This is a genomic window from Amycolatopsis minnesotensis (genome assembly GCF_039529815.1).
Lineage (GTDB): Bacteria > Actinomycetota > Actinomycetes > Mycobacteriales > Pseudonocardiaceae > Amycolatopsis > Amycolatopsis minnesotensis.
Genome location: NZ_BAAANN010000003.1, coordinates 56,981 through 113,947, shown reverse-complemented (window position 1 = coordinate 113,947; position 56,967 = coordinate 56,981). Strand labels below are relative to the sequence as shown.

Genomic DNA, 56,967 nt, shown 5'->3' with positions numbered 1-56,967 from the left:
CGGGAGTGGCCGCGGCGGTCTGCGCGGTCGTGCTGAACGAACGCGACCTGTTGCGGGTCGCGGTGTTCGTGATCGCGCTGCCGCTGCTGGTGGCCCTGTTCATCGCCGCGTCGCGGGTCCGGATCGCGGCGGCGCGCAAGATGCTGCCCGACCGGGTCCCGGTCGGCACGCCCGGCGAGGTCGAGCTCGACCTGTGGCGCACCGGCACGCTTCCCGCGGGTGAGGTGCTCCTCGAGGACGGCGTGCCGTACGCGCTCGGGTCGCGGCCGCGGTTCGTCGTCGAGCGGCTCCCGCACAACCGCGCGGTCGGCCTGCGCTACCCGGTGCAGCCGGTGCTGCGCGGGATCCACCAGATCGGCCCGCTGCGCGCGACCGTCACCGACCCGTTCGGGCTGTGCGAGTTCGAACGCGAGCTGATCGGGCACTCCCGGCTCATCGTGACGCCGAAGGTCGCCGGGCTGTGGGGCCTGCCGACCGGGGCGGGCATCGGCGCCGGTGACGACGGCAGCATCCGCCTGCACGCCGGGCAGGGCGAGACCGACGTCATCGTCCGCCAGTACCGGCAGGGCGACGACCTGCGCAAGGTGCACTGGCGCTCGACCGCGCGCCGCGACGAGATCATGGTCCGCGTCGAAGAGCGCCCGTGGCGCGGCGGGACGACGGTGCTGCTCGACCACCGCGCGACCGCGCACCACGGCGCGGGCCCCACCTCGAGCCTGGAATGGGCGGTGTCCTTCGCCGCCAGCGTGTGCGTGCACCTGCGCCGCGCGGGGCACCGGGTGCGCCTGGTGTCCGAACACGGAAAACCGCTCGCGGACGCCCCCGGCGAAGGCGGCGAGCACTACGACAACATCGTGCTCGACGCGCTGGCCGCGCTGCAGCCGGCCCACCAGCGCGACGTCACGGCCGGGCAGGACCCGGCGGAGGGGCAGGAACTGATCGCCATCCTCGGCACAGTGAGCAACGAGGCCGTCGACGAGCTCACCCGGTTCCGCCCGCGCGGGATCCGCAGCCTCGCCGTCATGCTCGACACCCCGGCCTGGTCCGGCGGGGTCAGCGCGCCCGAGCACCGGGCCGCGGCGACCGACGAGTCCGCCGCGCTGCTGCGCGCCGCGGGCTGGGGCGTCGTGGTGGCGGGCCCGTCGACCCCGATGCCGCAGGCGTGGGGCGAGCTGTGCCGCACCGCGACCGGGCAGGGCTCGCTGATCGGCGGCGCCCCGTGACGACCACCCCGCCCCGCCCCGCCCAGCAGCACGACCCCACCCCGCCACCGGCGCCTCGGCTTTCGCTGTGGCGCGGCTCGATACTCGCCCCCGCCGCCGCGGGGTTCGCCACGGTGTGCGCGGCGACCTCGCTGACCGGTGTGGTCTCCGGCGCGGCCTGGCTCGGCTACGTGATCGTCGCGGTCGTCCTGGTCGGCTGCACCGGGCTCGCGCTCCGGTCGATCCGCACCCCGACACCGGTGGTGGGCCTCGCCCAGATCGCCGTGCTGACCTTCATGGTCATCGGGGTGTTCACCGACCGCGGGATCGCCGCGATCTTTCCGGGCCCGGCGGCGTTCTCCCAGCTCAGCGATGTGCTGACGAGCGCGTTCGAACAGATTCGCACCGGGCTTCCGCCGGTGGAGGCGAGCCCGCCGATCCTGTGCCTGGTCACGATCGCGATCGGGCTGGTCGCGATACTGGTGGACACCCTCGCGGTGGCCGCCGCCGCGCCCGCCGCCACCGGGCTGGTGCTCCTGTGCGTCTACGCCGTGCCCGCCGCGCTCTCCGACAACATGCTTCCGTGGTGGACGTTCCTGCTCGGCGCGGCCGCGTTCGCCGCGCTCCTCGCGGTGGACGGCAACCACCGGCACCGGCGCTGGCGGACCCGCGACGCGCCGGGCACCGGCACCTCACCCGAATCGGCGTCCACACCGGTCGCGGTGGTGGCCATCGCGGTCGTGCTCGGCCTGGTGGCCGGGACCGTGGTGACTGCGGTCGGCACGGTCAGCAGGCTCCCCGGCGCCGGGCGCGGCGGGCTCGCCGGCGGTGTCGGCGGCCTCGGCGTCAACCCGTTCACGAACCTGCGCGGCATGCTCGACCAGGGCAGCAACGTCGAACTGTTCCGCGTGCGCGGGCTCGGGGAGGACAAGCGCCTGCTGCGCGCGTTCACGCTCGACACCTACCAGCCGAACAAGGGCTGGAGCCTGCCCGGCACGCCGATGCCGGCCGGGGTGCCCGCGAACCTGCCGCTGCCTGCCGCGCCGGGCGACGACGGCACGAGCCGCTCGCGGGAGATCCAGATCGAGCCGGTCAACTGGACCGACGTCTGGATGCCGGTCTACGGCGCGCCGCGGCGGCTGACCGGGGTCGCCCCGAACTGGTTCTACGACCAGACCAGCGGCTCGGTGTACACCACGAAGCGCCAGTCCGTCGCCCCCTACAGCGAGATCGCCTCGCTCGCCGAGCCGTCCAAGGACGACCTGCGCGTCTCCGACGTCAAGCCGGACGAGGTCTCGCCGATGTACACCAGGATCGACCCGGTGGACCCGAGGGTGGCCCAGCTGACCCAGCAGATCACCGCGCGCGAGTCGAACAACTTCGACAGGGCGTCGGCGATCTGGCGGTACTTCACCGCCCAGAACGGCTTCACCTACGACACGCAGACCGCGCCGGCCGCCGACGCGGACGCGCTGACCGACTTCCTGCTCAAGGGCAAGCGCGGGTTCTGCGAGCAGTTCGCCTCGGCGATGGGCGTGATGCTGCGGGTGCTCAAGATCCCCTCGCGCGTGGCGATCGGGTTCACCACCGGGGTGCCGAACGGCGACCACCGGACGATCACCTCGCAGGACGCGCACGCGTGGGTCGAGGTGTATTTCGGCGACCGCGGCTGGGTCAGCTTCGACCCGACGCCGCTGTCCGACGGCCGCGGCGTGATCCCGCCGTACCTGCGCCCGGACAACTCCCCCACCGGTCCCAGCGCTTCTTCGGGCGCGGGCCAGCCGACCAACCCGTCGTCGCGGCAGGCGCCGACCGGCGTCCCCGCGCCGCCGACCGCGAGCGCCGGGGACCCTGGCCAGGCCGGGCAGCAGGACGACGAGCCGGGCTGGGTGGGCATCGCGGGCCTGATCGCGCTGGTGCTCGCGCTCGCGGCCACCGCGGCCGCCGTCCTGCTCGCCAGTCGCGGCAGACGGGCCGGGGGCCAGGGCGGGAACAGCACGGAGGACGCCGGGATCTCCGCGAACTCCGCGCGCGGCTCGCCCGCCAACGGCGTGACGGCGTGGCTCCCACTCGTCGCGGGCGTGCTGTGGCTCGCCGCGATCGGGTTCGCCGCGTGGCTGCTCTCCGGCTGGCTCGCGATCGTGCTGATCGTCGTGCTCGCGGCCGCGGGCACGCCCGCGACGCTCCGAGAAATCGGGCGACGGCGGCGGCTGCACGCGATCGCGGCGCATTCGCCCGAAGCCGCCGATGCGGCGTGGCACGAGCTGCTCGACGAGTGCGCGGACCGGGGCACCCCGATCCCGTCGAGCGAAACGGCGAGGACGGCGGCCCAGAAGCTCGCCACCGAGCACCACCTCGACGGCGACGGCCGTGACGGGCTGCGCACCGTCGTCGGGGTACTGGAGCGACGGTGGTACAGCGGCACGGAAACGACCGACGCCACGCTCGCGCCCGCGTTCGAAGACGTCCGGCGGAGCCTGCGGCGCAACGCACCCGTGTCGTGGAAGGGCAGGCTGCTGCCGAAGTCACTGCTCAACCGGTTCCGGCGCTGACACCCGGGGTTCGAGTCCGCCTTCGGGGCTGTTCATGCCCCGAAGGCTCCCTTCAGGGAATGCGCGGCGGACCTCACCTTGCCCCCTGTAGGAGCATCCTTCACGGCACCAGATGCTCCCGAGGGCCCTTCGGGGCATGAACGCGGGGCGCGGCCGAGCGGAGAAAGCTCGCGAGGGCCGCATTCGCGGTGTTGAGGTTCCCCGAAGGTCACCTTCGGGGCATGCGGGACCTCACGCAGACCGCGCAACGCCGAAGACCCCGGGCAAGTTGCCCGGGGCCTTCGGCGTCAGTGGACTCTCGAAGCGCGCTACTGGTCGTCGAAACGTTGCCGGAAGCGCTCTTCCATCCGTTGCGTGAACGAGCTGCGGCGGGACGCCTGTTTGCCGCGGCCTCCGGCCGAGGCAGGCGAACCGCCGCCCCCTTTCTCTTCGCTCTCGGCAGGCTGCCGCAGCGAGGTGAGGGCAAGCAGGGCTCCGAAGAACATGACGAGGAACCCGAGCACGCTCACGAGCGGGATCTCCGCGACCCTGAACGGCAGGATCACGCCCAGCACGAGCAGCGCGACACCGACGACGAACAGGGCGATGCCCTGGATGCGCCGGCGACGTGCTGGCCGGCGCAGCCGGCTGCCTCGCACCGTGGATGCAAACTTGGGGTCCTCGGCATAGAGCTCGCGCTCGATCTGGTCGAGCAGCCGCTGCTCATGCTCGGAGAGTGGCATCTTTCCTCCTCCGGCACAGCTGTCGCGGGCGCCGGGCCGCGCAACGTCGTGGACCCAACAACAGCCCCGTCATCGGGGCGTCTGCTACCAGGATACGAGTCCCGCGCGCGGACGACTACCCGATCCCGCATCAAGCACCCATCGAATTCGCGCCGGAGGCCCGCAAAGGGCGCCGCGACGGCCCCGCGGGCCGGTCCCAGCGTCTGGGGTCACTCTCCGTCACGACGTAGCAGCGAGGCGGGACGGATCGTGCCCGCCCCGAACCGGGAGCTGACCCCGTCCGCCGCGACTTCGGCTTCGCGCCAGCGTGGGGCACTCGCGGCGACCGCGTCGAAACTCAGCTGTTCGGGTTCGCCGGTGCCGGAAAGGCCTTCCACGCGGACCCCGATCAGCCGGATGGGCTCGCCTTCCGTCGATTCGGTGAACAGCGCTACGGCGGTCGCGTGAATGTCACGCGCGACGTCGGTCACGGACGGCAAGGTACGCGCCCTGGTGATGGTCCGGAAGTCGGCGAACCGCACCTTGATCGACACGGTGCGTCCCCGGACGCCGCGGGCGCGCAGCGTCTCGGCGACCCGGAAGGAGAGGTCGAGCAGTTCCCTGGCCAGCTGTTCGCGGTCGGCGCGGTCGACGTCGAAGGTGCGCTCGGCGCCGATCGACTTGTCCGGCGTCTCCGGCACCACACCGCGCTCGTCGCGGCCGTTCGCCAGCGCGTGCAGGTGCTCGCCCAGCGCGGTGCCCAGCATCGAGCGCAACCGCGCGAGCGGGGTCTTCGCCACGTCCGCGATCGTCTCCAGGCCGACGCGGTGCAGGTTCTCCTGGGTCCGCTTCCCGACGCCCCACAGCGCCGAGACGGGCAGCTCGTGCAGGAACGCGACCGTCTCCCCCACCGGCACCACGACCATGCCGTCCGGTTTCGCCATCCCGGAGGCGAGCTTCGCGACGAACTTCACCCCGGCGGCGCCGACCGAGCAGCTGATGCCGTGCTCGGCCTCGACGCGTGCCCTGATCATCGCGCCGACACCCGCCGGGGTGGTGCCGAGGCGGCGCAGCGCACCGCTGACGTCCAGGAAGGCCTCGTCCAGGCTCAGCGGCTCCACGAGCGGGGTCAGCTCGCGGAAGATCGCCATCACCCCGCGGGAGACCTCGCCGTAGAGCCCGCGGGTCGGCGGCAGGTAGACGGCGTGCGGGCAGAGCCTGCGCGCGGCGCCGACCGGCATCGCGGAGCGGACCCCGTACACCCTGGCCGGGTAGTTCGCGGACAGCACGACCGAGCGGGGCCCCGCACCCGCGACCACCACCGGCCGGTGCACCAGCTCCGGCCGGGTGCGCAGCTCGACGGCGGCGAAGAAGGCGTCCATGTCGACGTGCAGGAGCCCGCATCCCGTGTCGTCGGGAGTGCCGGTCGCTTCCGGCCCGGTGACGCGGTAGCGCGCGAGTGTGGCCGGAAGACCGGCGTTGCTTCCCATCAGGTGCGGACACTAGCCCGCCGCACCGACAACTTCCGGCTAGCCGGGGCGGTGGGCGACGGCGTGCAGGCGGGCGGCTATGTCGCGCAGGGGTGAGGCGGTGGCCGCGGCGGCCTCGAAATCGGTGAGTTCGGCGCTCCACGCGTCGCCGGAGACCGCGTCCGCGACGACGCCGTCGCCCTGCAGCGACGCCATTTCGAGCCCCGCTCCGGCCAGCAGCGCGACCAGGCCGTCGGCGTCGAAGCGGCGCAGCAGCGTGTCGCCGTCCTCGTCGAGCACGCCGTCGGGGCCGGTGAGCAGGCGCCTCGCCTCGTCGAGGCGGCCGGCGAGCGCGCGGTGCAGCACCGCGGCGTGCCGGTTCGCGACCAGGACCGAGACCGCGCCACCGGGCGCGACCACGGCCGCGAGCGAGCCGATCACCGCGGCCGGGTCGTCGACGACCTCGAGCAGCCCGTGCGCGAGCACGACGTCGGCCGAGCCCGCCGGCACGGACCTGCCGAGCGCGTCGGTGTCGTCGGCGACCACCGTGATGCGCTCGGCGACCCCGACCTCGTCGGCCCTGCGGCGCAGCGTGGCCAGCGCGTTCGGGTTCGGTTCGACCACGGTGACGCGGCAGCCGCCGGAGGCGAAGGGCACGGCCCACCCGCCGCTGCCGCCGCCGACGTCGACGACGTGGGGCTCGTTCACGCCGCGCGCACGGGCGCGCGCCAGTTCGGCCTCGAGGACCCGCCGTACGGCCGCCGATCCGCGGGCTGCCGCGGTGTCCGTTCGCATGACACCACAGCGTAGTGGTGGCCACTTCGGGCAGCGGAGGCGTCACCGTGAACCGTAGGCTCCCCCCGTGTCTACCGTGGCGGTGCTCAGTCTCAAGGGCGGCGTCGGCAAGACGAGCGTGGTGCTCGGCCTCGCCTCCGCCGCCGCGCGAACCGGCGTCCGAACGCTCGTGGTCGACCTCGACCCGCAGTGCAACGCGACCGCGGCGCTCGATCCAGGGCCGACCACGGCCACCCTCGCCGACGTGCTGGCAACGCCGCGCCGGTCGGTGCTCGCGGCCGCGATCACGGTGAGCGGCTGGGGCGACGGCGTCGACGTGCTGGTGGGGGCCGAGGAGACCGAGTCGCTCAACGACCCCGATCCCGGGACGAGGCGGCTCGGCAGGCTCGCGGGCGCACTCGGCGAGCGGCACCGGCTCGTCGACCACGGTGACGAGCCCTACGGCCTGGTCCTGCTGGACTGCCCGCCGTCGCTGGGCAGGCTGACGCGCTCGGCGCTGGTGGCCGCGGACGGGGCGCTCATGGTCACCGAGCCCGCGCTCTTCGCCGTTTCGGGGGTGCAGCGCGCGGCGGAGGCGGTCGCCGCGGAACGGGCCGGGCACAACGACCGGCTGCACACGATCGGGGTCGTGGTGAACCGCGTGAAGCCGCGTTCGAAGGAGCACGACTTCCGCGTCGGCGAGCTGCGCTCGGAGTTCGGGGACCTGCTGCTGGACCCGGTGCTGCCGGACCGGGTCGCCGTGCAGCAGGCGCAGGGCGCGTGCGCGCCGATCCACCGGCTGCGCTCGGCAGGCGCACGGGAGCTCGCCGCGGCGTTCGACACCTTGCTGGGCCACACCATGAAGTCCTGCCCGTAGGCTGTGTCGAGTGCACACGGTCGCCGTACTCAGCCTCAAGGGCGGTGTCGGGAAAACCACGGTAGCGCTCGGTATCGCTTCGGCGGCGCTGCGTAGGGGAACCCGGACCCTGGTCGCCGATCTCGACCCCCAGGGCAACGCCACCGCGTCGCTCGACCCGCCCTACACCGAGTCCACCCTCGCCGATGTGCTCGAAACCCCGCACCGCGCCGTCCTGCAGCGCGCGATCGCGCCCAGCGTGTGGAGCGACGACGTCGACGTGCTCGTGGGCTCGGAGGAGCTCGAGGAGCTGAACGACCCCGGCACGCACGGCCGCCGCCTCGACAACCTGTCGCGCGCGCTCGACGAGCTGTACCGGGCGCCGACGCGGGGCACGCCGTACGACCTCGTGGTGCTCGACTGCCCGCCCTCGCTCGGCAGGCTCACGCGGTCGGCGCTGGTCGCGGCGGACAGCGCGATCCTCGTCACGGAGCCGACGATGTACGCGGTCGCGGGCGCCGAACGCGCGCTCGAGGCGATCGAGAACATCCGCGCCGAGCACAACCCCGATCTCAAGGCGATCGGCGTGCTGGTGAACCGGCTCCGGGTGCGCTCGCACGAGCACCAGTTCCGCATCGCGGAGCTGCGGGAGTCCTTCGGGCACCTGGTGATGCCGACCGCGATCCCCGACCGGCTCGCGGTGCAGCAGGCGCAGGGCGCGTGCAGCCCGATCCACGAGTGGGCCTCGCCGGGAGCGCAGGAGATCGCGCTGACGTTCAACATGGTGCTGGCGAAGATCCTGCGCTCCACCCGCGCCGGCCGCCACCGCGTGCACGTCGAGGGCGAGGTCGAGCCGGAGAGCACGGCCGAGTCGACGGGTCCGATCCAGCGCATCCACGTCCCCGGCGACTGAGCCGATGCCGGAGGGCGACACGGTCTTTCTCACCGGGAAACGGCTCGACAAGGCGCTGGCGGGGAAAACCCTGCTGCTGAGCGACTTCCGGCATCCCGCACTGGCCACAGTGGACCTCTCAGGGCATGAGGTGCACGGGGTCGGCACCGTTGGCAAGCACCTGTTCACCCGCTTCTCCGGCGAACTGAGCCTGCACAGCCACCTGAAGATGGACGGCACGTGGGAGGTGTACCCGTACGGGCGGCGCTGGCGAAAGCCCGCCCACCACGCCCGGGTCGTGCTCGGCGTCGAGGGAGCGCAGGCGGTCGGCTTCCGGGTGCACGACCTCGAAATCCTGCCGACCGCAGCGGAGCACCGCCTCGTCGGGCACCTCGGCCCGGACCTTCTTGATCCACAGTGGACGGACGAGCACGCCGGCCGCGCCGCCGCCGCGCTGGCCGCGGTGCCTGGCCGCGAACTGGGCGAGGCCCTGCTCGACCAGCGCGTGCTGGCAGGCGTCGGCAACGTGTACAAGGTCGAGGTGTGCTTCCGGCTCGGTGTCACCCCGTGGAGCCCGGTGTCCGATGTGGACGCTCTTGCCGCGGTGCTGCTGGCGCGGAAGCTGCTGGTGGCCAACGCGTGGCGGTCCGACCGCAGCACGACGGGCGAGCAGGCGCGCGGGCGGCGGTACTGGGTCTACGAGCGCACCCGGCAGGGCTGCTTCCGCTGCGGCGGCCCGGTTCGCGTGGCGTCTCAGGGCGACGGCGTGCACCAGCGCCCGACCTGGTTCTGCCCCCGCTGCCAGCGCGGGCCCGCCCCGGCATGAGGGACATCCGCCGCGTTTCGGGCTAGGATGGCGGCGTGACCGCGTACAAGCTCCCGCTGTACGGGCAGGACCGCGAGCGGGGCGACCTGGCTCCCTGAAACGCCGCGTCCGCGCGCCGTTTCCCTTTCCACCCCTGAATTCCCCGGGAGCCTTGCCATGCCGGAAAACCTGCACGACTTCGTCGCGTCCCTGCCCAAGGCCGAATTGCACGTCCACCTGCTCGGCGCGGCCACCGTCGACACGGTGCTCGACCTCGCCCGCCGGCACCCCGCCGCCGGGGTGCCCGCCGAACGGGCCGAGCTGGCGGAGTTCTACACCTTCCGCGACTTCGACCACTTCCTGAAGGTCTACTGGGCGGTGCAGTCGCTGATCACCGGCCGGGACGACGTCCACACCCTCGTCACCGGGCTCGCCCGCGACCTCGCCGCGCAGAACGTGCGGTACGCGGAAGTCACCGTGACGCCGTACAACCACCTGCTCGACGGCCTTTCCGGGGACGACCTGCTCGACGGCCTCGCCGCCGGGAGGGCGGCGGCCGCCCGCGACCACGGGGTGGAGTTGGCTTGGTGCTTCGACATTCCGGGCGAGAAGGGCGCCAAGGCGGGGCGGGAAACCCTCGCGTTCGCGCTCGGCGAACGCCCCGACGGGCTGGTCGCCTTCGGCCTCGGCGGGCCCGAAACCGGTGTGGGACGGGCGTTGTTCGCCCCGATGTTCACCGCGGCGCGCGAAGCGGGGCTGCACAGCGTGCCGCACGCGGGTGAGACCACCGGGCCCGCCACGGTCTGGTCCGCGGTGCACGATCTCGGTGCCGAGCGGATCGGGCACGGTACCAGCGCCGCGGCGGACCCGCGCCTGCTCGAACACCTTGCCGAGCACCGGATCCCGCTCGAAGTGTGTCCGACGTCGAACGTGCGCACGCGCCAGGTCGGCTCCCTCGAAGCGCATCCCGTGCGCCGCCTGCTCGACCACGGGGTCGCGGTGACGCTGAACACCGACGATCCCGGGATGTTCGGCGCGACGCTCAACGGTGAGTACGTCGCCGTGGCCGAAGCGCTCGGACTCACCCGCGGCGAAATCGCCCAACTGGCGCGAAACGCGGTCGCCGCGTCGTTCCTGAGCGACTCCCCCCGCGACGCGCTGCTCGCGGAGATCGACGCGGTCGCGACGTGATCGTCAAAATCGGTTGCCGGTTCCCGCGGACGCGCCTAGCGTGGCCAGTACACAAGAAGGGAGGTGGTCCGAAGTTGAAGAACTACAGGACTTGTGAGGTGGCTGTCCGTTAACGGACTCCACGCGTAGGACTTTCCCGCAGGGACTTCTTCCGACCACCTGTCGGCTCGTCTCCTGTGACGCGTGTCGGCCTGTTGACGAATACCAGGCAGTCACCGGACCCCCGATGCTTCCGAGAACCAGTCCTGCTCGGAACTCGAACGACTGACGGCGTTCGAGAAGAGCGTCGGGGGTCTCTTCATTTTCGCGGAAGGCTGCCCGTGCTGAAGATCGACGAACCGCTGCGCACCGAACGGCTCATTCTGCGCCCCTTCGCCGAAGGCGATCTCGATGCCCTGCACGCGATCCACTCGCGCGAGGACGTCACCCGGTACCTCTACCTCGAGCCGCGCGACCGCGCGGAATGCGCGGAGGCGCTGGAAAAGCGCGTCGCAGGCATGTCGATCACCGAGCCTGGCCAGCCGCTCGCGATCGCGGTCGTGCTCGCGGAGACCGGGGAACTCATCGGCGACCTGTACTTCGAGTGGCTCAGTAGCGAACACCGCAAGGCGGAGATCGGGTTCGTCTTCCATCCGGACCACTACGGCCGGGGGTACGCGACGGAAGCCGCCCGCGAGCTGCTCCGGCTCGGTTTCGAGGGCCTCGGCCTTCATCGCGTCATCGGCCGCTGTGACGCGCGCAACACCGCCTCCGCGGCCGTCCTCGGCAAGCTCGGCCTTCGCCAGGAGGCGCGCCTGCGGGAGAACGAGATCGTCAAGGGTGCGTGGGTCGACGAACTGGTCTTCGCCATCCTCGACCGCGAATGGCGGGCGCGGCGGGTCTGACGCGGGTGCGACCTGCGCCACCGGCGTGCACGGCCGCCTCGCGGGCAGGCGGGCGGTGGGGCAGCATGGGGCCGTGCTCTTCGAGAAGATCGTCCGCCCGGCGCTGTACCGGCTCGGCAAGAACGACCCGGAAACGGTGCACGAGCGCACCGTTCGAGTGCTGGGCAGGCTCGGTACCGTCCCGCCCGCACTGGCCGCGCTGCGGCGGTACTACGGCACGGACGACCCGGCCACCGTGTTCGGGCTGCGGTTCCCCAACCGGGTGGGGCTGGCGGCGGGAATGGACAAGGACGGGCGCGCGCTCGCCGCGTGGCCCGCGCTCGGGTTCGGGTTCGTCGAGGTCGGCACCGTGACGAAGCTGGCGCAGCCGGGCAACCCGAGGCCGCGCCTGTACCACCTTCCCGACAGCGAAGCCGTGATCAACCGGATGGGGTTCAACAACTCCGGTGCCGACGCGCTCGCGGAACGCCTTGCCACGCAAGGGAAACCACCGGTGCCGCTCGGGGTCAGCATCGGCAAGTCGAAGGCGGCGGCGCTGGAGGACGCGGTGGGCGACTACCAGGCGTCGCTGCGCGCGCTGTACCCGCACGCGGACTACTTCGCGGTCAACGTCAGCTCGCCCAACACCGCGGGCCTGCGCGCGCTGCAGGACCGCTCGGCGCTCACCGACCTGCTGGCCGAGCTTCAGCGCACCTCCGGCGCGCTCGCCGCCGACGCCGGGCGCGAACCGACGCCGTTGCTGGTGAAGGTGGCGCCCGATCTGTCCGACGAAGCGCTCGGCGAACTGCTGGAGGTGTGCGACGAGCACGGTGTGGCCGGGCTGATCGCCACGAACACCACGCTCGCGCGGGACGGCCTCGCCGGGACCGACGCGCATCTCGGCAAGGAGGTCGGCGGCCTGTCCGGGCGCCCGCTGGCGAACCGGGCGCGCGAGGTGGTGCGGTTCGTGCACTCCCACACCGGGGGCAAGCTCCCGGTCATCGGCGTCGGCGGCATCCTCGGCGCGCACGACGCGCGCCTGATGCTCGACGCGGGCGCCAGCCTCGTGCAGCTCTACACCGGCTTCGCGCTGAACGGGCCGGGACTGGTCCGCACCGTGGCCCGCGGCATCGCCGCCCCCTGAATGTCCCATTAGGACAGTCCAGACACGACAGTGACCGGGGGTGCCTCACCCGATTCGGAGCCGGGTGAGGCACCCTTCGTTCAGTGTCCGGCGAAGGACCGCAGATAGGCGCCGGTCGGGGTACCGAGCCCGGTCTCGGTGTCGAACCCCGGCGCGACCTCGGGAGGCCGGGCATCACCGACCGGACCGACCCACTGGGTGGCGAGGAAGTGGTGCAACTCGGGGGTCTTCCCTCCACTGGGGTCGGACCCGTAGACGACCGCGGTCGCGGGGTCGCCGTTCGGCAGGCGATAGGCCGTGACGTCCCGGAACGCGGGAGTGCCTGCCCGCTGGTACAGCACCGGGTTGGCGAAGCCGAACCGCTTGCCGCCGTTCGCCTGCTGGGCGAGCGCCTGCACCCCGGCGAACAGCGGGGTGGACAGGCTGGTCCCGCCGAAGGTGTGCTCGACGTAGTGCCAGGTGCCGGGATCGGTGGCCGGTGAGCCGTTCAACGGGGTGCCGCCGACCACCATGCCGGTCACCGGGTCCGCGTCGAAGGCGACATCCGGGCCGACCCGGCCACGGCTCCCGTCCGAGGTGGTGGCGTAGCGGTCCGGGACGACGCCGCGCTGGTACCACGGTTGCGGCTGTCCGGTGGCGCGGCCACCGCCGGTGCCACCGGTGCTCTGCATCTCTTCCCAGGACTTGCCGTCCTTGGACAGCGGACTGACCGGGTCGCCCCAGCCGGTTTCCCATTCGCGGTCGCCGTCCTTGCCGATCGCCACCGAGGTACCGCCGACCCCGGTCACCCAGGTGCTGCCCGCATAGCCGTTCAGCCATTCGCCACCGGTGTCGTTGATCTTGTAACCACCGTCGCCGGTGCAGAAGTAGAATCCCACGCCCTGCAGCGCGCCCTCCTGGTAGACCTGGTCGAAGGCCTTCCGCAACCCGGGCGGGGGATCGTTGGCCAGCGACATCGACACGATGCTCGCGTCGGTGTGGTCCAGCGCGTAGCCGAGGCTGGCCAGCAGGTTCCCGCCCTGCGCGGTGGATTGCCCGATGGCGACGATGTTCGCGTCCGGTGCGATGCCGTGCACCGATTCGGCGTCGATGGTGGCCTCGATCATCGCGCCGTACCCACCGTCGCCGGGCCCTTCCGGCGGCGAACCGTCCGGCGACGGCACCCTGGTGAACTGCCCCGGGCGGAGCCGTTGCGTGCCGACACGGTCCGACCAGGTGTTGATGTCCTTTTCGAGGGTGTCCATCGAGGACGCCACCACGGCGACGGTCTGCCCGGCCCCGGTGACACCGAGCTTGTCGAGCCCGTAGGCGTGCCGCAGTTGCTTCGGCGTGTACCCGCACGGCTTCAGCGGCGGAGTCGCGCCGTTCACCTTCGGTACCCCGGTCGCGGGCCGCTGGCCCCAGTACTTCGAGCACTCCTCGGCCGCACCGGCGTCGACGCGCGGGCTGCGCCCGGTGGACCGCCTCGGCGCGGCCGGGTCGGAGTCCCGCACGAGGATGGTGTCCTGCCCGACACCGAGCACGAGCGCACCCAGCTCCGCCGGCACGCTCAGATTGGTGGTCGAGATCAGGTAGTGGCCCTTGATCCCGCTTTCGGGTGGGTAGACGTAATCGTGGAAGGTCACCGCGAACGCCTTGTTCAGCTGCCCGAACGTGCCGGTCACCGCCAGGTGCCGCCAATCCGGCTCCGTCACGCTCAGCCCGGCCCCGGTCAGCCAGGCGCGGACGCGATCGACCTGCGCGCGGTCGAGCCGGGTGGTTTCGCGGATCCGGTCCCGTCCGAGGAACCGCCCGTAGCCGGGGCTGGCCGGATCGGACACGGCCTTCGCCCGGCGGGCCAGTCCGTCCGGATCCTTGACCGCGAGGTAGACGGTCTGCGCGACCGGCGTGCCGTCGGGTACCGGCCCCTGGTCGACGAGCCCGTCCGTGAAGCTGGTGCCGATGAGCGGCACCCGATCGGGCGCCGCCGTGGCGGTCGCCGCTCCGGCGGTGGTGAGCGTCATCGCGCAGACCGCCGCGACCGCCCACCGAAATCTGATTCGACGCACCGTTCCTCCTCACAGGTCAAGGCTGTTTCGGAAGGAACAGTACTGTCGGCTGAACACTATTTTCGTTAGGAGGATACTTATGGAAACTTTAGGTATCCGGTTGCACGACTTGCCTTTCAGGGCCGATTTCGTGGCTCACGACGTGGTGATCACGATTGCCGCAAGCTCGCCGAACACGGGAAAGTCGCCGGCTCGTCCGCAGGCGAAGGGCAATTCGCCCGCGGGGACAATTCGCCCGCTAAGACAATTCACGCAACGCGATCGCCAGGCCGGCGAGGTGGTCCGTGGCGTCGGTGAGTGCTTCCTTCGACGCCTGCATTCCGCCCGCGCTCGCGGCGACGGCCTTGCCCGCGGCCGCCACCAGGCCGCCGTACCCGTCGAGGCCGTCGTTGAGCTGCTCGGTGAGGGTGCCGACCGCCGAGTCCAGCGCACCGTGCTCCCCCGCCGGTGAGGCGTCGCGCGCCCGCTCCACGGCCTGCAGCCGGTCACCCAGCCCGCGCAGGGCCTTCGCGGCTTCCTTCGCGGTCGCACGGGCGTCCTCGACCGACACGAGCGGGACCGAGGTGGTCTCCGCCTCGGCCGGGGTCTCCAGCTGGCGGAGCAGCTCCGCCAGCGACGCCTCGCCCTCGGCCAGCCGCTCCATCGGCACCCGGGCGGCCGAGGACTGCGGCGGCAACGGCGGCGGGCCCTTCTGCGTGATCTCCGGGATCCGGACCTTGCGCAGCTGCGCGATGCGAATCCCGGAGCGCACGATCAGCGCGCCGGACACGACCGCCACCGCGATCCCCCCGAACGCGGCCTGCAGCCCGCCCGCACTGCTCACCAGTCCGGCGGCGGCGCCGAACGCCCACAGCACCGCCAGGAGCATCAGCACGATCCACAGCGTCAGCGCCCGCGACGCCCGCCGCTTCTGCCTGGCCAGCTTCGCCGCCGGGTCCTTCCACTTCGCCCACTTCGAGCGCGCCTCTTCCACCGCCGGTGGCAGGTTCACCCGCATCGAGGACATCGACGGCATGGACGGCATCGGGGGCATCGCCGGACGGGGCCGCGCCTGCCGGGGCTGGCGCGGCTGTGCCGTCCCTGGCCCGCGCGGGCCGCCCCGGCCGTCTTCCTGCCCTTCGGCGGGCGGGAAGTACCGCTGGAGCTTTTCCTGCGCGCGCTGGGCGTAGTCGGGCAAGCGTTCGATGTGCTTCTCGAGCTTCGCGTTGAACTCGCTGAAATCCCGCTTACCCGACCCCATCGGCTCAGGCCTGGTTCTTCTGCTGTTCGGCCTGGACCCGAGCCTGGATCTCCTGCTGGACGTTCGCGCTCGGCTTCGCCGCCGACTCGGCTGCCTTGCCGGCCGAACCGTCGGTGACCTGCGCGACCGAATCCCCGCGCATCGAGGCGCGGATCTGCTCCAGCCGGGAGTGGCCCGCCATCTGCGTCGTCGACTGCTGGACCTCGAGCATCCGGCCCTGCACCGAGTTCTGCGCCAGCTCCGCGGAGCCGAGCGCCGTGGTGTAGCGCTTCTCGATCTTCTCGCGGACCTCGTCGAGCGACGGGGTGTTGCCCGGCGCGGCCAGCTCGGTCATCGAGTTCAGCGAAGCCGAGACCTTCTCCTGCATCTTGGCCTGCTCCAGCTGCGAAAGCAGCTTGGTGCGCTCGGCCAGCTTCTGCTGCAGCATCGCCGAGTTACGCTCGACGGCCTTCTTCGCCTGCTCGGCGGCCTGCAGCGACTGGTCGTGCAGGGTCTTCAGGTCCTCGATGCTCTGCTCGGCGGTGACGAGCTGCGCGGCGAAGCTCTCAGCCGCGGTCTCGAACTCGGTCGCCTTCTGCTCGTCGCCCTTGTTCCGCGCCTCGTCGGCGAGGACGAGCGCCTGGCGGGTCGAAGCCTGCAGCTTCTCCACCTCGCCCAGCTGCCGGTTCAGCTTCATTTCCAGCTGCCGCTGGTTGCCGATAACCGATGCGGCCTGCTGGGAGAGCGCCTGGTGGTTGCGCTGCGCCTCCTCGATGGCCTGCTGGATCTGCACCTTGGGGTCGGCGTTCTCATCGATCTTCGCCGAGAACGCCGCCATGAGGTACTTCCAGAACTTCACGAACGGGTTGGCCATCTCCTCCGCCTGCCTTCTTGCGTCCCACTTGGTTTGTCGACCCGTGTGTGAGGCGTCACTCGTCCACTCGGCCGACGCGGCACCGACCTTCGGTGGCGTCCGGTCCAGTCAACTTGGCAACGTCCCTACCCCGGCGTTGAGTTCCATCGTGTCAGGTTGACGTCCGCCGTTCCAGGCGACCCCACGTATTTCAGGGATCACCCGGATCCGATTCGTCCCCCAACGTGAAGGACCCTGAGCCGGCGGCTCAGGGTCCTCACAGTCAGCTCACACGAGCCACTACGCGGCGATCGTCGCCGCCATCTTCGGCCCGGAGATCGTGGTGCGCAGCGCCGTACCCATCATGTTGGTGGAAACCCGCAGGTCGGAAAGGTCGTTCCCGATGACCTCCGGTACCAGGCTGCCGCCCTCGAACTCGCCGGCCGACGCCTCGGCGCCCTCGCGTTCGCGCGCCGCGGCCTCGCCGCGCTCCGCGGTCTCCGGCAGCGGCGCCACCTCGACCTCGCTGAGCGCGGACACGTCCGCCGCCACCTTGTGCAGCAGCTCGCCGAGCGGGAGCTCCAGAGCGTCGCAGATCGACGCCAGCAGCTCGCTGGACGCCTCCTTCTGACCCCGCTCCACCTCGGACAGGTAACCCAGGCTCACCCTGGCGGCGCGGGAGATGTCGCGCAGCGTGCGACGCTGGTTGGTGCGGGCATGACGGAGCCGATCACCGATCGCCTCACGCAACAGCACGGTCATCACGCGCCTCCCTTCCCAGAACTAGTACCTACCACGTTACCCAGTCCGGCCCGCCGAACGCAGAAGTTGACACGGTCGTACGCCAAGGGCGAACGCGCCGATCACCTCAGATGTTCCTGGAGCAGCTCCAGGGCCGCCCGCACCGAAGCCATCCTGACCTGCGCCCTGTCCCCCTCGAACCAGTGCGTGCGGACCGTCCTGACCTCGGGGCCGGCGAGCCCGACGTGCACCGTTCCCGGCCCGACGCCGTCCTGCTGGGCCGGACCGGCGACCCCGGTGAGCCCGAGTCCCCAGTCCGCGCCGCACCGTCCGCGCCCGCCCTCGGCGAGCTGCGCGGCCACCTCGGGGTGCACCGCGCCGTGCTGCGCCAGCAGGTCGGGATCGACATCGGCGAGCACGGTCTTCAGCTCGGTCGCGTACACCACCAGCCCGCCGCGAACGACCGCGCTGGCGCCCGGCACGTCGGTCAGCGCGGCGCACACCAGGCCCGCGGTGAGCGACTCGGCCGTCGCGACCGTCTGCCGCCGCGCGACCAGCGTGGCGATCACCCCCTTGGCCAGGGGTCTCAGCTCGCCGAACGGCGCGTCGTGGCGTTCAGCCACCGGAGACCGCCCGCTCCCCCGCCGCCCGCAGCCGGACCGCGCGCACCACGTAGTCCACGCCGGTGACGACGGTGAGCAGGAGCGCGGCGCCCATCAGCACCCAGCGCACCACGTCCAGCGACGGCGGCAGCGGCAGCAGGTAGGCGACGATCGCGGCGATCTGGGTCATCGTCTTCGCCTTGCCGCCCCTGCTCGCCGGGATGACGCCGTGGCGGATCACCCAGAACCGCAGCAGCGTCACGCCGATCTCGCGCACCGCGATCACCACGGTCACCCACCAGCCCAGCTCGCCGAGCACCGACAGCCCGATCAGCGCGGCCCCGATCAGCGCCTTGTCCGCGATCGGGTCGGCGATCTTGCCGAAGTCGGTGATCAGGCCGTACTTGCGCGCGACCCAGCCGTCGACCTGGTCGGTCAGCGAGGCCAGCGCGAACAGCGCGGTCGCGATCGCGCGCCAGGACGTGTCGGTGCCGTCGCCCGCGAACAGCGCGCCGATGAACAGCGGCACCAAGGCCAGCCGGGACATCGTCAGGAAGTTCGCCAGGTTGAGCGTCGGCACCGGGGTCGGCGGCGGGGTGTGCGCCTCACGGCCGGAGCCCTCCCCCGCCTCCGCCGGTCCCGGTGCGGCGGCACTCACCGTCCGGCGTCCTCACCCGGCGCGACCGGGCGCACGATGAGGTCCACCCCTGCCGAGTCCACCACTTCGCACCGCACCAGCTGGCCGCGCACGACCTCGCCCGCGTCGAGCAGCACGCATTCGCCGTCGACCTCGGGCGCCTGGTGCGCGGCACGGCCCGCCGGGTCGTCGCCGGTCTCCTCCGCGGTCCGCTCGACGAGCACGTCGACGAACTCGCCGATCCGCTCCTCGGCGCGCTGCGAGGTCAGCTCCTCCACCAGTGCCGAAATCCGCGCGACGCGGGCGGCCACGACGTCCTCGGCCACCTTGTCGTCGAACGTTTCGGCCTCGGTGCCGTCTTCGTCGGAGTAGCCGAACACGCCGACGGCGTCGAGCCTCGCCTCGGTGAGGAAGCGCGCCAGCTCGTCGACGTCGGACTCCGTCTCACCGGGGAAGCCCACGATGACGTTGGTCCGGATCCCCGCATCCGGGGTGTACCCCCGGATCTGCTCGATCAGCGCGAGGAACGACTCGGTGGACCCGAACCGGCGCATCCGGCGCAGCACGCGCTCGCTGGAGTGCTGGAACGACAGGTCGAAGTAGGCGGCCGCGCCCGGCGTGGTCGCGATGACCTTCACCAGCCCCGGCCTGGTCTCGGCCGGCTGCAGGTAGGAGACGCGGACGCGCTCGATCCCCTCGACCCCGGCGAGCATCGGCACCAGCAGCTCGAGCGCTCGCGTGCCACCGTGCTCGCGCCCGAAGTCCTTGCCGTAGGACGTCGAGTTCTCGCTGACCAGGAACAGCTCCTTGACGCCCTGCTCGGCCAGCCAGCGCGCCTCGGCGACGATCTCGGCAGGCTTCCGCGACACGAACGAACCGCGGAACGACGGGATCGCGCAGAACGAACAGCGCCGGTCGCAGCCGGAGGCGATCTTCAACGCCGCCACGGGCGCGTCGTCGAGCCTGGTGCGCAGCACCCGCGGGCCCCAGCCCTGCTGGGCGTGGCCGGGCACGGTGACGTCCTCGGCCGCGGCGGGGCGCTGGACGGGACTGATCGGCAGCAGCTCGCGCCGGTCCGCGGGCACGTGCGAGGCGACCTGGTGCCCCGACACGATGTCGCCGAGCCGCTCGGCCAGGTCGGGGTAGTGGTCGAAGCCCAGCACGGCGTCCGCCTCGGGGAGGCTGTCGGCCAGCTCGGCACCGTAGCGCTCGGCCATGCAGCCCACCGCGACGACCTTCGCGCCGGTGTCGGCCGCGGCCAGCAGCGTGTCCACCGAATCCTTCTTCGCCGATTCGACGAATCCGCACGTGTTGACGACGATCACGTCGGAGGACTCCGGCTCCTCGGCCAGCTCCCAGCCGCCCGCGGCCAGCCTGCCCGCCAGTTCCTCCGAGTCGACCTCGTTGCGGGCGCAGCCCAGTGTCAGCAAGGAGACCCGGCGGCCGGGCGCGGAGTCGAGTGCGGGATCAGTGGCGGGAGAAGGCACGCCGTTCAGGGTAGCTGTCCGGTACGCCCGCGCCCCGCCCCGTGCCCCCACGGTGGTACCCAGGCTAACGTCGGGGAGTGCCCACCGATCATGACGGCGCGCTCGTCGTCCGCCGAGCCAGGATCGCCGACGTGCGCAAGATCAAGGCGCTCGTCGACTCCGACGCCGGCCGCGTGCTGCTGGAGAAGGAACTGGTCACCCTGTACGAGAACGTGCAGGAGTTCTGGGTCGCCGAACAGGACGGCGAGGTCCTCGGCTGCGGCGCGCTGCACGTGCTGTGGGAAGACATCGCCGAGGTCAGGACGATCGCGGTGGCCAAGCGGGCGCGCGGGCAGGGCATCGGCCACGCCCTCGTCGGGCAGCTGCTCGACCTCGCCGTCGAACTGGGCCTGCGCCGCGTGTTCGTGCTGACCTTCGAGACGAGCTTCTTCGAGCGCCACGGGTTCGCCGAGATCGACGGCACGCCGGTGACGCAGGAGGTCTACGACGAGATGCGGCGCTCGGTCGACACGGGTGTCGCCGAGTTCCTCGACCTGCCGTTCGTCAAGCCGAACACCCTCGGCAACACCCGCATGCTGCTGGAGCTGGACCAGCGCCCCTGATCACTTCTCGCCGAGTATCGCGTCCCTGAACTTCTTGGCCCTCGCCTGCGTCGCGGAGCGGCAGACCGGGTCGGTCCAGTCCCTGCCGTTCATCTCCGGGTCGTCGATGCCGTTCTCCCGCACCTCCAGCTCCACGTTGCCGTCGAGGACGCGGAGCTTGCAGTCCGGCTTCTGGTTGGGGATGTCGAGCACCGGCCGCTGCCACGCGGCGCGATCCCCGATCCCGAGGCCCTTCGCCTCCTCGTTGCCGTTGCGGATGCCCGCCTCGAAGTACCCGGTCGCTTCCTCGGTGCCCGCGGGGTTGCCGCGCGGGTCGGTGGTGTACATGGTCGCGTCCACGCCGATCACCTTGTCCCTGGACGCGCCCGGCACCTCCTGCCGGAAGCTGCAGGACATCAGGTACTCCGGATAGGTGCTGCCCTCCTTCGGCGCGCTCCTTGCCGTCTTCGCGTCGAGGGTGGGCAGGTCCGGCAGCTTGCTCGCCAGCTCCTGGCACGTCGGCAGCTTCGTGTACTTGTCCGGTGCCGCGGTCGGCTTGGGCGGGGCGGGCGGCGGCGCCGAGGGCTGCGCCTGCGACGGCCCGTCGTCGTCGCCGGTGAACACCACGATCGCGACGACCGCGAGCACCACCACGACCACGCCGGCGGCGATGCCGACGATGAGCCCCGTCTTGGGCTTCTTCGGCGGCGGGTACCCCTGGCCGTACCCCTGCTGGGGGTAGCCGTACGGCGGCTGCGGGAAGTTCTGCTGGCGGTATTGCTGGGAGTAGCCCTGCTGGGGGTGGCCACCCTGCTGGTGAGGCCCGCCCTGGTAGGGCTGCTGCGGTGATCCCGGATGCACGACGAGGACCGTACCGCCACCGCCACCGGGGTGAATGCGGATCCAGCACATCGTGTCGTGACTCTTCTAGTAATTACTCGAAGAGTCTTGACTAGACGATTTGTGGCCGCGCATGCTGGTGCCGTGCCCACCTCGCCAGCCACGCCCGCCGCCCAGCTCACCGTCGAGCAGCTCGCGGTGGCCGTCGACCTCCCCACCAGCACGATCCGCATGTACCAGACCAAGGGCCTGCTGCACCCGCCGCGACGGCAGGGGCGCACCGCGAGGTACGACGGATCGCACCTGGACCGGCTGCGGCTCGTGCAGCGCCTGCAGACGCGCGGCTTCTCGCTGCCCGCGATCGCGGAACTGATCGAGGCCCGCGAACGCGGCGCGAACGTGGCCACCGTGCTGGGCCTCACCGGCTCGGCCGGGCCCGACGACTGGGTTCCGCTGCGGCTGCGCGACCTCCGCAGGCTCATTCCCGCCCGCGACCTCCGGCCGCGGCTGCTCCGGCGCGCGGGCGAGCTCGGCATGCTGCGCTGGCGGCGCGGGCGCCCGCACACCCGGCGCTGGGCGTTGGAAAGCGGGATCAGGGTGGTCAACCTGACCGTGCCGCCCGACGAGGTGCTCGACCAGCTCGAACGGCTGCGCGCGGTGACCGACGGGATCGCGGCCGACTTCGTCGGCGTGTTCGAGCGGCGGCTGTGGCCCCAGCTCGCCGCCGACGCGGCCGCCGAAGACCAGCTCAACCAGGTCAGGGCGCTCCTGCTGGAGCTGACCGAGACCGCGGAGACGGTGGTGCTCGGCGCGCTGCGCGAGGCGATCAGGGAAGCGGCCGAGTCCTTCGCGGAACGCCATGCGCTCCTTCCCGCGGACGGCGCCGAACCGCCGTGGGCGAGCGATCCCGTCCCGGTGCTGTCGCCGGAGGGGCCCGAAGGCGTCACCGTGCCGGAAGAGCAGGTGCTGGAACGGTTCCTGGCCGGCCGCGACGAAGAGGACACCGAAGAGTCCGAAAAGGACGGAAGATGACGACGTTCGTCACCGATCCGGCCTGGCGCGCCCAGCCCCGTGCCGAAGGCGTCGTCGTGTACGCGGGCGCGGACCAGACCTACCTGATCCCCGATCTCACCCGCCGCCAGATCGACGGCGTCACGCGGCTGTTCGAACAGGACGCCATCGACCCCGACGAGGTCGCGGACGACGTGCGGCCGCTGCTGCCGAGGCTGCGCTCGCTCGGCGCGCTGCGTCCCGCGGCGCTGCCGTCCCCCGAAGCACCTCGCAGGCTGCGCGTCGGCGTGCGCGCGACCGGCCCGCTGCCGACCGCGCTCACGGTCGCGCTGTACGAGGCGTTCCCGCCGGTCGCCTCGCCCGAGCTGGACCTCGTGGTGCGGACCGGCGGCACGCTGCGCGACCTCGCGTCGCTCGCGGCGGAGCTGACCCGGCCCCATCTGCTGCTCGATCTCGCTTACCACCACACGATCTCGCTCGGCCCGCTGGTGGTGCCCGGCGCCACCGCGTGCCTGGCCTGCCTGGCGATCCGCGCCGGGCGTCGCTGGGGCGACCCGCCGCCACCCGAGCGGCCGTCGGCGGCGGACTGCTCGAACCTCGCCGTCGCGCTCGCCGAGCACGCGCTGCGCAGGCTCTGGGGCGGCTCGCTCGCACTGACCGACCGGGTCGTCAGCCACCACCTCGACGAGCTGACCACCACCGGCGAGCACGTGCTGCCGTCGGCGACCTGCGCGGTGTGCCCTGGCTTCGAGGCCGGCAAAATCGCGCTTCCGTGGGAGGCCGCGTGAGCACTCCACTCAAGCTTCCCGACGCGTTCACGCCCGGCGCCACGAGCGCGGTGGCCGCGACACCGACGTGCTGCTGCTGTTGCTGCAGCTGCGCGGTGTCCACGGTGACCGCGACCGTGGCACTGCCCACCGGGTACGTCGCCGAGCGCCGGGAACAGGGCAAGCGGATGACCTTCGGGCCCGTGCTCGCCGCCATCGGGCTCGGCCTGGTGCCCGCCACCGGAGTCGCCGCCGCGCTGCTCGTGCTGGGACACCTCGACCGGATCGAAATGCCGCCGGTCCCGCTGCTGGCGATCGCACTGGGCACGATCGTCGTCGCGACGGTGCTCGCCGCCGCGGGCCGGTCGCCCCGGCCGGAACGCGTCGCGGGCCGCACCGCGCTGTGGGTCGGCGCGGCGCTCGCCGAGTTCTTCGTCGTCCTCTTCGGACTGGCGGCGGGGTGGCTGTTCATCGGGCTCTACTTCGGGCTCGTACTGGCCGCACCGCTGCTGGCTGTCGTGTACCGGCGGAAGTTCGCATGACCAAAGGACTTCTCGACCGCGCCGTCGGCTGGCGCCAGGGCGTCCTCGCGGAGCTGCGGCCGGTGCCGCGGAGCCTGGCCGATCTCGACGTGCCCGGCTGGGCCGCGGTCACGGAGCCGTTCCGCGCCGGCGGCACCAGCGGCGGCGCGGGCGCGCACGCCAGGGAAGCGGCGATCGCGGAGGCGCTGGAACGGCACGCGGCGGCGACCTGCCCGCTGGAGTCGGTGCCGGTGCCGGAGAACGCGGTGCACTGGCCGCTGGCGGACTTCACGCTCCACTCCCCCGCGCAGCGCGCGCACCGGAGGTTCCCGTACCGCTACGAGGATGCCGGGTACGCGCGGGCGTGGACCCTGCCGGGCAACGCCGAGATCTGGGTGCCTGCCGGGCTCGTCGGGCTGCGGCCGGAGCACGGCCTCCCGGCCACCTCGTCCGGGCTCGCCGCGGGACCGTCCACAGTGCACGCACTGCTGCGCGCGACGCAGGAGCTGGTCGAACGCGACGCCCTGACCGTGAGCTGGCTGCATTCCCTTGCCCCGCCGGAGATTCCCATCCCGGCCGGGCTGCGGGAGCCGGTGGAAGCGCTCGGCGGGGATGTGCGCGCGTTCGACCTCACCCCGGTGTACAGCCCGCACCCGGTGATCGCGGTCGCCGGCACCCTCCCCCTCGGCGGGAGACCGCGCGCGACCCTCGGCCTCGCCTGCCGCGCCGACACCGGTGAAGCACTCGAAAAGGCCTGGCTCGAATGGACGCAGGGCACGGTGTTCCTCGAAGTGTGGCTCGCGGCGAACGAGAAGACGGTGCTGAAACCCCGCCAGGTCACCGATTTCGACGCGCACGCCGCCTACTACACGTCCCGCCCACGTGACTGGGACAGGCTGCCGTGGTGGCGGGGACCGGCAGGCGCGGCGCCGGAGTCCTCGTCCGCGCACGGCACCGCGGCGGAACTGGCCGAGCTGGTGCGCGCGCTGCGCGGGCACCGAATCCGGCTCGCCTACCGCGAACTGACCACGCCCGAGCTCGCGGCGGTGGGGCTCAACGCCGTGCGCGTGCTCTCCCCCGACCTGACCCCGCTGCACTCCGATCACCGCTGGCCGTTCCTCGGCGGCACCACGGCGGATCTCGCGCGCCGCTACCCGGACGCGACGCCGGGCGTCTTCCCGAACCCGAACCCGCACCCACTCGGCTGAGAGGCACTTGATGACCGACCCCCTGCCCGATCCGTACGACGACTTCTGGGCCGCGAGCCGGGTCACGCCGGTGACCCAGCGGAGGCTCGCCGAGCGGCTCCGCGACCACCGGCCCGAGTTCTCGCCGGTGGACCCGTTCGCGCTGCCCGGCCGCTACCACGCGTTGCGCCGGTCCGCCGACGGTCTCGACCGCACGTTCCGCCGTCGTCGCAGCAGCAGGGAGTTCCGGGACGAACCGTTGCCCGCCAAGCAGCTCGGGATGGTGCTCGCCGCGCTCGCGGACGACGAGACCCGCAGCTACCCGTCCGCGGGCGGGCTGTACCCCCTGCGCTGCTACCCGCTGCTGCTGAACGTGCGGCACGAACTGAGCGGCCGCGTGTGCCGGTACGAACCGAGCAGGCATGCGGTGCAGGACGTCGCACCCTGCCCGTCATGGGCCGAACTGGCCCCGTTGATGGGTGCCACCGGCACCGACGGGCCCGGTCCGCAACTCGTGCTGGCGTTCGTCCTCGCCGACGAGCCGATGGTCGCGAAGTACGGGGTGCGCGGCGGGCGGTTCGGGCTGATCGAAGCGGGCTCCGCCGTGCAGTCGGTGGCGCTGCGGCTCGCGGCCGAACGGCTCGGCGGCTACCTGCTCGGCGGCGCCGCGGACACTCCCGTGCTGAACCTGCTCGGACTGGCCGGGCAGCCGGTTCGGCTCGCCGCGGCGCTCGCCGCCGGCATCCCGGACTGAGGCGCCGCCAGCCGAAAATCCAGAAAGAATCCCAGATTCGGCCGGTAGAGGTTTTCCTCCGCGCCGGCAGGCCCAAGACTGTGCCGGTCTTGGTTCGCCAGCTCAGCGAGGAGTCGCGATGACACTGTCCACTCTGCACCGCCGGATCGCGACTGTCGCGGTCGGCCTGGCCAGCGCCGGGGTCATCTCGACCGGTACCGCGCAGGCCGACAGCATCCAAACCATCACCGACAAGTACTTGTTCAGCACGTCGCTGTCGAGCTTCGAGAACATCCGCGACAGCAAGCCGTACCCCACCCAGCTCGACTGGTCATCGGACGCGTGCTCGTGGTCGCCGGACAAGCCGGTCGGCTTCGACTTCAAGCCGGGCTGTCACCGCCACGACTTCGGCTACCGCAACTACAAGAAGCAGAGCCGCTTCAACGACACGAGCAAGAAGAAGATCGACGACAACTTCTACAGCGATCTCAAGGGCATCTGCAAGGGCAACGCCGCCTGCAACGGCATCGCGTGGATCTACTACCAGGCCGTGCGCAAGATGGGCAGCTGACCGCTTCCCCCGCGGCGGCGGGAATCCCCGCCGCCGCATAGGGTCGGCACCGGAGACCGGTTCGACCCGTGGAGGCCCCGATGGACAGCGACCACCTGCTGAGCACGACGCGCGCGGTGCGGCGCAAGCTCGATCTCGACCGGCCCGTCGAAGACGAGGTGCTGGCGGACTGCCTCCGGCTCGCGACCCAGGCCCCGACGCCGGGCAACGCGCAGTCGTGGCGCTGGCTCGTGGTGCGCGAGCAGAGTGTGAAGAACGAGATCGGGGCGCTGTTCCGCGAGATCGGCACCGCCTACCTCGAGATGATGACCGAGAAGGCGGGCGACGCCGCGAAAGATGGCCCCATCGCCCGGAACATCGCGTCCGGCCAGCACCTCATCGACGTCATCGAGCGCGTGCCGGTGTTCGTCATCCCGTGCCTGCAGGGACGTCCCGAGGGCGGCAACGAAGACCTCTCGGTGTTCTACGGCGGCATCTTCCCCGCGGTGTGGAGCTTCCAGCTCGCGCTGCGCTCCCGCGGGCTGGGGTCCACCCTCACCAGCTACCACCTGCGGCGCGAGACCGAAGCCGCGAGAATCCTCGGCATCCCCGACGGTTTCACCCAGGTCGGGCTGCTACCGGTGGCCTACACCACGGTGCCGGACTTCAAACCCGCGCCACGAGCGCCGATCGAGGAGATCGCGTTCGTCGACCACTGGGGCTCCCCGCTTCGCTAGGGCGGGCCGTATGCGCCGCTCGCCTTCCATCCCGCAGCAGAGCCTGGTGCGGGCAATGGCCACCGGGGAGCCCGCCAGCTCCCCGGGAAGGAAGCTACTGGCGCTGCTCGTCACGGCGAATGTCCTTTGTGTCCTGAACAACGGCATGGTCACCGTGCTGCCGGCGAAACTGGCTTCGGCGCTGCTTCTGTCCACTGTGGCCGGTCGGTCCGTGGTACTGCTCGGTGCCGGTTTCCTCGGCACCAGTGCGGGTCGTGCCGCGCCGCGTTCCCTAGTCGGCGCGAACGGTCGCCTGGCGGCCGTCCTGGCTGACCGACACGAGTTCGACGGTGCCCACGTCGCGCGGCCCTCCGCGCGCCCCGGTGTGCAAATCGGCGGTGGCGCTCCCGGCGTGCCCCCGCACCACGAACCGGGCGATGGCTTCCCCCTGCCAGATGCACTGCATGCGCGGCGGGCACCGCGAGTCGGAAACCAGCCTGGTGAACCGGACCGCCAGGTCCCGCCCGGCGATCGCCGCCTCCTGGCCGACCGTCAACGTGAAGTCCCGGCCTGGCGGCACGACGGCTGCCGGTTCCGGCGGCTTCCCGGGCCGCAGGCCGTGCTCAGAAGCGGCCGAACTGGCCGTGCCCGCTCCGAGCGCGACGAGCACCGCGAGCCCGACGGCGAATCGCTGGCTGTCCACGTCCGGAAGACGCCCCGGACCCCGCCCCGGGTTGCACCGGGTCAGCAGATCTTTTCCACCAGAGCCCAGACCCCGGTGGCCGGGTTCCGTTCGTGCTCGTCGACCACGCACCACACCTCGTCGTGCGTGCCCTCTGCCCGGTCGCGCATCCCGGCGGCGTACTTGACGACCGCTTCCGGATCGGCCGCCTTCGCCTTGATCTTGACGGTGACCGCTGGGTTCCGCCGAATGCGCTTGAGCCCCTCGAAGTACGCGGGCTCGGTCGCGGCCGCACCACAGACGACGAGCAAGGAAAGCCTCGGCTCGCGAAATGCGCGCCGCCGCCGATCGCTGTTCTCCCGGCGCGTCATTCGCCCAAGATGGCATCGGAGAACGATGTGCCGTCGAGTACCGGAACCGCACCATAGCTCCCGGCCAGATAACGTCGCTCGGTGTTCTGGTCCTTGCGCGGCTTGAAATCGGTCAAGGGGTACAGTTCGCTCGCGCCGTCCGAGCCTTTGTCGACAAACCAGATCTGATCGCGGTCCAGAACGTGATCACCGAGCATTGTGCCCAACAGGCTGGTGTCCTGCGTGGTGAAGATCATTTGCGCCGCATGCGGATTCGTCGCCGGGTCCTGAAAGTGCCTGCCGACTCGTCCCGCAGGTCGAAAGGTGTCCCTCGGGAGCCGTGTTTCAACCTGACCTTCCATCGAAGCCGAGCAGGCGTCGACACGGGTCTGACAGTCGCATAAGACATAGCACGCGCTCTGATTGGTTCGTTCACTCGCTCGACTGCGATATCGGTGACACCCACATCAGCGGCGGCGAGCAACAAAAGCAAGCGGCGGGCGTGCTCCGGGCTTCGTTGCACGAAGGCGCCGACGCGCTCGCTGAGCAAATCGTTCGCCTCCGACTCAACTGAATCGATGCGAAGCGTACCGTCGAACCACCGATAAACCGGCATCAGTGGGCCGAGCTGAAGTTGGCCGCAAGCACTGAGCATCAAGGCATCTGGCCGTATCAACTCATTGAGAGTGGTGAACTTCGCCTTCAGGTCGGACACCGTGCTGCCGAACCTGACCTGACCGCTTTCGCGCTCGAACACCACCCGCTTGCGCTTCTCAGGATAGGAGTAGAGCCATTCCTCCTGCACGAGGCCGCGCTGGACGCTGAATCCGTAGGTGTGCCGTACAGCATCCACCACGAGCTCGGCGATGTAGAAAGAGGGCTTGTCCGCTTCTTCGTTTCCCAGCCGAAAGAAGTCGACAGGACTAACGACCGCCAGCGATTCACTCACCGCGGTTTGCATGAACAGGCCGTTGAACAGACTCGACTTGCCCGAGGCGTTGGCGCCGTAGATCGCCGCCACCGGCACGGCCGGGCGTTCGTCGCCCGGCATCGACGGCATCAGGAGCAGCTCCCGCTCGTCCCGGAACGAGCGGTGGTTGCCCAGCCGAAAACTTCTGAGCATTACCGAGCACCTCCCTGGCTATGGTTTCGAGCCGTTCTGTACCAGTAACCGCACAGAACGACCCGAAGCACCAGCGAGGCGGGTTTTGCCTACTCGTCGCCTTCGTCGGCGGATGGGGCGTCGCCGCCGCGGATCATGAACAGCACCCCGTCGAGCTCTTCCGGCTTGATCAGCACGTCGCGTGCCTTCGAGCCCTCCGACGGGCCGACCACGCCCCTGCTCTCCAGCAGGTCCATCAGCCGTCCCGCCTTCGCGAAACCGACGCGGAGCTTGCGCTGCAGCATCGACGTCGACCCGAACTGCGAGGTCACGATCAGCTCCGCGGCCTGCAGGAGCACGTCGAGGTCGTCGCCGATGTCGGGGTCGATTTCCTTCTTCTCGCCCGCCTTCTGCGCGGTGACACCGTCCTGGTACTCCGGCTGCGCCTGCTCCTTGGTGAAGTTGACGATCGCGGAGATCTCGTCGTCGCCGACGAACGCGCCCTGGATGCGGACCGGCTTCCCGGCGCCCATCGGCAGGTACAGCGCGTCGCCCATGCCGATCAGCTTCTCCGCGCCCGGCTGGTCGAGGATGACCCGCGAGTCGGTGAGCGAGGAGGTCGCGAACGCCAGCCGCGACGGCACGTTCGTCTTGATCAGGCCGGTCACCACGTCGACCGACGGGCGCTGCGTCGCGAGCACCAGGTGGATCCCGGCGGCACGCGCCTTCTGCGTGATCCGGACGATCGCGTCCTCCACGTCCCGCGGCGCGGTCATCATCAGGTCCGCGAGCTCGTCGACGATCGCCATGATGTACGGGTACGGCGTGTACTCGCGTTCGCTGCCCGGCGGCGCGGTGATCTCGCCCGAGCGCACCTTCTTGTTGTAGTCGTCGATGTGGCGGACCCGGTTGGCCTGCATGTCCTGGTAGCGCTGCTCCATCTCCTCCACCAGCCAGGCCAGCGCGGCGGCGGCCTTCTTCGGCTGGGTGATGATGGGCGTGATCAGGTGCGGGATGCCCTCGTACGGGGTCAGCTCGACCATCTTCGGGTCGATCAGGATCATCCGGCATTCGTCCGGTGTGGCCCGCGCGAGCAGCGAAACCAGCATCGAGTTGACGAAGCTCGACTTACCGGAACCGGTGGAACCCGCGACCAGCAGGTGCGGCATCTTCGTCAGGTTCGCGGTGACGAAATGGCCCTCGATGTCCTTGCCGAGGCCGATCACCATCGGGTGCGGGTCCTTGCCCGCGGTCGACGAGCGCAGCACGTCACCGAGCCGCACCATCTCGCGGTCGGAGTTCGGCACCTCGATGCCCACCGCGGACTTGCCGGGGATCGGCGCCAGCAGGCGGACGTTGTCGGTGGCCACCGCGTAGGCGATGTTCTTCGTCAGCGCGGTGATCTTCTCGACCTTCACACCGGGTCCGAGCTCGACCTCGTACCGCGTGACGGTCGGACCGCGGGTGAAGCCGGTGACCTGGGCGTCCACGTTGAACTGTTCGAGTACGCCGCTGATCGCCTCGATCATCGCGTCGTTGGCCTTGCTGCGGGTCTTCGGCGCGTCCCCGAGGGTCAGCAGCTCCGCCGACGGCAGCTTGTAGTCGCCTTCGACCGTGCGGGTGACCGAGAGCGGGGGCTCCGGCTTCGCCTGCTTCTTCTCCGGCACCTTCTCGGCGATCGGTTTCGGCGCCTTGGGCGGCTTGACCGGCGTCGGCGGCTCCGCGAGCGCGGCATCGATGTCGAGTTGCTCCGCGTCGGCGTCGGCACTGGCCTGGCGCCGACGCGACGGCTTGCGCAGGCGCACCGACTTCGGGTCGGCCTCGGTGACTGCGGCGCGCTCGTCGGCGATGGCCTGCCGCTCCGCCTCGGCTTCCTCGATCTCGTCTTCGTCGAGGCCCCAGGTGCGCAACCGGTGCGGGATCTGGTTCACCGGCGTGCCGGTGAACACCAGCACGCCGAACCCGAGCGCGAGGATCAGCAGCGGCGCGGCGACCCAGGTGGTGACGCCCTTGGCGAGCAGCCCGCCGGAGAGGTACCCGAGCACACCGCCGGCGTACATCTGGCCGTCGAGATCGGTCGGGAGGCGCAGGAACAGGTGCAGCAGGCCGAGCACCGAGAAGATCACCAGCAGCGAGCCGATCACCATCCTCGGCCGCGTCTCCGGCCTCGGCTCCGAGCGCATCAGCGCGATCGCCGCGACCAGCAGCACCAGCGGCAGGGTGACCGCGCCCGCGCCGAACACCGTCCGCGCGCCGACCTGCACCCAGCCGCCGATCGGGCCCGCGGCCTGCCACCAGACGCCGACGGCGGCGATGATGCCGAGCGCGATCATGCCCAGCGCGAGCCCGTCCCTGCGGTGCTCGGCCTCGAGATCGCGGGTGCGGCCGACCGTGCGGGCCAGGCTGCCGACGCCGCGCGCGAGCAGCGTCCAGCCGCCGCGGACCGCGCGGCTGAAGCCACCGGAGGACCGCTTGGCCGGCGCGCGCTTGGCGGCGGGCTTGCGAGCAGCGGGTTTGCGGGCGGCCGGACGTGCCGACGAGCGGGCACCACCCTTGCGCGGCGCCCCCTTGCCCTTGGCGCCGCCGGTGCTCCTCGCCGTGCTTCGTCTGGTTGCAGTCGACCCGCTAGCCATGTCCTCTACGGTAACCGCCTTTTCCCTCTCGTCACTGCTGCCACTCCGGTCTCATGCCCATCACGGACGGCGAAGCAGCCGCGCGGCGGGGTCGTGGCATGCTCGTGCCATGTTCGCGCTGCACCAGGACCGGAACCCGGACAGCCGCGCCCCGGCGATCTGGCGGACGATGCTGACCGTCGACAGGGGGCTGGTCAACTTCGTCGGCAAGCTCCGCGTGACCGGTGGCATACCGCCTGAACTGCGACGGCGCCCGCTTCTGCTGGCCGCCAACCACATCGGCGTCTTCGACGCGTTCGTGCTGATGGCGGCGTGCAAGCGGATCGGCATCGACCCGAGGTTCATGCTCGCGGGCGGCATCCTCGACATGCCGGTGCTCGGCCCCGCGCTCCGGCAGAGCGGGCACCTGCGGATCGACCGGGGCAAGGCCGACGCGGTCGCGCAGTTCGCCGAGGCGGTCGAGGCGATGCGGACCACCAGGGACCCGATCGTCGTCTACCCCGAGGGCCGCATCAGCCACGACCCCGGCCTGTGGCCGGAGCGCGGGAAGACCGGCGCCGCCCGGCTCGCGCTCGCCGCGGGCGTCCCGGTGGTCCCGATCAGCCAGTGGGGCGCGCACGAAGCCGTCTACTGGGGCACGGAGAAGGTCACCGGACCCGCCGACATCGTCCCGCTGGCCCGCTCCGGGCTCAGCGCGCCGCTGCGCAGGCCGACGTTCCGGGTCCACTTCGGCACCCCGGTGGACCTCTCCGGTGTCGAACCGGAGCGCCCCGGCGCCGGGGTGCGGGCGCACGCGAAGATCATGCAGGCCGTCACCGACGGACTGGTGCCGCTGCGCGCCGGCGAACTGGAGCGCCCGCGCTTCCACGACCCGACCAGGCCCACCGACACGGTGAGCCCCTGGAAGCGCTTTTGAGAAATCCGGCCTGCCATGCCCCGAAGGATGCTCCCTTAGAGGCCAAGACGAGGCCCGCGGCGCAGTCCTTGAAGGTGACCTTCAGCGCAGGAGCGGACTGGGCTGCTGCCCGGATCATGGGACGGGGCCGCCGGCTCGCCTAGGGTCGGGACGGTGAGCACTCGCATTCTCGTCGTCTACTACAGCGCCACCGGGAACACGGCCGCGCTGGCCGGAGCACTGGCGGAAGGCGCCCGTGGCGCGGGCGCGGAGGTCCGGGTCAGGACGGTCGCCGAGACCGCGCCGCCGGAAGCCGTCGCGAGCAACCCGCGCTGGCAGGCCTGGGTCGACGCGGGGCCGCACGCCGAGCTGGCGACGCTCGACGACCTCGAGTGGGCGGACGGGCTCGCGGTGGGCAGCCCGACGCGGTTCGGCGGGCCGGCGAGCCAGCTCAAGGCCTATCTCGACACCACAGGCGGGCTCTGGGCGCGGGGGAAGCTGGTGAACAAGGTGGCGACCTCGTTCACCACCTCGTCGACGGCACACGGCGGGCTCGAATCGACGGTGCTGGCGATCAACAACGTCTTCTACCACTGGGGCGCGATCGTGCTGCCGCTCGGCTACACCGACCCGCACCTGCTCGAGTCGGGTAACCCGTACGGCGGTTCGTTCGTTTCGCGGTCGTCGGCGTCGCCGGACGAAACGGCGCTCGGCGCACTGCGACTTCAGGGTAACCGGCTAGCTCTGATCAGCGGTTATGTCGCCCGGGGCGTCACTGGCTCCTGAACGGGGTCGCTACCTGCGAAAACGGTAGCTAGTCTCGCGTAGGTGAGCATCCCGGTCGCAACACCACCTCGGGTCAGGTCGCGGCAGCGCGGCACGGCCTTGATCCTGGTCGCGTCGTTCTTCTTCGGCAGCTCCGGGGTGATCGGGAAACCGGCGATGCAGGCCGGGCTGTCGCCGGAGCAGGTCGCCGCCGCGAGGATCGGGCTGGCCGCGGTCGCCCTGTTCGCGCTGGTCGGGCTCTTCCGGCCGCGACTGCTGCGCGTGCGCCGGGGCGACTGGCCACTGCTGCTCGGCTACGGGCTCCTCGGCGTCGCCGGGGCGCAGCTGTGCTACTTCATCGCCGCGGACCGGATCCCGGTCGGCATCGCGATCCTGCTCGAGTTCACCTCACCGGTGCTGATCGCGCTGTGGGTCCGCTTCGCCCGCCGGACGCTGCTGCCGGTGCCGATGTGGTGCGGGATCGCGCTCGCGATGGCGGGGCTCGTACTGGTGGCGCAGGTGTGGGAGGGCGACGGCGTCGACCTGCTCGGCCTGCTCGCGGGGCTCGGCGCCGCGGTGTGCGCCACGGCCTACTTCCTGCTCAGCGAGCGCGCGGGGAAGGACAGGGACCCGATCGGGCTGGTGACCTGGGGCATGGGGATCGGCGGGGCCGCGGTGTGCGCCGTCGCGCCGCCGTGGACGATGCCCGCCGCGGTGCTGACCGCCCCCACGGACTTCGGGCCGTGGCACCCGCCGGTGTGGGCGCTGCTGGTGGCGGTGGCGCTGCTGTCCACCGCGCTCGCCTACCTGCTCGGCACGACCGCGCTGCGCCACCTGCCCGCCTCGGTCGCCAGCGTGCTCGCGCTGATGGAGCCGGTGGTCGCGACGGTGCTCGCGTGGGTGCTGCTCGGCGAACAGCTCGGCTGGATCCAGGTGACGGGCGCGGCGGTGCTGCTGACCGGCGCGGTGCTCGTCCAGCTGAACCCGCCGCGCGGCGAGCACTCCCCCGTCACCCGCTGAACGCGCCGAGTTCGGCGAGTTCGGCCTGCTGCGCCTGGACGAGCCGGGACGCGACATCCTTGGCGCGCGGGTCGCCGCCGTGCGCGAGCTGGTCTCCGGCCAGCCGTCCCGCGTCGCGTTCGTGCTCGGCCATCGCCTGCGCGAACCCGCGGTCGAACGCGGGCCCGGTCGCGGCGCGGAGCGCGTCGATCTTCGCGTCCGTGAGCACGCCCGGCTTCCCGTGGCCGAGGCCCGGATCCTCCGGTGCGGGCTGCCCCCACGCTTCGAGCAGCGCGGAAAGCTCGGCGATCTGCGGCTCGCGCACGTCCTCGATGCGCTGGGCGAGCGCTTTGACGCGCCCTTCGGCCGCCTTCTCGACGGCGAGCGCCGCCAGGTCGACGGCTTGCTGGTGGTGCGGGATGAGCGCGGTCGCGAAAGTGATGTCGGCGCCGTTGAAGGACGGCGCGGCGGGTGCTTCCGGCGGCGGCTCCGCGGTGCAGCCCGCTGCCAGGGCCAGCAGTACGACGAGCGCGACGCGACGAAGAACCACGGTTCTTTCCTCCCGGCTGGACAACCGGGACCAGGTTCGCAGAAGGGATTTTTCGGAAGGCATCCGGGGTGCGCGGAACAAAGCGGGGAACCCCGTGGTTGCGGCCAGCGGGACTAAATACTCCCTGGGGGTATAGACAGGAGGCGACCATGGACCGCGCGCTCACCCGTCAGGCGATCTCCGCGACGCTGCACTGCCTCACCGGCTGCGCCATCGGCGAGGTGCTCGGGCTGGTGATCGGCACCGCGTTCGGCTGGTCGAACCTGCCGACGGTGGTGCTCTCGCTCGCGCTCGCGTTCGTGTTCGGCTACTCGCTTTCGGTCCGCTCGGTGCTCGGGTCCGGGCTGTCGCTGCGCGGCGCGATCGGCATCGCGCTGGCCGCCGACACGCTGTCCATCACCACCATGGAGATCGTCGACAACGGCGTGATGGTGGTACTGCCCGGCGCGATGAACGCGGGGCTGGCGAACGCGATGTTCTGGATCGGCATGGCCGTCTCGCTCGCGATCGCGTTCGTGGTGACGGTGCCGGTGAACCGCTGGCTGATCGGCCGGGGCAAGGGCCACGCGGTGCTGCACGCCCACCACGCCGGGCACTGAAGTCCCCTTGGCGCGCCACTGGTCAAATCCCCAGCGCGGTGCGAGAATCCCGCGATCTTGATCAACGGCGCGCCAAGGAGGACGGATGGCTTCGCGGACACCGTCGACCGTCGAAGACGCCGAAGGGCTCCGCCCGGCACTGCGGCAGCGCCACGTGCGCATGATCGCGCTCGGCGGGATCATCGGCGCCAGCCTGTTCATCGGCAGCGGCGCGGTGATCCACACCGTCGGCCCCGCGGCGGTGCTTTCCTATGCGCTGGGCGGCCTCCTGGTCGTGCTCGTGATGCGCATGCTCGGCGAGATGGCGGCGGCCAAGCCGCGGCTCGGCTCGTTCATGGAGTACGCCACGGAGTCGCTCGGCGGCTGGGCGGGGTTCACCATCGGCTGGCTGTACTGGTACTTCTGGGTCGGCGTCGTCGCGTTCGAGGCGGTCGCGGGCGCGAAGATCCTGGCCGGCTGGATCACCGTGGTGCCGCAGTGGGTGTTCGCGCTGTGCCTGATGCTCCTGCTGACGCTGACCAACCTGGCCTCGGCGCGTTCCTTCGGCGAGACCGAGTTCTGGCTGGCCTCGGTCAAGGTCGCCACGATCGTGATCTTCCTGGCGATCGGCGTGCTGTTCGTGCTCGGGCTCTGGCCGGGCGCGCCGTTCTCGGTCGGCAACATCGGGCTCGACGGGTTCTTCGCCGGCGGCGGGTTCTCGGTCGTGCACGGCGTGGTGATCGTGATCTTCTCGTACTTCGGCGCCGAGATCGTGACGATCGCCGCCGCCGAATCGGCCGAACCGGCGAAGGCGGTGCAGAAGGCCACCTCGACCACGGTGTGGCGGGTGATCCTGTTCTACGTCGGGTCCGTCACGCTGATCGTGATGATCATCCCGTGGCGCGACGTGCCGTCCGAGACCAGCCCGTTCGCCGCCGCCTTCGGCAAGTTCGGCATCCCCGCCGCCGAGACGATCGTGAGCGCCGTGGTGCTGACGGCCGCGCTGTCCGTGCTGAATTCGGGGCTCTACACCGCTTCGCGCATGCTGTTCGCGCTGCGGCGGCACGGCTGGGCGCCGAGGTGGATCGCCGACACCAACGCGCGCGGCGTGCCGTGGAAGGCGATCCTGCTGTCCACCGTGGTCGGTTACGTAGCGGTGGCGATGAACTACGTTTCACCTGATCAGGTGTTCTACTTCATCATCAACTCGGCGGGCGCGGTCGCGTTGTTCGTCTACGCGATCGTCGCGGGCTCCCAGCTCCGGATGCGCAAGAAGCTCGAAGCCGAGTCACCGGAGCTGCTGAAACTGCGCATGTGGGGCTACCCGTGGCTCAGCTGGGTGACGCTCGCCGGGATCCTGTTCGTGGTGGTCTCCATGGTGTTCGTCGAGGACGCGCGCTCACAGTTGCTACTGAGCGTGATCAGTCTCGTCGCGATCCTCGCGATCTATCTCATGGTGCGACGGTCCCGCCACGCCACGTAAGGTCGGGCGGGTGGTGGACGTCAGGCTCGCCTTCCTCATCCTGTCCGTGTGCGTCTTCGCCACCGCGTGCACGGCCGACGACGTCGCACCCCCGTCGGGTGGCGCCGCACCACCGTCCGGGGCGGTCGCGTCCTCGATCACGACCGCGGACGGGAGCCAGCGCCTGTCCCCGGGACCGTCGACGAGCTGGGTGGACGGACCGGACTCGGGCGCCGGGTCCGCCACGGTCACCGTGCACCCGGACGCGGCCCGCCAGACCATGCAGGGCTTCGGCGCGTCGTTCACGGACTCCTCGGCCGATCTCGTCGCCGCCTCGCCGCGCCGAGCCGAGCTGATGACCGCCCTGTTCGACCCCGCTCGCGGAATCGGGCTCACCAAGCTGCGCCAGCCGATGGGGGCCTCGGACTTCTCGGCCACCTTCTCGACCTACGACGACGTGGCACCCGGCGCGTCCGACTGGCAGCTGAAGAAGTTCAGCGTCGACCGCGACCGCAAGAACATCCTCCCGCTGCTGCGCCAGGCGGCCGCGCTCAACCCGGCGCTGAGCGTCATGGCGACGCCGTGGTCGCCGCCGGCCTGGATGAAGGACAGCGGCAGCCTCACCGGCGGAAAGCTCACCGCGGCCGCCTTCCACACCTACGCCCAGTACTTCGTCCGGTTCGTGCGCGCCTACGCCGACGCCGGGGTCCGCGTGGACGCCGTGACACCGCAGAACGAGCCGACCATGGCCTCGCCCGAATACCCGAGCGCGCAGATGGCCGCGAGCGCGCAGGCCGCGTTCATCGGCAACGACCTCGGGCCGGCGCTGCGGGCGGCGGGGCTGGGCACCCGCATCCTCGCCTACGACCACAACTGGTCCGATGTGGACTACCCGGTGTCCGTACTGGACAACGCCAAGGCACGCGGGTTCGTCGACGGGGTCGCGTTCCACTGCTACCAGGGCGATCCCGCCGCGCAGCAGGAGGTGCTGGACCGCTACCCCGGGATCGGGGTGCACCTCACCGAGTGCAGCAGCACCCAGAACTCGGCCGACGACAAGGGTTTCTCCGACACCCTGCTCTGGCAGGCCGAGCACCTCCTGATCGAGGGCACGCGCACCGGCGCGTCCTCCGTGCTGGCCTGGAACGTCGCGCTGGACGCCGCGAACGGGCCCGCGCGCGGCTGGTGCCGCAACTGCACCGGGCTGCTCACCGTCGACCCGAAGGTCCCCTCGGGCGTCCGGTTCAACGCCGCGTACTACGTGCTCGGCCACGCCGCCAAGTTCACCGTGCCGGGCGCGGTGCGGATCGACTCCACGACCGAGGGCGGGGACGGCCTCGAATCCACCGCGTTCCGCAACCCGGACGGCCGGATCTCGGTGGTGGTGCTCAACACCGGTGACGCGCGCACGTTCGACCTCTCGCTCGGCGGCAGGCACACCACCGTGTCCCTGCCGGCCCGCTCGATGGCCACCTACCGCACGGCTCAGCCGCAGCCGGGCGGCTGACAGGAAAGCTTGCCGAGCGCGCCGTAGAAGACGTCGCTGATCTTCGCCGGATCCTTGGTGGTGAAGGCTTTCCCGCCGGTCGGCGTGGTGATCGCGTCCAGTTCGGCCGCGTCGACGTCCGGCCCGACCCCGATCCCGATGATCTGCACCGGGCGCCGCGGGTCCGCCAGCTTTCCCAGCTGTGCCAGCAGTTCCGCCCTGCTGATGCCGTGCGGGTCCTCGTTGCGGCCGTCGGTCATCACCGCCACCACGTTGAGCCTGCCCGGCTCCCATTCCGCGCGAGCCTGCCGGTAGGCGGCGAGCGTGCTGTCGTACAGCCCGGTCCTGCCCTGCGCGGTGGCCTTCACCGCGCGCAGCTTCGCCAGTGCGCTCCCGGCGAGCTGCTCGGAAACCGGTGCCATCGGGATGATCTCGCGGTAGTCCTTGTCCCCGTCGAGCTCGGTGGAGAACGTCCAGATCCCGATCTTCGACGTCGGTTTGAACAGCCGCATCCCCTTCTCCGCCGCCTCCAGCGTGACGTCCATCCTGGTCCGGCCGGTGCCGGGGATGACGGCGTTCATCGAGCCGGACACGTCGATCAGCACGCGCACCCGCGAGCTGAGGTTCACCCCGGCCCACACGTTCAGCAGGTCGTCCACAGTGGACGAAGGCGGCATCGCGACCGGGGCGCGGTCGGCGGCCGAGATCCGCGTGTCCGCCGAGCGGTCGCGCAGGAAGTGCCCGTCCGGCGCGCGGAACCCGGCATCGGAGAGCGCCGACGCGCCGGCCGGGGCGAGCAGCGCGTGCAGCAGATCGGCCGCCGCCGCGCCCTGCGCCTGGTTCGAGCTCGTCAGCACGGTGTACGGGAAGTCGAGCGCGGGCACCGGTGCTTCGGGGTAGACCGCCACGAGCGGCCGCTCACCCTGTTTGCTGTTCCGGCGCAGCACCGCGTTTTCCGAGGACGGGAACGCGCTCACCGGTTTCTGCGGCGCCGTGCTGCCGGGAAGGCGGGAGAACAGGTCCGCCGAGCTGGCCGTCGTGTTCGGTGAGACGCGCCGGAGCGCGGAGGTGAACGCGGCGCTGTCGGCGGCGCCCCCGGTCACGGCGCGCACGCCGAGCAGGCCGGCCACCCCGACCGGGTCCCGCGCGGGATCGGGCATCCCGAGGGTCAGGTCCGCCTTGGCCAGCGCGGCCGACCAGGTCGGCGCCCTGCCGGGCCAGCCGAGGTCGCCCGCCGCGTCCTGGGCCAGCGCGAGCACCACCGGTGAGCTCGCCACGGACGTGCCCGAGTTCGGCACGTCGGTGATCCCGCCCGCGCCCGCCCACTGCAGGCGCAGGCCGGATTCGGGGATCCACACCTGCGGGCGCGCGGCACCGTCCGAGACGGCGAGCGACTCGGCCACCGCGGCGGACTCCCGCTCCCGCACCTCGAACCGGGTGCAGTCCTGGCCGGGCAGCGCGGCGGCAACCCGCGAGACGACCGGCGCTACCGCGGGTGCCGCGGCCACGTGCACCACGGTCGGCGACGCGCACGAGGGCGAGCCGAACCCGCTCCGCAGGACGACGACGGTCGCGACGGCGGCCAGCGCCAGTACCACGACCACGCTGACGATTACTGTCCGTCTTCGCTTCCCGCGTGGCCGTGTGCTGGCTGAATGCCGCCCCATCGGCGTCGGCCCTCCTGCCGATCGGCGCGACTTCCCCTGCTGGGACGTCACTTGTCGGGGCCAAGGCTAATCGGGATTTCGGCCGGTTCCTACTGCGTTCGGCCTAGCGCCAATTACTCTTTGTGTTGGGATCGGGGCAGAAATTCACCAGCGCCACGGAAGTCCGTAACGCCGGGGAGCCGGAGCCGACTTCCCCCGCACGGGGGAGTGAAACCCCACCGCGGTACGACGACGGCACCACGGGAACCGGCCACACTGGCCGCAGGACAAGCGCGCTGACCAGGGGGAAGGGGAAAGCCGATGAACCATCCGAGCCGAGCGGAACAGCGGAAGGCGCGGCGGGCACTGCTGACGCAGGCCGCCATGGTCGCGTTCGCGCTGCTCGTCGCACAGGCGAAGCGCTGACGAAACCGGCCCCGGAGCAGGTGCTCCGGGGCCGGTCCGCACGAGGTCTCTACACCGGCAGGACGGTGGGCACGATCATCGGACGCCGCCGGTAGGTGTCGGCGACCCAGCGGCCGACGACCCGGCGCACCGCCTGTGCGATGCGGTGCGTGTCGGTGATGCCCTCGGACTCGGTGCGCGACAGTTCCATCTCCACCAGCGGGACCACGGCGTCGAGCGCCTTCGGGTCGTCGGAGAAGCCGCGGCCGGACACCGTCGGCGGGCCGACGGCGCGCCCGGTGCTGGAGTCGACGGCCACGGTGATCGCGATGAACCCACCCTCGCCCAGCACGAGCCGGTCGGACAGGGTCGACTCGCCGACGTCGCCGACGGAGAGGCCGTCGACGTAGACGTGCCCCACCTCGACCCGGCCGGTGCGGCGCGCCTGCCCGTCGACCAGGTCGACCACGACGCCGTCCTCGGCGATCACCACGTTGTCCGGTGCCACGCCGGTGCGGATGGCCAGCTCGCCGTTGGCCCGCAGGTGCTTCCACTCGCCGTGCACCGGCATCACGTTGCTCGGGCGCACCGCGTTGTAGAGGTAGAGCAGCTCCCCCGCCGAGGCGTGCCCGGAGACGTGCACCTTCGCGTTGCCCTGGTGCACCACGTTCGCGCCGAGCCGGGTCAGGCCGTTGACCACGCCGAACACCGCGGTCTCGTTGCCGGGGATCATCGAGCTGGCCAGCACGACCGTGTCGCCTGCCTTGATCGAGATCTGGCGGTGCTCGCCGCGCGCCATCCGCGAAAGCGCGGACAGCGGCTCGCCCTGCGAACCCGTCGACACGAAGAGCACCTTGCTCTCCGGCAGATCGGCGGCCTGGTCGAGGTCGACGAGCAGACCCGCCGGCACGTTCAGCAGGCCCAGTTCGGCGGCGATGCCCATGTTGCGGACCATCGACCTGCCGACGAAGGCGACGCGGCGCCCGTGCTCCTGCGCGACGTCGAGCACCTGCTGCACGCGGTGCACGTGGCTGGCGAAGCAGGCGACGATCACCCGGCGGTCCACCCGGCGGATCACGTCGTCGAGCACCGGGCCGATATCGCGCTCGGGCATCACGAACCCGGGCACCTCGGCGTTCGTCGAGTCCACGCAGAACAGGTCCACGCCTTCGTCACCGAGCCGGGAGAACCCGGCGAGGTCGGTCAGCCTGCCGTCGAGCGGGAGCTGGTCCAGCTTGATGTCCCCGGTGTGCAGCACCACGCCGGCCGGGGTGCGGATCGCGACCGCGAGCGCGTCCGGGATGGAGTGGTTGACCGCGAAGAACTCGCACTCGAACGGGCCGACCGTGCGGCGCCCGCCTTCGCGGACCTCGACCAGCTGCGGCCGCTGCTTGTGCTCCTTGCACTTCGCGGCGAGCAGCGCGAGGGTGAACCGCGAGCCGTAGATCGGCAGGTCGGGGCGCAGGCGCAGGAGGAACGGCACGGCGCCGATGTGGTCCTCGTGCCCGTGGGTCAGCACGATCCCGTCGATCTCGTCGAGCCGGTTCTCGATCGCCCGGAAGTCGGGCAGGATCAGGTCGACGCCCGGCTGGTCGTCCTCGGGGAAGAGCACCCCGCAGTCGACGATGAGCAGCCGCCCGTCGAACTCGAAAACGGTCATGTTGCGGCCGACCTCACCGATCCCGCCCAGCGCGACGACGCGAAGGCCCCCTTCGGGGAGTGCGGGCGGTGCGGCGGTCGGTCCTGGTCCGGTTGCTAGCGAGCTCACCGAGGCATGGTCCCAACGCTGGTATGGGTGGTGGGCGCGACGTATGCCGCGGCCGAATCGGTCTGGGCGACCCTGGTGCCGTGCCAGTCCGCGGTCGAATCCGACAGCGGGACCCCGGCCTGGGTCAGGTCCGCCGCGATGGCGCGGATCTGGTCTTCGGTGGCGGGCACCAGCGGCAGCCGCGGGTCGCCCGCGTCGTGCCCGCGCAGGCGCAGCGCCGTCTTGCTGAACACGACCCCGCCGACGCGGGAGAACGCGCGGAACACCGGCAGCATGCCGCGGTGGTTGGTGCGCGCGGTGGAGGTGTCCCCGTCTTCGTATGCCTCGATCATCGCGCGGATCCGGCCCGCGACGACGTGGCCGATCACGCTGACCACCCCGGCCGCGCCGACCGAGAGCCACGGCAGGTTGAGGCCGTCGTCGCCGGAGTAGTAGGCGAGGTGGGTGTTCGCGATGACCTCGCTGCCCGCGAGCAGGTCGCCCTTGGCGTCCTTCACGGCCAGGATGCGCGGGTGCTCGGCGAGCCTGCGCAGGGTGTCGACCTCGATCGGCACGATCGAGCGCGGCGGGATGTCGTAGAGCATCACCGGCAGGCCGGTGGCGTCGGCCACGGTGGTGAAGTGCGCGTGCAGCCCGGCCTGGCTCGGCCGCGAGTAGTACGGCGTCACCACGAGCACGCCGTGCGCGCCCGCCTTCTCGGCCTGCTGGACGGCTTCGACGCTGTGCGCGGTGTTGTAGTCCCCCGCGCCCGCGATCACGGTCGCCCTGTCCCCGACCGCTTCGACCACGGCCTCGATGACGGCGACCTTCTCGGCGTCGGTGGTCGTGGGGCACTCGCCGGTGGTGCCGTTCACCACCAGCCCGTCGTTGCCGAGGTCCACCAGGTGCTCCGCGACCTCCTGCGCCCGCTTCAGGTCGAGCGCCCCGTCGGCGGCGAACGGCGTGATCATCGCGGTGAGCACGCGCCCGAACGGTCTTCCCGGCGCGGCGGAGGGGGGCGCGGACTGCGCGGACTGAGCGGACATGGCACTGACGGTACCTCGTGGTGGTGACCGATTTCGCGACGACCTCGCCGAAATCCCATGATCGACTGAAGCCTCCGCCCGCGCACCGGAGAATCCACGGCGCACCGTCACGGCCGCCGGAACTTCTCCAGCGCTACTTCACCTTCTCCGTCATCGCCCCCTCGAGCTGGCCGCCCGTGCGCTTCGTCACGACGCAGTAGACGTCGCGAACCCGCGAGCTGCTCGAGGTCGCCGGGGTGTTCCAGGCTCCGGAGGTGGGCACGAGCGCCTGGTAGGACAGCCACTGGCGGTTTTCCGGCCGCACGGCGTCGGAGTAGAAGCTCAGTGCGCAGCGCTCCTCCGCGTACGCCCGCAGCCTGGCCTCGTCCGGGTAGCCCGCGACGGCCGCTTCCGTGTCGGAACTGGTGGCGGACCCCAGGACCGTCGCGACGGTCAGCACTTCGAAGTCGTGCGACTTCTTGCAGTCGACCTGGTTGTCCGAGCCGACCGAGCCGCCGCCTTCGAGCGGCCGGTTGTAGCAGCGGTAGCTCGTCGAGTAGTCGAACTGGACGCTGCCGCCGTCGCCGTAGGTGAGCGTCGGCTTCATCGCCGGGTCGGCGGTGTCGGCCGGGGTCCCCCACCACTTGCCCAGCGCCAGCCCGCCCGCGAGCAGCACGACACCGGCCACCGCGGCGCCGATCCTGAGCGCACCGCGCTTCTTCGCGCCCGCCCCCGCTTCCGGCGCGAGCATCGACCGCGTCGCGGGAGGTCCATAGTGGACGGTCGACTGCCCGTTGTGGCCCTGCGGCGCGCCATGGCCGTCTCGCGCCGCCATCGCGAGCAGGCCGTCCGCCTGGTCGGGGCTGATCCTCGCCTCGGGGTTCGCGATCAGCATGCCCATGATCGCCGACGCGAGCGGGCCCTGCGCCCTGGTCAGGTACGGCACCTCGGTCATGATCGCGTGCAGCGTCGCGGCGGTGGTCGGCCGGTCGAAGGCGACGGTGCCCTCCACCGCGAAGAACAGGGTGGCCCCGAGCGACCACAGATCCGACGCGGCCAGCGCCTCGCGGCCGTCGACCCGCTCCGGCGCCATGAACGCGGGGCTGCCCACGATCATGCCGCTGGTGGTGATCCTCGGATCGTCGACGGCCTGCGCGATGCCGAAGTCGGTGAGCTTCACCCGCCCGTTCGGCGCCACCATGATGTTGCCCGGCTTCACATCGCGGTGCACGATGCCCGCCTCGTGCGCGGCGCGCAGCGCCGAAAGCACCTGCTGCCCGATCGCGGCGGCCTGCGCGGCGGGCAGCGGGCCCTGCGCGCGGACGAGGTCCGACAGCGTCGGCGCGGGCACCAGCTCCATCACGATATGCGTGCTGCCGCCGTCGGTCACCACGTCGTAGACGGTGACGACGGCGGGATCGTTGAGCCTGCCGCCGGTGCGCACCTCGCGCAGCACGCGCTCGGCGAACACCCCCGGATCCCCTGCGCCGTCAGGGATCCGCAGCTCCTTGATCGCGACCTGCCTGCCGATCACCCTGTCCTCGGCGCGCCACACCACGCCCATCCCGCCGCGGCCGAGCTCGTCGAGGAGTTCGTACCGCCCCGCCAGCACCCGCCTGCCGGTGGCGGCACGGGTCGTGGTCTGTTCGTCGGTCACGCGCTCGTCCTCCTCGGTTCCGCCAGGATGGTAGTCCGACGGCACCGCGGTGGCGGGCGGTTCCCCGCTATCAGCGCGGTCAGTGCACGAAGGTGAGGTAGATCAGCGCGAGGTTGAGCGCGATGATGACCGCGGCGACGCACCACGCGAGCACGGTGACGACGCGCCCGTTCGCCTCCGTCCCCATGAGACGGCGGTCGCCGGTGAGCCGGATCAGCGGGATGAGCGCGAACGGGATCCCGAACGACAGCACCACCTGCGACACCACCAGCGCGCGGCTCGGGTCGGCGCCGAGCGCGAGCACCACGACCGCGGGCGCGAGCGTCACGACCCGCCGCAGCAGCAACGGGATCCGCTTGCGCAGCAGGCCCTGCATGATCATCGCGCCCGCGTAGGCACCGACCGAAGTGGACGCGAGCCCGGAGGCGAGCAGCCCGATCGCGAACAGCAGCGCCACCCCGGGGCCGAGCACCTGCCCGACCGCGTCGTGCGCGCCTTCGATCGAGTCGACGCCGTCGCGCCCGCGCAGGGTGTTCGCGGCGAGCAGGAGCATCGCGAGGTTGACCGCGCCCGCCAGCAGCATCGCCAGCCCGACGTCGAACCTGGTCACCTTCAACAGGCGTTTCCGTTGCGCCGCTTCGGGTTTCCCGTGCCGGTCGCGCACGAGTCCGGAGTGGAGGTACACCGCGTGCGGCATCACGGTGGCGCCGAGCATGGCGGCGGCGATCAGCACGCTCTCGGCGCCGTCGAAGCGCGGCACGAGGCCGCCGAGCGCCGAGGACACCGACGGTGGCTCGACGAAGAGGCTCGCGAGGAACCCGACCGCGATGACCCCGAGCAGCCCGGTGACGACCCGTTCGAACGGGCGCTGGCCGCGGCGGTCCTGCACCAGCAGCAGCGCCATCGAAACCGCGCCGGTGACCAGCCCGCCCACCAGCAGCGGCAGGTCGAACAGCAGGTTCAGCGCGATCGCGCCGCCGACCACCTCGGCGAGATCGGTGGCGACGGCGACCAGTTCCGCCTGCGCCCAGTAGGCGAGCCGCGCCGGCCGCGGCAGCCGCTCGCGGACCGCCTCCGGCAGCGACATCCCGGTCACCAGGCCGAGTTTCGCGGACAGGAACTGGACGAGCGCGGCCATCAGGTTGGCCGCCACGATCACCCAGACCAGCAGGTAGCCGAACTGGGCGCCGGCACTGACGTTCGACGCCACGTTGCCGGGGTCGACGTAGGCGATCGCCGCGACGAACGCGGGCCCGAGCAGCATCGACCCGGCGCGGACCTTGGCCAGCCCCGGCCGTGCCGCGTCCGTCAGCGCCATCAGTCACCTCGCGTTTGTCGGTTGTGCCAACTTCAAGTTTAGGCTCGCCGAACTTTGCGTTGCAAGGTGCTGTACACCACCGGCCGCAGGCCGGTGCGCCGACGCGTGCCTGACTCCGCAGCCGCCTCCCCGCCGCTCCGATAGAGGCCGAGGACGGGGCTCGGCGGCGGCACTGCCGCGGCGCTCGCGAGGGGAACATTCGTGGCGTTCACGTCCCCGAAGGCGTCCTTCAGGGCATTGCCCGCGGCGAAACCGAAGCCCGCGACGGGGCGATTGGTGGCGCCGGATTCCCCGAAGGCCACAGTGATGATGCCCGCAGTGATGATGCGCGCAGTGATGATGCGCGCGCGTCGATTCCGGTGAGATGGGTGGCGGAAACGCGGAGCAGTCCGGGGCTTGGTCCCTGAAGGACGCCTTCAGGGAATCTGACGCCGCGATCTCGCCCCTCGCGACGCGCGACATGGTGCTGCCAACGCCCCGAAGGCAGCCTTCGCGGCGTTGGGTTCCCCGAAGGCCCCCCTTCGGGGCATGAGTCCGGGAAGGGGAAGAAGTGTGAGCCGGAAAGTCCGGCGCATTCCCCGAAGGACGCCTTGGCGGCACACGGCACGGTCACGCTCATTCCCTGAAGGACGCCTTCGGGGACTCTGAGGCCGCGATCTCGCCCCTCGCGACGCGCGACCGCGCGACACGGTGCTGCCGATGCCCTGAAGGACGCCTTCGCGGCGTCAGATTCCCCCAAGGCCACCTTCAGTCCTCTGTGTCCCCGGGCGGGGACGTTCCGCCAGGGGTGAAAGGTGGGCGCGCCTCCGCTGGCGGGGTGATCTTGCCGCGCCCGGCGAATCTGCTTATTTACGAGCCAGGGCAGGGGCTTCCGCTACGGGGCGTCCACCTCGTGGCCGGACTCCCGGAGTGCGGCGACCGCGCGGTCGAGGTCGTCCGCCTTCACCAGTATGTGGTCGGTGTCGAAAGTGGACAGTGAGAACAACGCGACACCGGCCGCGGCGAGTTCGCTCGACAACGCGGCGATGATGCCGGTCAAGGTGAACTCGAGCGGCCCGCGCACGGTGAGCAGGCGCCAGCCCGCTTCCGCGTCGGCGGTCTCCGGCGCCAGGTCCGCGGGGCAGACCACGGACAACTCGGTGGGCGTCCTGGTCAGCGAGACGAGCGAGGCGCCGGAGCCGGAGAGCAGGTCGGCGGGGAACGGCGCGTCCGGTGCCAGCCGCGCGACCGCGTACTCCCCCGGCTGGACGTCGATGCCGAGGCGCCGCATCAGCCTTCGAGCACCTTCGGGCTCGACGCGACCTCGGTGCCGTCGGGCAGCGTCGAGATGGTGAAGTCGGCGAACACGTTGCCCGCCACCTTCTGGAGCTGGCGCAGGCACTCCACGGCGAGCGCGCGGATCTCCACGTCGGCGTGCTCGGTGGCGCGCATGGCGACGAAGTGCCGCCACGCACGGTAGTTGCCCGTGACGACGATGCGGGTCTCGGTCGCGTTCGGGAGCACCGCGCGCGCGGCCTGACGGGCCTGCTTGCGGCGCAGGGTGGCGCTCGGCGCGTCGGCGAACTTGTCTTCGAGCCCGGCGAGCAGGTCGGTGTAGGCGTCGACGCTCGCCTGCGCCGCGGCGAGGAACTTCTCGTGCAGCTCGGGGTCGTTCGCGATGACCTCCGGCTCGACGAAGGCCGCGTTGCGCTCGGGCACGTACCGCTGCGAAAGCTGCGAGTAGGAGAAGTGCCGGTGCCGGATCAGCTCGTGGGTCAGCGACCGGGAGATCCCGGTGATGTAGAACGTGGCGGACCCGTGTTCCAGCACGGAAAGGTGCCCGACCTCGATGATGTGGTCGATGTACCCGGCGTTCGTCGCGGTCCTCGGATTGGGCTTCTTCCACGACTGGTAGCACGCCCTGCCCGCGAACTCGGCGAGCGCCTCACCCCCGTCGGCGTCCGTGGACCACGGCACGTCCTCTGGTGGGAAGAACTCCGTCTTCGCGATCAACTGGACCTTCGGCGACACCGTTTCGGCCACGTCCGCACTCCATTCTCCCCGTGCCCTGCTTCGACACCAGGCAGCGTAACCGGCGGCGAAGCCGCCCCCGCACGCGACAGGCGCACCGCGGGCGACACCATTATCTCCTTGACCGACACCACGAATGGTGTCATGGTGGTGTCATGGATCTGACGCCGTATCTCACCACTCTCCGTGAAGACCTCACGACGACGGCATCCGCGGGCGACGACCAGACCCGCCGCGCCGCCGCGGTGCTCTCCGCCGCACTCGAACCGGCCGCGAGGCTGACCCTCATGAACGCGCTCGCCGATCTCGCCGCCGAGGTCACCGCGAGCCTGCCCGGCCACGTCGTCGAGGTGCGGCTCGACGGGCGGGACGTGCGGGTGGTGGTCACCGGCACGGGTTCGCACGACAGCGGCACCGGCGGTCCCGGCGGCGGGCAGGACGAACCCGAACGCCCCGAACCGCCGCGGTCGATGCCGATCGACGGCGGCGACATCAGCCGGATGACACTGCGCATGGTCGAGCAGATCAAGGGCCAGGCCGAACAGGCGGCCGCGGCGCAGGGCGTCTCGCTCAACACGTTCATCTCGCAGGCCGTGCAGGGCGCGCTCCACGGCGCGACCCGCCACGGCGGCACCGGCGGTGGCGAGCACGGGCAGGGCGGGCCGCCGCGCGACAAGCGGTCCGACTCCCATCTGCACGGCTGGGTGGAGGGCTGATCATGAGCGAGAGCGTCGAAACCCCCGTCCGCAGCGACACCTTCACCGTCGACGGCACGCTCGAACTCGACCTGACCGTGCTGCTGGGCAAGGTCGAGGTCGAACTCACCGAAACCACCGAAGCCTGGGTGGAGGTGCGCCACGACCCCGGCGCACAGGAGGTGTGGGCCGAGAACGTCACGAACGTGCTCAACTGGGTCAGCGAGCGGTTCGGCGGCCAGTTCGGCTCCGACTTCCGCGGCAGCCCGGCGGAGGCGGTCAACGCCACCAAGATCGAGAAGACCGGCAACCGGATCACCGTGCGCGCGCCGAAGACCCTGCCGCTGCGCAACATCCCGCTCGCGGTCACCGTGCACGCGCCGTCGGGCTCGCAGCTCGAGATCCGCGCCGGTTCGGCCGACGTGACCGTGACCGGCACCGCGGGGCGCGCCGGGATCTCCACCGGGTCCGGTGAAGTGCGGCTCGACCGCACCGACGGCACCGCGAACGTGCGCACCGGCTCCGGCGCGATCCGGCTCGGCCCCGCGATATCGGGCCTTCAGGTGCGCACCGGCAGTGGCGACGTGGAAGCCGCGTCGCTGTCCGGCTCGGCGACGGTGACCACCGGCACCGGCGACATCTGGTTCGGCGAGGTGTCCGGCGAGGTGATGGCGCGCAGCGGCAGCGGCGACCTGTCCGTCGCCGAGGCGGCGGGCGGCTCGCTGGAACTGATCACCGGCTCCGGCGAGGTCCGGATCGGGATCAGGACCGGTGTGCACGCCGAGATCGACCTGTCGTCCACCTCGGGCAAGGTGTCGAGCGAGCTCGACGTCGAAACCGAGGCACCGTCGGACGGCGTCGCGTTGCGGTTACGCGCGCGCACCGGCTCCGGGAACGCGGTCCTGACCCGCGCCGGGCAGTGAACGGTCCGGAGTAGACCATCCGCCAGGGGGAAAGTGAACTGCCGGTGCTCGCCGATCGGCGAGCACCGGCAGTTCAGCCGTAGTACGGCGAAATCAGTCGCCTTCCACCCAGCCGTGCGACGCGGCGATCTCGCGGAAGCGGCGGCGCACCGCCAGGATCTGTTCCCCGGTGAGCGAAGGCGCGGCGGCGAGCAGCGCCTCGGTCAGCTCACCGGACAGTTCCGCGCTGGAAAGGACGTCGCACATCCCGTCGTCCGCGGGATCCTCCGTGCCCGCGGCCGGTGTCGGCGCGGCAACCGGATGCGAGGCCCTCGGGGTAGCCGGGACGCCCGGTTCGCCCAGGATCTGGACGTGGGACGCCTTCAGGCCCCGCTGCCCGTCCTCGACGACGAACTCCACGAGCGCGCCGGGCGTCACGAACCGTTTGTCGAACTCGAGATCGTTGACGTGCATGAACACGTCCTCACCCCCGGTATCGGGGGAAACAAAGCCATATCCGCGGAACTCGTCGAACCGCACAACCCGCCCAGTGACCGCCACAGCTCTTTTCCCATCCATCGACCCAACCCGCCACCACCAGCAACAGCAGCTCTTTCCCGGCGAAGATACCTCGCCCGGCGCGACGAGCACAATCCTCGTTTTCGAAATCGCGTTTACCGGGCGTTCCCCGGCGCGAGCGCGGAATAGCGCGCCAGCCAGCCGGTGGCGCGGTGGTCGCCGCGCCAGGTGAACAGCGCGGCACCCGGTTCGCCGAGCTCCCCGGCAGGCAGCGCCACCCGCACGCCGCCCTTCGGCACCGCGTCGCGCCGGTACCGCTTGCCGAGCCAGGTGCCGAGCACGCTGCCCTCCGGGCCCGACGCCGTCACCACCCCGCCGTCGTGCCCGATCTCCGCGGCGCTGGCGCGCTCGCGCAGCAGCGCGGGGTAGGACTGCTCGTCGAGCACCGTGCCGCGCGGCCGGACGCCGACCGTCCAATCCGGACTCGTCAGGCCGCGTTCGGTTGCCGCGGCGAAGAGTTCGGGCACGAGGTCCTCGGCGTGCGGCGGGGTGGCGAGCTGCTCGCACATCCACAGCAGCCTGCCGGCGCCCCGCCGGGGGCGGCACCTTCGCCAGCGCACCCGCCTGCCCAGATCGGCGGCCACGATCGCACCCCACGGGTGCACCGTGCCGAGCAGGCCCTGGCAGCCGAGCCAGTGCAGGTACCTCGGCGCCTCCTCCAACGCCGGATAGAGCGCCACATAAGGGATTCCGTCGATCACGCGCGCGCCGCGGCGGAACGCGTCCGGATTCGAGGCCACCAGCCGCAGTGCCATCCTGGCGAGATCGCCGCGCTGGTAGTCGCCACCGCCGGGCCGCAACGCCCGCGCCACAACGGGTTTCAGCTCCTCGCTGATCGCGGTGCCCGCCAGTTTCGGGACCACAGTGGACACCAGATCGATCAGCGCCGCTTCCGCCGCCTCCGGCCCGTCCGGCAGTTCGGTGTCGGCGAGCGCGAGGCGGATCTCGTGGCCGACCGTCGCGGAGACCATCAGGCGCGCGGTGAGCAGCCCCAGTTCGGTCGCCACCACCCGGTCGGCGTCATCGGATGCCGCGGCGAGGAACCCGGCCTCGGTGAGGAAGTCGATCGCCCGGCGCAGCGGCGCGAGGCTCCGGCTCCCCTGGTGGCACGCGAACGTGCCCACCCACCACCGCTCCGCCTCGGCGAGCGAGGAGATGCGGCCCTGCACTGCCTCGGCGAGCACGTGGTCGGCGAGGCTGGACTCGATCTGCGAGCGCACGGTGTGCCCCGCCACCAGTTTGGCCTGCCACGCGGCGCGTTCGTTCTCGGTGACGATGAGGAACGCCCAGCCCTCGCGCTCCCCCGCGCCGATCCGCCCGGCGCGGCCGAACATCTGCTGCACGGTGGCGACGTCGATCGGGTTCAGCCCCACCTCGGTGTCCTGGATGACCACCGCGCGGGCGGGCAGGTTCACCCCGGCCGCGACCGTGGAGGTGGCCACCAGCACGTCCAGCTCGCGCGCCCGGAAGTCCACTTCGGACTGTCGCTTGTGCTCCCAGCCCTTGTAGTGCAGCCCGACCCGCGCCGACCGGCACACCTCGTGCAGCCGGTCGAGATCGTCGGGGTGCACGCCGTCGGTCGCCGCCCCGAGCGCGGCGGCGATGATCAGCGCGGTGCGCCGCACGTTCCGCTTGCTGCCGCAGAAGACGAGCACGCTGCCGCCGTCGCGGGTGACCGTCCTGGTGATCGAACTCGCCAGCCGGATCCTGGCCGTTTCGACCAGGCCCCAGTCTCGGTGCGCGGCGATGGTCGGCAGCTGCCAGGTGAGCTTGGTCGGCCGCCACGCCACGCGAAGCAGTTTCGCGCCGAGCCATGCGGCGACCTGGTCCGCGTTGGACACCGTCGCCGACAGCCCGACGATGCGCATCCGCGCGTCCTCGCCGCGCATCCTGGCGAGCAGCGCTTCGAGCACCGGGCCGCGCGCCGGGTCGCCGAGCAGGTGGATCTCGTCGACGATGAGGCAGCCGACCTCGGTCAGCGCCTCCCGCAATGAGGAGGCGCGGCAGATCGCCTCGAACTTCTCCGTGGTGGCCACCCACAAATCCGCCTCGCGGACCCGTTGAATGTCCACACTGTACTCACCGGAAAGGCGTTCGACGCGCAGTCCCTGCTCTCGCCACTGGTCCAGTTCGCGGTTCAGCTCGTCGGTCAGCGAACGCTGCGGCACCAGCCAGGCGGCCTTGCGCCCCTGCGCCAGCACGGCCTTCAGCGCCGCGGTCATGCCCATCACCGTCTTGCCCGCGCCGGTGGGCGCGACGATCACCAGGTGGTCGTCGTGCGCCAGCACTTCGGGGACCGTGACGGCCTGCGCCGGGTTCAGCTCCGGGTAGGGCAGGAACCGCAGCCAGTCCGGCGGCAGCACGTCCGCGGCGGGCACCGGTGACACGCCTTCCGGCGGCACGTGCGCCTGCCACAACGCGTCGAACGCGTCGCGGGCGGCTTCGGCTCCGCTGCCGGTGACCCGGGGGAACTGCCGCGGTACCGACTTCCCGAGATGGCACTCCGCGGTGTCGACGGTGAGCCTGGCGGGCGACGAGCCGCGGACGGTCTCGTCTTCCAGCAGGTACCGGACCCGGCGCACGGCGGCGCCGTCGACGCCGTTGGCCAGCAGCTTTTCCCCGAGCACGGTGAACCGCTCGTCGTCGGGGAGCAGCACGCGCACGTCGTCGCCCGGCGCGAATCCGGGCAGGTCCGCGTCCGGATCGGTGATCTTCGCCCACAGCACGCCCGTGGCCTCGCCACCGGCCGCGGGGGTCGGGGCGGGGGAAGGCATCGCGTCACGGTAGCCCACGAAGGGGTGACACCCGTTGATGCCGGGCGCGTGTCGGCGCGAGTCCTAGGATGGACCGCTGAACCGGGGAAGGGGGAAAGCTCGTGAGCGCGCAGGGGGCGAGCCCGGTCCTGGTCGGCCGCGAGCGGGAAACCGCGCGGTTGGCCGACGCGCTGGCGCGCTGTGCCCGCGGGGAGTACGCGACCGTGCTGGTCGGCGGGGAAGCCGGGATCGGGAAGTCCAGGCTCGTCGCGGAGTTCACCGGCGCGGCCGACGCGCGGGTGCTCCTCGGCGGCTGCGTCGACCTCGGCGGCGCGGACCTGCCGTTCGTCCCGTTCGTCGCCGCGTTGCGCGGTCTCATCGCCGATCCGGACTTCGGCGAAGCCGTCCCCGCGAAGGTGCGCGCGGATCTCGGGCCCCTGCTCCCCGCCGAAACAGCGGGCGAGCCACGGGGCACCGGCGACGACGCGCGCGCCCGCCTCTTCGAAGGCACGCTCACCGTTCTCGCGCGCCTTGCCGCCGGCCGTCCGCTCGTGCTCGTCGTCGAGGACGCGCACTGGGCCGACCGGTCCAGCCGCGACCTGCTGCAGTTCCTGGTCCGCAACCAGCGCGCGATCCCCGGCTCGCTCCTGGTGGTCACCCACCGGTCCGACGAGCTGGGACGGGCGCATCCGCTGCGGTCGCTGCTCGCCGAGCTGGGCCGTGTCCCGTGGGTCGAGCGGATCGACCTCGCCAGGCTGTCCCGCCGGGAGGTCGTGCACCAGGTCCGCGCGATCCTCGACGCGGAGCCCGCACCCGAACTCGTCGGCGCGGTGCACGAACGCAGCGAAGGCAACCCGCTGTTCGTCGAAGCGGTTCTCGAAGCGGGCGACGGTCCCCTGCCGCCCTCACTCGACGACCTGTTGCTCGCCCGCGTCGACCGGCTCACGGCGCACACCCCCGGCGCGGCGCCGATCGTGCGCGCGGCCAGCGCCGCCGTCGGCAGGGTCGACCACGAGTTGCTCGTGACCGTCGCCGGATCGGCCCCGGGCGAAGCGGTTTCGGCGGCCGTCGACGCGGGCGTGCTCGTCGTCGACGGCGACGGCTACGCCTTCCGGCACGCGCTCATCAGGGACGCGGTGTACCGGACCCTGCTGCCCGGTGAGCGGATCGCGCTGCACGCGCGGTACGCCGACGCGATCAGGGCCGGCGCCTCCGGCGGGCACTGGACCGAGGAACTCGCCCACCACCTCTACGCGGCGCGGAAACCCGGCGAAGCGCTGCACGCCGCGTGGGAGGCGGCGAACGTCGCACGCCGCTCCCTCGCCTACGCCGAGCAGTTGCGCCTGCTGTCCCGCGTGCTCGAACTGTGGGACCGGGTGCCCGACGCCGCGGATCGCGTCGGCGCCGGGCGGTTCACCGTGCTCGAACGGGCGACGGAGGCGGCGAACCGCGCCGGTGACCCCGAGGAAGGCGACCTGCTCGCGACCGCCGCGCTCGCCGAACTCGACCCCGGTACCGATCGCGTCCGCACCGCGCTGCTGCTGGAGCTCCGCGGCCGGATGCGCGGCCAGCTCGGCAGGCCCGATGCGCTCGGGGACCGGCGGCGGGCCGTCGAGATAGTGCCCGACGGGCATCCCGCGCGCGGATTCCTGCTCAACGCGCTCGCCGCCGCGCTGATGGAGGTGCCGCTGGAGGACGAAGCGCGTCAGTACGCCCAGCGGGGGCTCGCGGCCGCGCACGAGGCCGGCGACGATCCCTCGGAGGCGTCCGCGCTAGTCACGCTCGCCGTGCTCGACGCGAGGGACGGCGATCTGGACGCCCAGCTCCCCCGGCTGGCCAGGGCACGCGCGATCGCGGAAAACGTCGACGCACCAAGGGAACGGCTGCGGGCGCTGCACAGCGAATCGACCCTGCTGCACGCGTACGGGCGGCTCGGCGAAGCGGTGTCGGTGGCCAGATCCGGCCTCGTCATCGCCCGGGACGCCGGGCTCGCGCGGTCCTACGGCGCGGCGCACGCCGTCGACCTGATCACCGCGCTCATCTCGGCCGGCCGCTGGGACGAGGCGCTCGAATCCGGCGACCACGCGCTCGAACTCGCGCCACCGGCCGGATTCAGCGCGCAGGTGCTGTGCCTCAAGGGTTTCGTCGCACTGCGCCGGGGTGACCGCCGGCTGCCGGACGGGGTACTGGCGCGCGTGCACGCACTGCCCGGCACCGAAATCCGGTTCCCGCCGGACCCGTTGCTGGTGCCCCGCCTCGAAATCGAGCTCCGGCTCGCCCAGGACCGCGCGGACGCGGCGGCGGCCGTGCTGGACCGCGCGCTCACCGGGTTCGGCGCGGCCGCGTCCCGGTTCGCCTGGCCGTTGCTGGTCGCCGGTTCCCGCGTCGCGCACGCACTCGGCGCCGACGACCTGCGGTCACGGCTGCGCGCGCAGGCGGAGACGCTGCGGGCGGCGGGCCCGGTGCAGGAGGCACACGCGCGGTCGTTCGCGGCTGAGATCACCCGCGAGGACGTCACCGCGTGGGAATCGGCCACCGAAGCGTGGCGCGAGCTCGGACAGCCTTGGGAGCGCGCGGAAACCGCGATGGGCGCGGCCGAAGCGGCGATCGCTGCCGGAGAGCGCACACGGGCGGCAGCGCACCTCGGCCAGGTGGCCGCCCTGACCGCCGCACTCGGTGCGACACCGCTGCGCGAGCGCGCCACCGACCTCGCCCGTCGCGCGCGGATCACGCCGGGCGAACGCGCGCCCCGCACCGGATCGCACGGGCTGACGCCGCGCGAGCTGGAGATCCTGCACCTCGTCGCCGACGGGCTCGGCAACGCCGACATCGGCGAGCGCCTGTTCATCTCCGCGAAGACGGCGAGCGTGCACGTGTCCAACATCCTCGGCAAGCTCGCCGTCGCGAACCGGGTGGAGGCCGCCGCGCAGGCACGCCGTCTCGGGCTGCTCACCTGAGCCCTTAGCCGCGGCTCCGGATGGCGGGATAGGGCGCGCGCCCCATGCGCGGGCCCCCGCCTTAGCGAAACCGTCGATCACGGACGGGCCGGATCCACCGGCCCCGCGCGGATCGAGATCTGCATGACCATGACCATCCTGGGGCTGCCGGGGAGCCTGCGGCGGGGTTCCTTCAACCGCCGCCTGCTCACCGCGGCCGCCCGTGAACTCCCCGCCGACGGCGTGCGCCTGACCGTGTGGGACGAACTCCGCCTGGTGCCGCCGTTCGACGAGGACGCCGAAGACGGCCCCGCCCCGGCCGCCGTCGCCGGGCTGCGCGCCGCGATCGACGCCGCCGGCGGCCTGCTGATCGCCAGCCCCGAATACAACGGGTCGGTGCCAGGTCAGCTCAAGAACGCGCTGGACTGGGCGTCGCGCCCGCACGGGGAAGCCTCGCTCACCGGGAAGCCCGCGGTGGTCGTCGGCGCGAGCCCGGGCGCGGGCGGCGCGGCGGGCGCGCAGGAGCAGCTCGCGCGCGTGCTCTCCGCCGCGGGCGCCACCGTCGTCGGCGGGCCGCTCCCGGTGCCGCACGCGTTCCGCCAGTTCGACGAGGACGACCGGCTGCTCGACCACGACCTGCGGGCCGCACTCGCCGCGCTGCTCGACCGGCTGGCGCGGCACGTGCGGACGGGGGCGGCGGTTTGACCGCCCCCGCGGCACCGGAACGGACGCGCTGGGGTGCGGTGGTCGCCGCCTCTCTCGGCGTGGTGCTCGCCGGGCTCGACATGACGATCGTCGCGGTGGTGCTGCCGGTGCTCGGCGACGATCTCGGCGCCGGTTCGTCGGCAAC

Annotated in this window: 53 protein-coding genes (2 of these 53 only partly in view); 27 read left to right on the top strand and 26 right to left on the bottom strand. The window is 71.7% G+C overall.

Features of this window, described 5'->3' with window-relative positions; all coding sequences use genetic code 11:
- Both ABD256_RS04515 and ABD256_RS04510 read left to right on the top strand, forming a co-directional pair.
- On the top strand, positions 1-1,223 hold the 3' portion of the coding sequence (locus tag ABD256_RS04515; protein WP_344413722.1) for a DUF58 domain-containing protein. The gene continues 52 nt to the left of window position 1, outside the view; 1,223 of the gene's 1,275 nt are visible here — the last part of the coding sequence; the start codon falls outside the window, past its left edge; it ends in the stop codon at positions 1,221-1,223.
- Positions 1,220-3,754, top strand: a complete 2,535-nt coding sequence (locus ABD256_RS04510; RefSeq protein ID WP_344413720.1) for a transglutaminaseTgpA domain-containing protein — start codon at positions 1,220-1,222, stop codon at positions 3,752-3,754. The genes ABD256_RS04515 and ABD256_RS04510 overlap by 4 nt, the downstream gene beginning before the upstream one ends.
- Positions 3,755-4,062: 308 nt before the next feature.
- Here the strand turns inward: ABD256_RS04510 and ABD256_RS04505 are convergent, their stop codons facing one another.
- The 3 genes from ABD256_RS04505 to ABD256_RS04495 all read right to left on the bottom strand — a co-directional run bounded on the left by ABD256_RS04505 (position 4,063) and on the right by ABD256_RS04495 (position 6,719).
- Entirely contained in the window at positions 4,063-4,476 is a 414-nt protein-coding gene (locus ABD256_RS04505; protein ID WP_344413718.1) for a DUF3040 domain-containing protein, read from the bottom strand.
- A gap of 209 nt (positions 4,477-4,685) precedes the next feature.
- The gene (dinB, locus tag ABD256_RS04500; protein ID WP_344413716.1) at positions 4,686-5,945 is read right to left on the bottom strand and encodes a DNA polymerase IV; all 1,260 of its coding nucleotides are present in this window, start codon (positions 5,943-5,945) and stop codon (positions 4,686-4,688) included.
- Between the two features lie 39 nt (positions 5,946-5,984).
- A complete protein-coding gene (locus ABD256_RS04495; protein ID WP_344413714.1) occupies positions 5,985-6,719 on the bottom strand; it encodes a class I SAM-dependent methyltransferase in 735 nt (244 codons plus the stop codon).
- Between the two features lie 67 nt (positions 6,720-6,786).
- Here ABD256_RS04495 and ABD256_RS04490 point away from each other — a divergent pair, with 67 nt between their 5' ends.
- From ABD256_RS04490 to ABD256_RS04465, 6 genes are all read left to right on the top strand, one after another.
- The gene (locus tag ABD256_RS04490) at positions 6,787-7,575 is read left to right on the top strand and encodes a ParA family protein (protein WP_344413712.1); all 789 of its coding nucleotides are present in this window, start codon (positions 6,787-6,789) and stop codon (positions 7,573-7,575) included.
- Between the two features lie 10 nt (positions 7,576-7,585).
- The gene (locus ABD256_RS04485) at positions 7,586-8,467 is read left to right on the top strand and encodes a ParA family protein (protein ID WP_344413710.1); all 882 of its coding nucleotides are present in this window, start codon (positions 7,586-7,588) and stop codon (positions 8,465-8,467) included.
- 4 nt (positions 8,468-8,471) lie between these two features.
- A complete protein-coding gene (locus ABD256_RS04480) occupies positions 8,472-9,272 on the top strand; it encodes a DNA-formamidopyrimidine glycosylase family protein (RefSeq protein WP_344413708.1) in 801 nt (266 codons plus the stop codon).
- Between the two features lie 156 nt (positions 9,273-9,428).
- The gene (gene add / locus ABD256_RS04475; RefSeq protein WP_344413706.1) at positions 9,429-10,442 is read left to right on the top strand and encodes an adenosine deaminase; all 1,014 of its coding nucleotides are present in this window, start codon (positions 9,429-9,431) and stop codon (positions 10,440-10,442) included.
- Between the two features lie 320 nt (positions 10,443-10,762).
- Positions 10,763-11,326: a GNAT family N-acetyltransferase gene (locus ABD256_RS04470; RefSeq protein WP_344413704.1), complete on the top strand. Its 564-nt coding sequence runs from the start codon at positions 10,763-10,765 to the stop codon at positions 11,324-11,326.
- Between the two features lie 73 nt (positions 11,327-11,399).
- Entirely contained in the window at positions 11,400-12,449 is a 1,050-nt protein-coding gene (locus ABD256_RS04465; RefSeq protein ID WP_344413702.1) for a quinone-dependent dihydroorotate dehydrogenase, read from the top strand.
- An 80-nt stretch (positions 12,450-12,529) separates the two neighbouring features.
- Here the strand turns inward: ABD256_RS04465 and ABD256_RS04460 are convergent, their stop codons facing one another.
- The 7 genes from ABD256_RS04460 to rimO all read right to left on the bottom strand — a co-directional run bounded on the left by ABD256_RS04460 (position 12,530) and on the right by rimO (position 20,036).
- On the bottom strand, positions 12,530-14,497 hold the full coding sequence (locus ABD256_RS04460; RefSeq protein ID WP_344413700.1) for a S53 family peptidase: 1,968 nt from the start codon (positions 14,495-14,497) through the stop codon (positions 12,530-12,532).
- Between the two features lie 238 nt (positions 14,498-14,735).
- Positions 14,736-15,737, bottom strand: a complete 1,002-nt coding sequence (pspM, locus tag ABD256_RS04455; protein WP_344413698.1) for a phage shock envelope stress response protein PspM — start codon at positions 15,735-15,737, stop codon at positions 14,736-14,738.
- Positions 15,738-15,741: 4 nt separating this feature from the next.
- Positions 15,742-16,590, bottom strand: coding sequence for a PspA/IM30 family protein (locus ABD256_RS04450; protein ID WP_344413696.1), 849 nt, complete (start codon positions 16,588-16,590; stop codon positions 15,742-15,744).
- 279 nt (positions 16,591-16,869) lie between these two features.
- On the bottom strand, positions 16,870-17,331 hold the full coding sequence (locus ABD256_RS04445) for a helix-turn-helix domain-containing protein (RefSeq protein ID WP_344413694.1): 462 nt from the start codon (positions 17,329-17,331) through the stop codon (positions 16,870-16,872).
- Between the two features lie 101 nt (positions 17,332-17,432).
- Complete coding sequence (locus ABD256_RS04440) at positions 17,433-17,891, bottom strand: CinA family protein (protein WP_425546383.1); 459 nt, start codon at positions 17,889-17,891, stop codon at positions 17,433-17,435.
- 34 nt (positions 17,892-17,925) lie between these two features.
- Positions 17,926-18,570, bottom strand: coding sequence for a CDP-diacylglycerol--glycerol-3-phosphate 3-phosphatidyltransferase (gene pgsA, locus ABD256_RS04435; RefSeq protein WP_344413692.1), 645 nt, complete (start codon positions 18,568-18,570; stop codon positions 17,926-17,928).
- The gene (rimO, locus tag ABD256_RS04430) at positions 18,567-20,036 is read right to left on the bottom strand and encodes a 30S ribosomal protein S12 methylthiotransferase RimO (RefSeq protein ID WP_344413690.1); all 1,470 of its coding nucleotides are present in this window, start codon (positions 20,034-20,036) and stop codon (positions 18,567-18,569) included. Before rimO ends, pgsA begins: the two co-directional genes overlap by 4 nt.
- A 77-nt stretch (positions 20,037-20,113) precedes the next feature.
- On the opposite strand from rimO, the gene ABD256_RS04425 reads away from it, so the two are divergent.
- Positions 20,114-20,638 carry an amino-acid N-acetyltransferase gene (locus ABD256_RS04425; protein ID WP_344413688.1) on the top strand — a complete coding sequence of 175 codons (525 nt, stop codon included), beginning with the start codon at positions 20,114-20,116 and terminating at the stop codon, positions 20,636-20,638.
- Here the strand turns inward: ABD256_RS04425 and ABD256_RS04420 are convergent, their stop codons facing one another.
- Positions 20,639-21,478 (bottom strand): hypothetical protein, encoded by an 840-nt coding sequence (locus ABD256_RS04420; protein ID WP_344413686.1) that lies wholly within the window; start codon positions 21,476-21,478, stop codon positions 20,639-20,641.
- 123 nt (positions 21,479-21,601) lie between these two features.
- Between ABD256_RS04420 and ABD256_RS04415 the strand changes: the two genes are divergently transcribed.
- The 7 genes from ABD256_RS04415 to ABD256_RS04385 all read left to right on the top strand — a co-directional run bounded on the left by ABD256_RS04415 (position 21,602) and on the right by ABD256_RS04385 (position 26,963).
- Entirely contained in the window at positions 21,602-22,489 is an 888-nt protein-coding gene (locus ABD256_RS04415; protein WP_344413684.1) for a MerR family transcriptional regulator, read from the top strand.
- Entirely contained in the window at positions 22,486-23,256 is a 771-nt protein-coding gene (locus tag ABD256_RS04410) for a hypothetical protein (RefSeq protein ID WP_344413682.1), read from the top strand. Before ABD256_RS04415 ends, ABD256_RS04410 begins: the two co-directional genes overlap by 4 nt.
- Positions 23,253-23,777, top strand: coding sequence for a hypothetical protein (locus tag ABD256_RS04405; protein WP_344413680.1), 525 nt, complete (start codon positions 23,253-23,255; stop codon positions 23,775-23,777). Before ABD256_RS04410 ends, ABD256_RS04405 begins: the two co-directional genes overlap by 4 nt.
- Positions 23,774-24,964: a YcaO-like family protein gene (locus tag ABD256_RS04400; RefSeq protein ID WP_344413678.1), complete on the top strand. Its 1,191-nt coding sequence runs from the start codon at positions 23,774-23,776 to the stop codon at positions 24,962-24,964. The genes ABD256_RS04405 and ABD256_RS04400 overlap by 4 nt, the downstream gene beginning before the upstream one ends.
- Positions 24,965-24,974: 10 nt before the next feature.
- The gene (locus tag ABD256_RS04395) at positions 24,975-25,697 is read left to right on the top strand and encodes a nitroreductase family protein (protein ID WP_344413676.1); all 723 of its coding nucleotides are present in this window, start codon (positions 24,975-24,977) and stop codon (positions 25,695-25,697) included.
- A gap of 118 nt (positions 25,698-25,815) precedes the next feature.
- Entirely contained in the window at positions 25,816-26,247 is a 432-nt protein-coding gene (locus tag ABD256_RS04390) for a phospholipase (RefSeq protein ID WP_344413673.1), read from the top strand.
- An 80-nt stretch (positions 26,248-26,327) separates the two neighbouring features.
- Positions 26,328-26,963, top strand: a complete 636-nt coding sequence (locus ABD256_RS04385) for a nitroreductase family protein (RefSeq protein ID WP_344413671.1) — start codon at positions 26,328-26,330, stop codon at positions 26,961-26,963.
- 271 nt (positions 26,964-27,234) lie between these two features.
- On the opposite strand, the gene ABD256_RS04380 is transcribed toward ABD256_RS04385, so the two are convergent.
- The 5 genes from ABD256_RS04380 to ABD256_RS04360 all read right to left on the bottom strand — a co-directional run bounded on the left by ABD256_RS04380 (position 27,235) and on the right by ABD256_RS04360 (position 31,709).
- Positions 27,235-27,645 (bottom strand): hypothetical protein, encoded by a 411-nt coding sequence (locus ABD256_RS04380; protein WP_344413669.1) that lies wholly within the window; start codon positions 27,643-27,645, stop codon positions 27,235-27,237.
- Between the two features lie 41 nt (positions 27,646-27,686).
- Positions 27,687-27,995, bottom strand: a complete 309-nt coding sequence (locus tag ABD256_RS04375) for an RloB family protein (protein WP_344413667.1) — start codon at positions 27,993-27,995, stop codon at positions 27,687-27,689.
- Entirely contained in the window at positions 27,992-28,231 is a 240-nt protein-coding gene (locus tag ABD256_RS04370; RefSeq protein ID WP_344413665.1) for an AAA family ATPase, read from the bottom strand. The genes ABD256_RS04375 and ABD256_RS04370 overlap by 4 nt, the downstream gene beginning before the upstream one ends.
- On the bottom strand, positions 28,228-29,097 hold the full coding sequence (locus tag ABD256_RS04365) for an AAA family ATPase (protein ID WP_344413663.1): 870 nt from the start codon (positions 29,095-29,097) through the stop codon (positions 28,228-28,230). The genes ABD256_RS04370 and ABD256_RS04365 overlap by 4 nt, the downstream gene beginning before the upstream one ends.
- An 89-nt stretch (positions 29,098-29,186) precedes the next feature.
- A complete protein-coding gene (locus ABD256_RS04360) occupies positions 29,187-31,709 on the bottom strand; it encodes an FtsK/SpoIIIE family DNA translocase (protein WP_344413661.1) in 2,523 nt (840 codons plus the stop codon).
- A gap of 109 nt (positions 31,710-31,818) precedes the next feature.
- Between ABD256_RS04360 and ABD256_RS04355 the strand changes: the two genes are divergently transcribed.
- From ABD256_RS04355 to ABD256_RS04345, 3 genes are all read left to right on the top strand, one after another.
- Positions 31,819-32,625 carry a lysophospholipid acyltransferase family protein gene (locus ABD256_RS04355; protein WP_344413659.1) on the top strand — a complete coding sequence of 269 codons (807 nt, stop codon included), beginning with the start codon at positions 31,819-31,821 and terminating at the stop codon, positions 32,623-32,625.
- A 153-nt stretch (positions 32,626-32,778) separates the two neighbouring features.
- On the top strand, positions 32,779-33,390 hold the full coding sequence (wrbA, locus tag ABD256_RS04350) for an NAD(P)H:quinone oxidoreductase (RefSeq protein WP_344413657.1): 612 nt from the start codon (positions 32,779-32,781) through the stop codon (positions 33,388-33,390).
- Between the two features lie 42 nt (positions 33,391-33,432).
- Positions 33,433-34,389: an EamA family transporter gene (locus ABD256_RS04345; protein ID WP_344413655.1), complete on the top strand. Its 957-nt coding sequence runs from the start codon at positions 33,433-33,435 to the stop codon at positions 34,387-34,389.
- On the opposite strand, the gene ABD256_RS04340 is transcribed toward ABD256_RS04345, so the two are convergent.
- Positions 34,379-34,918, bottom strand: a complete 540-nt coding sequence (locus ABD256_RS04340) for a DUF305 domain-containing protein (protein WP_344413653.1) — start codon at positions 34,916-34,918, stop codon at positions 34,379-34,381. The genes ABD256_RS04345 and ABD256_RS04340 overlap by 11 nt on opposite strands.
- Positions 34,919-35,067: 149 nt before the next feature.
- On the opposite strand from ABD256_RS04340, the gene ABD256_RS04335 reads away from it, so the two are divergent.
- The 3 genes from ABD256_RS04335 to ABD256_RS04325 all read left to right on the top strand — a co-directional run bounded on the left by ABD256_RS04335 (position 35,068) and on the right by ABD256_RS04325 (position 38,465).
- Positions 35,068-35,517, top strand: coding sequence for a DUF4396 domain-containing protein (locus ABD256_RS04335; protein ID WP_344413651.1), 450 nt, complete (start codon positions 35,068-35,070; stop codon positions 35,515-35,517).
- A gap of 85 nt (positions 35,518-35,602) precedes the next feature.
- Complete coding sequence (locus ABD256_RS04330; RefSeq protein ID WP_344413649.1) at positions 35,603-36,979, top strand: amino acid permease; 1,377 nt, start codon at positions 35,603-35,605, stop codon at positions 36,977-36,979.
- Between the two features lie 10 nt (positions 36,980-36,989).
- Positions 36,990-38,465, top strand: a complete 1,476-nt coding sequence (locus ABD256_RS04325) for a glycoside hydrolase family 30 protein (protein WP_344413647.1) — start codon at positions 36,990-36,992, stop codon at positions 38,463-38,465.
- Here ABD256_RS04325 and ABD256_RS04320 read toward each other — a convergent pair.
- The 7 genes from ABD256_RS04320 to thyX form a co-directional block, all read right to left on the bottom strand.
- Positions 38,444-40,048: a substrate-binding domain-containing protein gene (locus tag ABD256_RS04320; protein ID WP_344413645.1), complete on the bottom strand. Its 1,605-nt coding sequence runs from the start codon at positions 40,046-40,048 to the stop codon at positions 38,444-38,446. The genes ABD256_RS04325 and ABD256_RS04320 overlap by 22 nt on opposite strands.
- A gap of 517 nt (positions 40,049-40,565) precedes the next feature.
- On the bottom strand, positions 40,566-42,263 hold the full coding sequence (locus ABD256_RS04315; RefSeq protein ID WP_344413643.1) for a ribonuclease J: 1,698 nt from the start codon (positions 42,261-42,263) through the stop codon (positions 40,566-40,568).
- Positions 42,260-43,288 (bottom strand): 4-hydroxy-tetrahydrodipicolinate synthase, encoded by a 1,029-nt coding sequence (gene dapA, locus ABD256_RS04310; protein WP_344413641.1) that lies wholly within the window; start codon positions 43,286-43,288, stop codon positions 42,260-42,262. Before dapA ends, ABD256_RS04315 begins: the two co-directional genes overlap by 4 nt.
- Before the next feature lie 133 nt (positions 43,289-43,421).
- Positions 43,422-44,924 (bottom strand): serine/threonine-protein kinase, encoded by a 1,503-nt coding sequence (locus ABD256_RS04305; protein WP_344413639.1) that lies wholly within the window; start codon positions 44,922-44,924, stop codon positions 43,422-43,424.
- 79 nt (positions 44,925-45,003) lie between these two features.
- Positions 45,004-46,242: an Nramp family divalent metal transporter gene (locus ABD256_RS04300; RefSeq protein ID WP_344413637.1), complete on the bottom strand. Its 1,239-nt coding sequence runs from the start codon at positions 46,240-46,242 to the stop codon at positions 45,004-45,006.
- An 874-nt stretch (positions 46,243-47,116) separates the two neighbouring features.
- Entirely contained in the window at positions 47,117-47,512 is a 396-nt protein-coding gene (locus ABD256_RS04295; protein WP_344413635.1) for an ACT domain-containing protein, read from the bottom strand.
- A complete protein-coding gene (thyX, locus tag ABD256_RS04290; protein ID WP_344413633.1) occupies positions 47,512-48,264 on the bottom strand; it encodes an FAD-dependent thymidylate synthase in 753 nt (250 codons plus the stop codon). The genes ABD256_RS04295 and thyX overlap by 1 nt, the downstream gene beginning before the upstream one ends.
- A 143-nt stretch (positions 48,265-48,407) precedes the next feature.
- On the opposite strand from thyX, the gene ABD256_RS04285 reads away from it, so the two are divergent.
- Together ABD256_RS04285 and ABD256_RS04280 are read left to right on the top strand one after the other, a co-directional pair.
- The gene (locus tag ABD256_RS04285; protein ID WP_344413631.1) at positions 48,408-48,968 is read left to right on the top strand and encodes a toxin-antitoxin system HicB family antitoxin; all 561 of its coding nucleotides are present in this window, start codon (positions 48,408-48,410) and stop codon (positions 48,966-48,968) included.
- Positions 48,969-48,970: 2 nt separating this feature from the next.
- Positions 48,971-49,870 carry a DUF4097 family beta strand repeat-containing protein gene (locus ABD256_RS04280; protein ID WP_344413629.1) on the top strand — a complete coding sequence of 300 codons (900 nt, stop codon included), beginning with the start codon at positions 48,971-48,973 and terminating at the stop codon, positions 49,868-49,870.
- Positions 49,871-49,963: 93 nt separating this feature from the next.
- Here ABD256_RS04280 and ABD256_RS04275 read toward each other — a convergent pair whose 3' ends face one another.
- The gene (locus ABD256_RS04275) at positions 49,964-50,428 is read right to left on the bottom strand and encodes a cold shock domain-containing protein (RefSeq protein ID WP_344413627.1); all 465 of its coding nucleotides are present in this window, start codon (positions 50,426-50,428) and stop codon (positions 49,964-49,966) included.
- Between the two features lie 95 nt (positions 50,429-50,523).
- Complete coding sequence (locus ABD256_RS04270) at positions 50,524-53,202, bottom strand: DEAD/DEAH box helicase (RefSeq protein WP_344413625.1); 2,679 nt, start codon at positions 53,200-53,202, stop codon at positions 50,524-50,526.
- A 101-nt stretch (positions 53,203-53,303) separates the two neighbouring features.
- On the opposite strand from ABD256_RS04270, the gene ABD256_RS04265 reads away from it, so the two are divergent.
- The 3 genes from ABD256_RS04265 to ABD256_RS04255 all read left to right on the top strand — a co-directional run.
- Positions 53,304-56,138: a helix-turn-helix transcriptional regulator gene (locus tag ABD256_RS04265; RefSeq protein WP_344413623.1), complete on the top strand. Its 2,835-nt coding sequence runs from the start codon at positions 53,304-53,306 to the stop codon at positions 56,136-56,138.
- Between the two features lie 123 nt (positions 56,139-56,261).
- Positions 56,262-56,822, top strand: coding sequence for an NADPH-dependent FMN reductase (locus ABD256_RS04260; protein WP_344413621.1), 561 nt, complete (start codon positions 56,262-56,264; stop codon positions 56,820-56,822).
- Positions 56,819-56,967, top strand: partial view of an MFS transporter gene (locus ABD256_RS04255; RefSeq protein WP_344413619.1) — the 5' end (the start) only. Its footprint extends 1,243 nt past the window's final position; the window shows 149 of its 1,392 coding nt (coding positions 1-149); it begins with the start codon at positions 56,819-56,821; the stop codon falls past the right edge of the window. The genes ABD256_RS04260 and ABD256_RS04255 overlap by 4 nt, the downstream gene beginning before the upstream one ends.

Excerpts from the sequence above, each read along its gene's own strand:
- ABD256_RS04505 (WP_344413718.1), bottom strand. The coding sequence starts at position 4,476 with ATGCCACTCTCCGAGCATGAGCAGCGGCTGCTCGACCAGATCGAGCGC.
- dinB (WP_344413716.1), bottom strand. The coding sequence starts at position 5,945 with ATGGGAAGCAACGCCGGTCTTCCGGCCACACTCGCGCGCTACCGCGTC.
- ABD256_RS04495 (WP_344413714.1), bottom strand. The coding sequence starts at position 6,719 with ATGCGAACGGACACCGCGGCAGCCCGCGGATCGGCGGCCGTACGGCGG.
- ABD256_RS04480 (WP_344413708.1), top strand. The coding sequence starts at position 8,472 with ATGCCGGAGGGCGACACGGTCTTTCTCACCGGGAAACGGCTCGACAAG.
- add (WP_344413706.1), top strand. The coding sequence starts at position 9,429 with ATGCCGGAAAACCTGCACGACTTCGTCGCGTCCCTGCCCAAGGCCGAA.
- pspM (WP_344413698.1), bottom strand. The coding sequence starts at position 15,737 with ATGGGGTCGGGTAAGCGGGATTTCAGCGAGTTCAACGCGAAGCTCGAG.
- ABD256_RS04450 (WP_344413696.1), bottom strand. The coding sequence starts at position 16,590 with ATGGCCAACCCGTTCGTGAAGTTCTGGAAGTACCTCATGGCGGCGTTC.
- ABD256_RS04445 (WP_344413694.1), bottom strand. The coding sequence starts at position 17,331 with ATGACCGTGCTGTTGCGTGAGGCGATCGGTGATCGGCTCCGTCATGCC.
- ABD256_RS04410 (WP_344413682.1), top strand. The coding sequence starts at position 22,486 with ATGACGACGTTCGTCACCGATCCGGCCTGGCGCGCCCAGCCCCGTGCC.
- ABD256_RS04400 (WP_344413678.1), top strand. The coding sequence starts at position 23,774 with ATGACCAAAGGACTTCTCGACCGCGCCGTCGGCTGGCGCCAGGGCGTC.
- ABD256_RS04395 (WP_344413676.1), top strand. The coding sequence starts at position 24,975 with ATGACCGACCCCCTGCCCGATCCGTACGACGACTTCTGGGCCGCGAGC.
- ABD256_RS04390 (WP_344413673.1), top strand. The coding sequence starts at position 25,816 with ATGACACTGTCCACTCTGCACCGCCGGATCGCGACTGTCGCGGTCGGC.
- ABD256_RS04385 (WP_344413671.1), top strand. The coding sequence starts at position 26,328 with ATGGACAGCGACCACCTGCTGAGCACGACGCGCGCGGTGCGGCGCAAG.
- ABD256_RS04375 (WP_344413667.1), bottom strand. The coding sequence starts at position 27,995 with ATGACGCGCCGGGAGAACAGCGATCGGCGGCGGCGCGCATTTCGCGAG.
- ABD256_RS04370 (WP_344413665.1), bottom strand. The coding sequence starts at position 28,231 with ATGATCTTCACCACGCAGGACACCAGCCTGTTGGGCACAATGCTCGGT.
- ABD256_RS04365 (WP_344413663.1), bottom strand. The coding sequence starts at position 29,097 with ATGCTCAGAAGTTTTCGGCTGGGCAACCACCGCTCGTTCCGGGACGAG.
- ABD256_RS04360 (WP_344413661.1), bottom strand. The coding sequence starts at position 31,709 with ATGGCTAGCGGGTCGACTGCAACCAGACGAAGCACGGCGAGGAGCACC.
- ABD256_RS04355 (WP_344413659.1), top strand. The coding sequence starts at position 31,819 with ATGTTCGCGCTGCACCAGGACCGGAACCCGGACAGCCGCGCCCCGGCG.
- ABD256_RS04335 (WP_344413651.1), top strand. The coding sequence starts at position 35,068 with ATGGACCGCGCGCTCACCCGTCAGGCGATCTCCGCGACGCTGCACTGC.
- ABD256_RS04330 (WP_344413649.1), top strand. The coding sequence starts at position 35,603 with ATGGCTTCGCGGACACCGTCGACCGTCGAAGACGCCGAAGGGCTCCGC.
- dapA (WP_344413641.1), bottom strand. The coding sequence starts at position 43,288 with ATGTCCGCTCAGTCCGCGCAGTCCGCGCCCCCCTCCGCCGCGCCGGGA.
- ABD256_RS04300 (WP_344413637.1), bottom strand. The coding sequence starts at position 46,242 with ATGGCGCTGACGGACGCGGCACGGCCGGGGCTGGCCAAGGTCCGCGCC.
- ABD256_RS04295 (WP_344413635.1), bottom strand. The coding sequence starts at position 47,512 with ATGCGGCGCCTCGGCATCGACGTCCAGCCGGGGGAGTACGCGGTCGCG.
- ABD256_RS04285 (WP_344413631.1), top strand. The coding sequence starts at position 48,408 with ATGGATCTGACGCCGTATCTCACCACTCTCCGTGAAGACCTCACGACG.
- ABD256_RS04280 (WP_344413629.1), top strand. The coding sequence starts at position 48,971 with ATGAGCGAGAGCGTCGAAACCCCCGTCCGCAGCGACACCTTCACCGTC.
- ABD256_RS04275 (WP_344413627.1), bottom strand. The coding sequence starts at position 50,428 with ATGGATGGGAAAAGAGCTGTGGCGGTCACTGGGCGGGTTGTGCGGTTC.
- ABD256_RS04270 (WP_344413625.1), bottom strand. The coding sequence starts at position 53,202 with ATGCCTTCCCCCGCCCCGACCCCCGCGGCCGGTGGCGAGGCCACGGGC.
- ABD256_RS04260 (WP_344413621.1), top strand. The coding sequence starts at position 56,262 with ATGACCATGACCATCCTGGGGCTGCCGGGGAGCCTGCGGCGGGGTTCC.